Consider the following 57671-nt stretch of genomic DNA (forward strand, 5'->3'; position numbering starts at 1 on the left):
AGCTTTTGTGGGGGCGAGCCTGCTCGCGAGAGCGGTCTGTCAGCCGAGTTCTATGTCGGATGCGCCGGCCTCTTCGCGAGCAGGCTCGCTCCCGCAGGGGAGGGGAGCTATCAGGCGGACATGACTTCGCGGATGTCGCGGGCCAGTTCGCGCACGCGTTCTTCTTCGGTGTCCCACGAGCACATGAAGCGTGCGCCGCCCTTGCCGATGAAGGTGTAGAAGCGCCACTGCTTCGCGGTCAGGGCGGCGATGGCCGGCTCCGACAGTTGCAGGAACACGCCGTTGGCCTGCACCGGGAACATCAGTTCGACGCCCGGAATGTCGCTGACCAGCTCGGCCAGCAGTTGCGCGCAGTGGTTGGCGTGACGGGCGTATTTGAGCCAGGCGTCGTTTTCGAGAATGCCGACCCATGGCGCCGACAGGAAGCGCATTTTCGACGCCAGTTGCCCGGCCTGCTTGCAGCGGTAGTCGAAGTCTTCAGCCAGTTTGTGGTTGAAGAACAGAATGGCCTCACCCACCGCCATGCCGTTTTTCGTGCCGCCGAAGCACAGCACATCGACGCCGGCCTTCCAGGTCAGGTCGGCCGGCGAGCAGCCGAGGAAGGCGCAGGCGTTGGAGAAACGCGCGCCGTCCATGTGCAGGTGCAGGCCCAGTTCCTTGCAGGTGGCGCTGATGGCGCGGACTTCTTCCGGGGTGTAGACGCTGCCGACTTCAGTGGCCTGGGTCAGCGTTACAACGCGTGGTTTGGGATAGTGGATGTCCTGGCGCTTGAGCGCGACTTCGCGGATCGACTGCGGGGTGATCTTGCCGTTTTCGGTGCCGGCGATCAGCAGTTTCGAGCCGTTGGAGAAGAATTCCGGCGCGCCGCATTCGTCGGTTTCGACGTGGGCGGTTTCCGAGCAGATCACGCTGTGGTAACTCTGGCACAGGGACGACAGCGCCAGCGAGTTGGCGGCGGTGCCGTTGAAGGCGAAGAACACCTCGCAGTCGGTTTCGAACAGTTTGCGGAAATGATCGGACGCGCGTGCGGTCCACTCATCGTCACCATAGGCGCGCTGGTGGCCGTGGTTGGCCTGTTCCATGGCAGCCCAGGCTTCAGGGCAGATACCGGAGTAGTTGTCGCTGGCGAATTGTTGGCTCTTGTCGGTCATGGCCGGCTTCCGTGGTCGAGACTCTTGTGAAGGCTCGTGGTCAATGATGGTGCGCACTTTACCGAAGATCTTCCGGGGAGCACACGGGATGTCGCTGTCAGAAAATTACCAGTTGGCGACCCGATTATGCACGTGACTAAACGCGACGGCGCGCTGGATTTGCTCAAGTGGCTGGCGTTGTTGAGCATGCTGCTCGATCATCTGCGATATGTCGGGATCAGCGCCGATTGGCTGTATGTTCCGGGGCGGATGGCCTTCCCGTGGTTCTGTTTGGCGATGGCGGTGAATCTCTCGCGTGTCGGCGTGCAGAAAACGCAATGGCGCTATCTGGGCTGGCTGCTGCTGTTCAGTGCAGTCAGCGAGATTCCTTACCGCTGGTACATTCCTGATCCAGACACCTTGAACGTGATGCCCACGCTGGCGCTGGGGTTGCTGGTGGCGCGGGGCTGGCAGGATCGCACGCTGCTGTCGCGACTGTTGGGCGTCGGTGCCTTGGTGCTGGCGGCGCTGTTTTCGCAGTGGCTGATGTTCGGCGTGTCGGGTGTGCTGTTGCCGCTGGCGTTGCTGCTGGTGATTGGTCGGCGCTGGTATTTCAGTCTGCTGCCGGGGCTCGTGTGTCTGGCGGGCAATCAGTGGCAGGTGCTGTATGAGGCGGCGCAGTTCGGCAACTACGTGGCGGTGTTCGGCATCGCGGCATGTCTGATTGCGCCAATGCTCGGGCTGTTCTTGTTGCGACACGCCAGGTCTCTCCATCCGCCGCCCATGCGCCGTTGGGCCTACGCACTCTATCCCGTGCATTTCCTCTTGCTGCTCGCCCTCCGCCAGCTCTTCACATAACCCCTGTGGGAGCGGGCTTGCTCGCGAAAGCGGTGGTTCAGTCAACGGAGAGGGTGAATGACAAATCCGCCTTCGCGAGCAAGCCCGCTCCCACAGGTGATCTGCGCCGATTCGATGAATGTGTCCGGCAAGCCATTTCGAACCATGTCGTAAACGCACCTTTGCGTGGCGTCCGTAGGCATTTGAGCTGTCTGCGCCGGTCATACCATCGCATCAAAGGGCACTGCCGCCAGCGGCGTGCCTGACCAAGACAAAATGGCGCACCGACGCCGCCGGGAGAGACGCGATGTTCAGCAAGCAAGACCAGATCCAGGGTTACGACGATGCACTGCTGGCGGCGATGAATGCCGAGGAGCAACGTCAGGAAGATCACATCGAGCTGATTGCGTCGGAAAACTACACCAGCAAACGCGTCATGGAAGCGCAAGGCAGCGGCCTGACCAACAAATACGCCGAAGGTTATCCGGGCAAGCGCTACTACGGCGGCTGCGAGCATGTGGATAAAGTCGAAGCGCTGGCCATCGAACGCGCCAAGCAGCTGTTCGGCGCCGATTACGCCAACGTCCAGCCGCACTCCGGTTCGTCGGCCAACAGTGCCGTGTACCTGGCGCTGATCCAGCCGGGCGACACCATCCTCGGCATGAGCCTGGCCCACGGCGGTCACCTGACCCACGGCGCCAAAGTGTCGTCCTCGGGCAAGCTGTACAACGCGGTGCAGTACGGCATCAACACCGACACCGGTTTGATCGATTACGACGAAGTCGAGCGTCTGGCCGTCGAGTGCAAGCCGAAGATGATCGTCGCCGGTTTCTCCGCCTACTCCAAGACCCTGGACTTCCCGCGCTTCCGGCAGATCGCCGACAAGGTTGGCGCATTGCTGTTCGTCGACATGGCCCACGTGGCCGGTCTGGTGGCCGCCGGTCTGTACCCGAACCCGCTGCCGTACGCCGACGTGGTCACCACCACGACTCACAAGACCCTGCGCGGTCCGCGTGGCGGGCTGATCCTGGCCAAGTCCAACGAAGAGATCGAGAAAAAGCTCAACGCGGCGGTATTCCCCGGCGCTCAGGGCGGCCCGCTGATGCACGTCATCGCCGGTAAAGCGGTGTGCTTCAAGGAAGCGCTGGAGCCAGGCTTCAAGGCTTATCAGCAACAAGTGATCGACAACGCCAAGGCCATGGCCAGCGTGTTTATCAAACGTGGCTACGATGTAGTGTCCGGCGGTACCGACAACCACCTGTTCCTGGTCAGCCTGATCCGTCAGGGCCTGACCGGTAAAGATGCAGACGCCGCCCTTGGCCGTGCGCACATCACCGTCAACAAGAACGCTGTGCCGAACGACCCGCAGTCGCCGTTCGTGACCTCGGGCCTGCGCATCGGCACCCCGGCGGTCACCACGCGTGGCTTCAAGGTTGCCCAGTGCGAAGTGCTGGCCGGCTGGATCTGCGACATCCTCGACAACCTCGGTGACGCCGATGTTGAAGCGAATGTGGCCAAGAACGTCGCGGCACTGTGCGCCGACTACCCGGTTTATCGCTGAGCGGTTTGGAGTAAATGACTATGCAACGCTATTCGGGCTTCGGCCTCTTCAAACACTCCCTCAGCCACCACGAAAACTGGCAGCGCATGTGGCGCACGCCCACGCCGAAGAAGGTCTACGACGTGGTCATCGTCGGCGGTGGCGGGCACGGTCTGGCGACCGCCTACTACCTGGCCAAAGAGCACGGCATCACTAACGTGGCCGTGGTCGAGAAAGGCTGGCTGGGCGGCGGTAACACCGCGCGCAACACCACCATCGTGCGTTCCAACTACCTGTGGGACGAGTCGGCGCACCTCTACGAACACGCGATGAAACTCTGGGAAGGCCTGTCCCAGGATCTGAACTACAACGTGATGTTCTCCCAGCGCGGCGTCTACAACCTGTGCCACACCCTGCAGGACATCCGTGATTCCGAGCGTCGGGTCAGCGCCAACCGCCTCAACGGCGTCGACGGCGAGCTGCTCAATGCCAAGCAAGTGGCGGACGAAATTCCGTACCTCGACTGCTCGAAAAACACCCGTTACCCGGTGATGGGCGCGACCGTCCAGCGTCGTGGTGGTGTGGCCCGTCACGATGCCGTGGCCTGGGGCTTTGCCCGCGCCGCCGACGCCTTGGGCGTGGACTTGATCCAGCAGACCGAAGTGATCGGTTTCCGTAAGGAAAACGGTGTGTGCATCGGTGTTGAGACCAACAAGGGTTTCATCGGCGCCAAGCGCGTCGGCGTGGTCACCGCCGGTAACTCCGGGCACATGGCCAAGCTCGCCGGTTTCCGCCTGCCGATCGAATCCCACCCGCTGCAAGCGCTGGTGTCCGAGCCGATCAAACCGATTATCGACAGCGTGATCATGTCCAACGCCGTGCACGGTTACATCAGCCAGTCCGACAAGGGCGACCTGGTGATCGGTGCCGGTATCGACGGCTACAACGGCTACGGCCAGCGCGGTTCGTACCCGGTGATCGAACACACCATTCAGGCCATCGTCGAGATGTTCCCGGTGCTGTCGCGCGTACGCATGAACCGCCAGTGGGGCGGCATCGTCGACACCACCCCGGATGCCTGCCCGATCATTTCGAAAACCCCGGTACCGAACATGTTCTTCAACTGCGGTTGGGGCACCGGTGGCTTCAAGGCCACACCTGGCTCGGGCAACGTGTTTGCCGCAAGCCTGGCCAAGGGTGAAATGCACCCATTGGCCGCACCGTTTTCCATCGACCGTTTCCACAACGGCGCACTCATCGACGAACACGGCGCTGCTGCCGTCGCCCACTAACAGGAGAAATCCCCATGTTGCATATCTTCTGTCCTCACTGCGGCGAACTGCGCTCCGAAGAGGAATTCCACGCATCCGGTCAGGCGCACATTCCGCGCCCGCTCGACCCTGGCGCCTGCACTGATGAAGAGTGGGGCGACTACATGTTTTTCCGCGACAACCCGCGCGGTCTGCACCACGAGCTGTGGGATCACGTCGCCGGTTGCCGCCAGTACTTCAACGTCACCCGCGACACCGTGACCTACGAGATTCTCGAAACCTACAAGATCGGCACCAAGCCGCAATTCACCGACAAGGCTGATACGGCGAAAACAGCCACGACGGCGCTGGGAGAGAAGGTATGAGCCAGACCAATCGCCTGTCCAACGGTGGACGGATCGACCGCAACAAAGTGCTGAGCTTCACCTTCAACGGTCAGAACTACAAAGGCTTCGAGGGCGACTCGCTGGCCTCGGCGCTGATCGCCAACGGCGTCGACATCATCGGCCGCAGCTTCAAGTATTCGCGTCCTCGCGGGATCTTCGCCGCCGGTGCCGAAGAGCCGAACGCGGTGCTGCAGATCGGTGCGACCGAAGCCACGCAGATTCCCAACGTGCGCGCCACGCAACAGGCGCTGTATCAAGGTTTGGTCGCCACCAGCACCAACGGCTGGCCGAGCGTCAACAACGACATGATGGGCATTCTCGGCAAGGTCGGCGGCAAGCTGATGCCACCGGGTTTCTACTACAAAACCTTCATGTACCCGCAATCGTTCTGGATGACTTACGAGAAGTACATTCGCAAGGCTGCCGGCCTGGGCCGCTCGCCGACCGAAGTCGATCCGGACACCTACGACTACATGAACCAGCACTGCGACGTGCTGATCGTCGGCGCCGGCCCTGCCGGTCTGGCGGCTGCCTTGGCCGCTGCGCGCAGCGGTGCCCGGGTGATTCTTGCCGATGAGCAAGAGGAGTTCGGCGGCAGCCTGCTTGATTCCCGCGAAAGCCTCGACGGCAAACCGGCGGTGGAGTGGGTTGCCAGCGTCATTGCTGAATTGAAGAACACCCCGGACGTGCTGCTGTTGCCGCGCGCCACGGTCAACGGCTACCACGACCATAACTTCCTGACCATTCACGAACGCCTCACCGATCACCTCGGTGACCGCGCGCCAATCGGCCAGGTGCGTCAGCGCATCCACCGCGTTCGCGCCAAGCGTGTGGTGTTGGCGACCGGTACGCACGAACGTCCGCTGGTCTACGGCAACAACGACGTGCCGGGCAACATGCTCGCCGGTGCGGTCTCGACTTACGTACGCCGTTACGGCGTGGCGCCGGGCAAAAAACTGGTGCTGACCACCAACAACGATCACGCCTACCGCGTGGCACTCGATTGGCTCGACGCCAGTCTGCAAGTGGTGGCCATCGCTGATGCGCGCAGCAACCCGCGTGGTGCGCTGGTGGAAGAAGCCCGCGCCAAAGGTATCCGCATCCTCACCGGCAGCGCCGTGATCGAAGCCCGTGGCAGCAAACGCGTTACCGCTGCCCGCGTCGCCGCAATTGATGTCAAAGCACATGCCGTGACCAGTCCGGGCGAGTGGCTCGACTGCGACGTGATCGCCAGTTCCGGTGGTTACAGCCCGGTCGTTCACTTGGCTTCGCACCTCGGCGGCAAGCCGACCTGGCGTGAAGACATCCTCGGTTTCGTACCGGGCGAAGCACCGCAGAAGCGCGTGTGTGTCGGCGGCATCAATGGCGTTTACGGCCTCGGTGATTCGCTGGCCGATGGTTTCGAAGGTGGCGCACGCGCTGCCAGTGAAGCCGGTTTCGGTGTGGTTGAAGGTACGCTGCCCAAAGCGCTGAGCCGTCTCGAAGAAGCGACCCTGGCGCTGTTCCAGGTACCGCATGAGAAGGGCACCTCGCGTGCGCCGAAACAATTCGTCGACCTGCAGAACGACGTCACCGCCGCCGCCATCGAACTGGCGACCCGCGAAGGTTTCGAGTCGGTCGAACACGTCAAACGTTACACCGCGCTGGGCTTCGGCACCGATCAGGGCAAGCTCGGCAACGTCAACGGCCTGGCGATTGCCGCCCGTTCGCTGAACGTGACCATCCCGCAGATGGGCACCACGATGTTCCGCCCGAACTACACGCCGGTGACCTTCGGCGCTGTGGCCGGGCGTCATTGCGGGCACATCTTCGAACCGGTGCGTCACACCGCACTGCATGCCTGGCATGTGAAGAACGGCGCCGAATTCGAAGACGTCGGTCAGTGGAAGCGTCCTTGGTACTTCCCGAAAAACGGCGAAGACCTGCATGCAGCGGTCAAGCGCGAATGCAAGGCTGTGCGCGACAGCGTCGGCCTGCTCGACGCCTCGACCCTGGGCAAGATCGACATTCAAGGCCCGGATGCCCGCGAGTTCCTTAACCGCGTGTACACCAATGCCTGGACCAAGCTCGACGTGGGCAAGGCCCGCTATGGCCTGATGTGCAAAGAAGACGGCATGGTCTTCGATGACGGTGTGACGGCGTGTCTGGCCGACAACCATTTCGTCATGACCACCACCACCGGCGGCGCGGCCCGCGTGCTGCAATGGCTGGAGCTGTACCACCAGACCGAATGGCCGGACATGAAGGTCTACTTCACTTCTGTCACCGACCACTGGGCAACCATGACCCTGTCCGGCCCGAACAGCCGCAAGCTGCTCAGCGCTGTGACGGATATCGACCTGAGCAACGAAGCCTTCCCGTTCATGACCTGGAAAGAAGGTCTGGTCGGCGGTGTGCCGGCGCGGGTGTTCCGCATCTCGTTCACCGGTGAGCTGTCGTACGAAGTCAACGTGCAGGCCGACTACGCGATGGGTGTGTTGGAGAAGATTGTTGAGGCAGGGAAGGCCTTCAACCTGACGCCATATGGCACCGAAACCATGCACGTGCTGCGCGCCGAGAAGGGTTTCATCATCGTCGGTCAGGACACTGACGGCTCGATGACCCCGGACGATCTGAACATGGGCTGGTGTGTGGGGCGCACCAAACCGTTCTCGTGGATCGGCCAGCGCGGCATGAACCGTGAAGACTGTGTGCGTGATCAGCGTAAACAACTGGTGGGCCTGAAGCCGATCGATCCGAACGTGTGGCTGCCGGAAGGTGCGCAACTGGTGTTCAACACCAAGCAGGCGATCCCGATGACCATGGTCGGCCATGTCACCTCCAGTTACGCGCACAACTCCCTCGGTTATTCGTTTGCAATGGGGGTGGTCAAGGGCGGTCTGAAGCGCATGGGCGAGCGGGTGTTTGCACCGCTGGCCGATGGCAGCGTGATCGAGGCGGAGATTGTTTCTTCGGTGTTCTTCGATCCGAAGGGTGATCGGCAGAACATTTGATGGCCTCAAGAACTGTGGGCGGGCGGCTATTCGCGAGCAGGCTCGCTCCCACATTCGACCGCGTTCCCCTGTGGAAGCGAGCCTGCTCGCGAAAGCGGTAGAGCAGTCACCGCAGGAACCAACAGAATTCAGCAAAGGTGCTTTATGACCACAGCCAACGTGTACCAACAACGCCCGACCACCGGTGCCCGTGCCGAATCGTCGCTGCACCATGCCGACCTCGCCAGCCTGGTCGGCAAGGGCCGCAAGAACGCCGGCGTGATCGTGCGTGAAAAGAAACTCCTCGGTCACCTGACCATTCGTGGCGATGGCCACGATGCCGCCTTCGCCGCTGGCGTGCACAAGGCCCTGGGCATTGAATTACCCGGCGCCCTGAGCGTGATCGTCAAAGGCGAAACCAGCCTGCAATGGATGGGCCCGGACGAGTGGCTGCTGATCGTGCCGAGCGGTGAAGAGTTCGCCGCCGAGCAGAAACTGCGTGAAGCGCTGGGCGATCTGCACATCGCGATCGTCAACGTCAGCGGCGGCCAGCAAGTGCTCGAACTGAGCGGGCCGAACGTGCGTCAGGTGCTGATGAAATCCACCAGCTACGACGTGCACCCGAACAGCTTTCCGGTCGGCAAAGCCGTCGGCACGGTGTTCGCCAAGTCGCAGCTGATGATTCGCCATACGGCGGAAGACACCTGGGAATTGCTGATTCGTCGCAGCTTCTCGGATTACTGGTGGTTGTGGCTGCAGGATGCGTCCGCCGAATACGGGCTTAGCGTCCAGGCTTGAGGTGAATTGCGTCGAGTTTGCTTGCGTGTAGGGCCTGAGAATTTTGCCCCCTCACCCCAACCCTCTCCCCCAAGGGGGCTAGGGTGAGGGGAAAAAATCCCCCTGACACCCCGAACACAGAACAGGAGTCACCGCACCATGAGCCGAGCCCCAGACACATGGATTCTGACCGCCGACTGCCCCAGCGTCCTCGGCACCGTGGACGCGGTGACGCGTTTTCTGTTCGAGCAGGGTTGCTACGTCACCGAGCACCACTCGTTCGATGACCGGCTCTCGGGCCGCTTCTTCATTCGCGTGGAGTTCCGTCAGCCTGACGGCTTCGACGAACAATCCTTCCGTGCAGGCTTGGCCGAACGCGGACAGGCGTTCGGCATGATCTTCGAACTGACCGCGCCAAACTACCGGCCGAAAGTGGTGATCATGGTCTCCAAGGCCGATCACTGCCTCAACGACTTGCTCTATCGCCAGCGCATTGGCCAGTTGTCGATGGACGTGGCGGCGGTGGTGTCCAATCACCCGGATCTCAAGCCGCTGGCCGACTGGCACCAGATTCCCTACTACCACTTCCCCCTCGACCCCAACGACAAGCCGTCGCAGGAGCGTCAGGTGTGGCAGGTGATCGAAGATTCCGGCGCCGAACTGGTGATCCTTGCCCGCTACATGCAGGTGCTGTCGCCGGAGTTGTGCCGCAAGCTCGACGGCAAGGCGATCAACATTCACCACTCGCTGCTGCCGGGCTTCAAGGGTGCCAAGCCGTATCACCAGGCCTACAACAAAGGCGTGAAACTGGTGGGCGCCACGGCGCATTACATCAACAACGATCTCGATGAAGGGCCGATTATTGCCCAAGGCGTCGAGGCGGTGGATCACAGTCATTACCCTGAGGATCTGATTGCCAAAGGGCGCGATATTGAAGGCCTGACCCTGGCCCGGGCCGTTGGTTATCACATTGAGCGGAGGGTGTTTCTCAACGCCAATCGTACGGTCGTTCTTTAGATCGCTTTCGCGAGCAAACCCGCTCCCACAGTTTGATCTCAGGTGTGACAGAGATCTTTGTTTCAACACAAATCCCCTGTGGGAGCGGGCTTGCTCGCGAAGGGGCCATAACTGACAACGCAAAACCAACAAGCAAAACCCGAGCACTTAACGCGCTGCCTGCCTGGGCAACGCGGTTCCATAAAAACAACAGCGAGGTGAAAGCATGTCTGGCAATCGTGGTGTGGTGTATCTCGGCGCTGGCAAGGTCGAAGTACAGAAAATCGACTATCCGAAAATGCAGGACCCGCGCGGCAGGAAGATCGAGCACGGTGTCATCCTGCGTGTGGTGTCCACCAACATTTGTGGCTCCGACCAGCACATGGTGCGTGGCCGTACCACGGCGCAGACCGGTCTGGTGCTGGGCCATGAAATCACCGGCGAAGTGATCGAAAAGGGTTCCGACGTCGAGAACCTGAAAATCGGCGACCTGGTCTCCGTACCGTTCAACGTGGCTTGCGGGCGCTGCCGTTCCTGCAAAGAGCAACACACTGGTGTCTGCCTGACCGTCAACCCGGCCCGTGCCGGCGGTGCCTACGGTTACGTCGACATGGGCGACTGGACCGGCGGCCAGGCCGAATACGTGCTGGTGCCGTACGCTGACTTCAACCTGCTGAAACTGCCGGATCGTGACAAGGCCATGGAGAAAATCCGTGACCTTACCTGCCTCTCCGACATCCTGCCGACCGGTTATCACGGTGCGGTCACTGCGGGCGTTGGCCCGGGCAGCACCGTTTACATTGCGGGCGCCGGCCCGGTCGGTCTGGCCGCTGCTGCTTCGGCGCGTCTGCTGGGCGCTGCGGTGGTGATCATCGGTGACGTCAACACCATCCGCCTGGCGCACGCCAAGGCTCAGGGTTTTGAAGTGGTCGACCTGTCCAAGGACACGCCGTTGCATGAACAGATCGCCGCTCTGCTGGGTGAGCCGGAAGTTGATTGCGCGGTGGATTGCGTGGGCTTCGAAGCCCGTGGCCATGGTCATGACGGAGTGAAATCAGAAGCCCCGGCCACCGTGCTCAACTCGCTGATGGGCGTGGTGCGTGTGGCGGGCAAGATCGGTATTCCGGGGCTGTACGTGACCGAGGACCCGGGTGCCGTGGACGCCGCCGCAAAAATGGGCAGCCTGAGCATTCGCTTCGGCCTCGGTTGGGCCAAATCCCACAGCTTCCACACCGGCCAGACCCCGGTGATGAAGTACAACCGCCAGCTGATGCAGGCCATCATGTGGGACCGCATCAACATTGCCGAAGTGGTGGGCGTGCAGGTCATCAGCCTTGATCAGGCGCCGGAAGGGTACGGCGAGTTCGATGCTGGCGTGCCGAAGAAGTTTGTGATTGATCCGCATCGGTTGTTCAGTGCGGCGTAAGTAAAAAAGGGCGACCCACGGGTCGCCCTTTTACATGGGTGAATACAGAAATTGTGGCGAGGGGGCTTGCCCCCTCGCCACAAGATCGCTCGGCACTGAGCCGGGTCAGAGCGCCGCCAAGGCCCCCTGATACAACACCGGGCCCGTCGGCTGTCCGGTCGGCGAACCACCCTTCGGCTCCAGACTGACCGCCAGCGCAATCGGCTTGCCGATCAACACTTTCTGCGCTTCGCTCAGCTCAACCTTGCCTTTGCCGCCTGCCGGGATCACACCGAGCGAGATCGGTTTGCCATTGGCCGGGATTGCCCACAGTTCCAGGCTGCGATCAGGTCCAACCGCCGCCAATGTCAGCGGCTCCACTTGCAGATAGTCCGCATGCGCCTCGACCTTCAGCGCCGGTTGCGCGTCGGCCGTCAGCAGGGTGGCGCGGTAGCGGGCGTCGTCGCGGTTGTACAGCGAGCCGAGGAACACCAGCACGACGATCGAACAGGCCGCGACGCTGACCCGCAGCCAGTTCCAGAACGGGCGTTTTTGCGGGACGTGCAGCACTTGCGGCTCGATCCGCGCGGTAATGCGTTGCCACACGCGATCGGGTACCGGCTGTTCCGGCACCACGTCGGTCAGGCTGGCGAGGCTTTCCTGCCATTGCGCCAGCTCGGTTCGCAGGGCCGCGTCGTCCAGCAGCAATTGTTCGAAGCGCCGCCGCGCCGCCGAAGACATCAGGCCGATGGCGTAATCGGCAGCGAGGGCGCGGCGCAGGGTCGGGGTCTGGTAGTTCATGATTCAAGGCACCTGCGCAGACGCTCCATGCCCCGGCGAATCCATGACTTCACCGAACCCAGTGGTGCGGCCAGGTGTTCGGCCAGTTCCGAGCAGGACAGGCCCTGAAAGTAGGCGACGGTGATCGACTGGCGCTGCTGGCCCTCGAGGGTGTCCAGGCAGCGGTGCAGGGCGCTGGCTTCACGGCTGCTGTTCAACAGTTCATGCGCCGAAGGGCTTTCGTCCGCGAGGGCGTCCTGTTCGACATCGGTCAGCGGCCGCTCGCGAAGTTTGCGCAATTGATCGATGGCTTGATGGCGGGTGATGTTGATCATCCAGGTCAGCGGCGCCGACAAATGGGCTTCGTAGCGCGAAGCGTTGTTCCAGATGCGCACGAAGCTTTCCTGCAAGACCTCTTCGGCCAGATCCGCACGGCCCATGAAGCGTAAGGCTACGCCGTGCAGGCGCGGGCCGACGCTGCGGTACAGCGTTTCGAAGGCGCGACGATCACCCAGTGAGCACTGGGCCAACAGCTGTCGCAACTGATCGGTGTCGGCGATGGAAATGACGTCTCTCCAGGCAAAGGGCGGGCGACGAGGACTGATCTCGGGCTGTTCACAGGCTAGTTCAGCAAAAGCGCTTGTGCCATTCATCGCGGCCATTCCAGGGTTTCACGATTTATATACGTGGCTATGCTGAAAATGGATGCGCGGGCGAGGAACATGCCGCCGCATAACCGGTCAAACCGGCAGTTTCGCCGCCCATTGAAGGGTGGTTTCACAGCGCAAGAGGATGTCTGAATGAAGATTTCACGCGGTATTGCAATGGCTTCGCTGATGACCCTTGCGGCCAGCCCGGTGTTCGCCGGTTTCAGCCTGGACGATGTGACCAAGGCTGCTGCAAGCATGCAGGGCGGCAACGCCGCCACTGCCGCCGCGCCGACCTCGGAAACCGCCGGTCTGCTGCAAGCTGTCACCGGTCTGGGGGTTACGCCTCAGCAAGCCGTCGGGGGCACCAGCGCCATGCTTGGCCTGGCCAAGAACCAATTGAGCAGCACCGATTATTCGCAGTTGGCCAAAGAAGTGCCGGGCATCGACAAACTGTCGGGCGGTAGCGGCAACATGGCGGCATTGAGCGGCTTGCTGGGCTCGTCGGGCAAGTCAGCCGGTCTGGAAAACGCACTGGGCAACGTCAAGAACACCAGTGACCTGAACAATGCCTTTGGCGCATTGGGCATGGACAGCGGCATGGTTGGCCAGTTTGCTCCGGTGCTCCTCAAGTATCTGGGTGATCAAGGCGTCGGCGGCCCGCTGCTGCAAAGCCTGGGCAGCATCTGGGGCGCCGGCACCGGTAGCTGATTCAGGTGCGCTCGCCGCGTAATTCGGCGATGCGCTGATCCTTCTCGGTCCAGAGTTGGTTGACCCAGCTCTGGACCTTCTCGCGAAACACCGGATCATTCTCGTAGTCGCCCTGCGCCAGCGCCGGGTCGAGTTCGCGGGTCTTGATGTCGATGATCACCCGCGGCACGTTGCCGCTGATCAAATCCCAGAATCCTGGAATCTTCTGCTGTGGATAAACCACGGTGACATCGAGAATTGCATCCAGTTGTTCACCCATCGCCGCGAGGACAAACGCCACGCCGCCCGCCTTGGGCTTGAGCAGGTGCTTGAACGGCGACTGCTGCTGCGCGCTTTTCGCTGCGGTGTAGCGGGTGCCTTCCAGATAATTGACCACGGTCACCGGCTGGCGCTTGAACAACTCGCAGGCCTGTCTGGTGATTTCCAGATCCTTGCCCGCCAGCTCCGGGTGCTTGGCCAGGAACGCCTTGGTGTAGCGCTTCATGAACGGGTAATCCAGCGCCCACCACGCCAGCCCCAGGAATGGCACCCAGATCAGCTCTTTCTTGAGGAAGAACTTGAAGAACGGCGTGCGCCGGTTGAGGGCCTGGATCAGCGCCGGAATGTCGACCCACGACTGGTGGTTGCTGACCACCAGATACGAGGTGTCACCGCGCAGGTCTTCGCCGCCGCGAATGTCCCATTGAGTGGGGATGCACAGGCGAAAGATCAGCTTGTCGATCTCGGCCCAGGTCTCGGCGATCCACATCACCGCCCACGACGCATAATCACGCCAGCGCCCGGGCGCGACCAGCTTGAGCAGAGCAAAGACCATCAACGGCCCGATCAGGATCAGGGTGTTGAGCAACAGCAGCAGGGTGACGAAACAGCCGGTGAGCAGGCGGCGCATAAGCAACTCTATGAAGGCGGATGGGCGCGCCATGATAAGTGGCTTCGGGCGACAGGCCAAATCGGGGGTGACGAATGTTTCACTTTCGGGCCGGTATGCTTTGCTCAAAAGTTGTGTTGAATGTACTGGCCTCTACGCGAGCAAGCCCGCTCCCACATTGGATCTACTGTGTACATGCTGTCTTCAGCACACCACCAATCCCCTGTGGAAGCGGGCTTGCTCGCGAAGGCGGACTTGAGGCGAACCAATTGCCCGCCTGCTGTCTAAAATCTCGCGTCTGACGCCCTCATTTTTCAAGGAAGCCCTCTACGTGAAATCCCTCCTTGCACTGTTTGCCCTCGTTGCCCTGCCGGTCATGGCCGCCGAGCCGACCCTGTACGGGCGTTATGAATACATCGCGCTGCCGGAAATCGGCGGCGAGGTGCTCAAGGCCAAGATGGACACCGGCGCGCTGACCGCCTCGCTGTCGGCCAAGGACATCGAGACCTTCACCCGCGACGGCGAGAACTGGGTGCGCTTTCGCCTCGGCACCAAGGACGCCAGCAACAAGGTCTATGAACACAAGGTCGCGCGGATCAGCAAGATCAAGAGCCGCGCAGATGAGGAGGACGACAGCGACGCCACTGAAGTCGCCAAGCGCCCGGTGGTCGATCTGGAACTGTGCCTGGGCAACGTCAAGCGTACCGTCGAGGTCAACCTGACCGACCGTAGCAACTTCAACTACCCGTTGCTGATCGGCGCCAAGGCCCTGCGCGAGTTCGGCGCGGCCGTGAACCCGGCGCGGCGCTTTACCGCCGACAAGCCGGACTGCTAAGTGGTCTCATTGACGTAACGTCGGGCTTGGGGCACCGTTCCCGCACTTTACCCATGGGCTCGGATGCCATGCCTCATATCCTGATTGTCGAAGACGAAGCGGCGATTGCCGACACGCTGATTTTTGCCCTGCAGGGCGAGGGGTTCACCACCACGTGGCTGAGCCTCGGCGCGGCGGCGCTGGAGCATCAACGGCAGACGCCGGCCGATCTGATCATTCTCGATATCGGTCTGCCGGACATCAGCGGTTTCGAAACCTGCAAACAGCTGCGGCGCTTCAGCGAAGTGCCGGTGCTGTTCCTCAGTGCCCGGGACGCCGAGATCGACCGCGTGGTGGGGCTGGAGATCGGTGCCGACGATTACGTGGTCAAGCCGTTCAGCCCACGGGAAGTCGCGGCGCGGGTCCGGGCGATTCTCAAGCGCATGGCGCCGCGTCCTGCGGTGGAGGCCACTTCGGCGGTGTTTCGCATCGATCCCGAGCGTGTGCTGATCAGCTATCGGGGGCAGCCACTGAGCCTGACCCGCCACGAATTCCGTCTGTTGCAGTGCCTGCTCGAACAACCGCAGCGAGTGTTCAGCCGCGAGCAGTTGCTCGATGCGCTGGGCGTGGCGGCGGACGCCGGTTACGAGCGCAGCATCGACAGCCATATCAAAAGCGTGCGCGCCAAACTGCGTCTGGTGCGTGCCGACGCCGAGCCGATCCAGACCCATCGCGGCCTCGGTTACAGCTACAGCCCGGGGCACAGCTGATGTCGCTGGGGCTGCGGATTTTTCTGGTGTATGTGCTGTTTGTCGGCCTGACTGGTTACTTCGTGCTCAATACGGTGATGGAGGAAATCCGCCCCGGTGTGCGCCAGTCCACCGAAGAAACCCTGGTCGACACGGCCAATCTGATGGCGGAAATCCTGCGTGATGATTTCAAGGCCGGGACGCTCAGCGAGAACCGCTGGCCCGAATTGCTGCGTGCCTATGGCGAGCGTCAGCCGCAGGCGACGATCTGGGGCTTGCCGAAAAACCAGGTCAACCACCGCATCTACGTCACCGATGCCAACGGTATTGTGGTGCTGGATTCCAGCGGGGTGGCGGTCGGTCAGGATTATTCGCGCTGGAACGACGTCTACCTGACCTTGCGTGGCGAGTACGGTGCGCGGTCGAGCCGCAGCGATCCCAACGATGCGAACTCTTCGGTAATGCACGTCGGCGCGCCGATTCGCGATAACGGCAAAATCATCGGCGTGGTCACCGTGGCCAAGCCCAACAGCTCATTGCAGCCTTATGTCGATCGTACCGAGCGGCGCTTGCTGTTCTATGGCGCCGGGCTGATCGGCCTGGGTTTGCTGTTCGGCGCCTTGTTGTCATGGTGGCTGAGTCGCGCGCTGCACCGCTTGACCGGGTACGCCCAGGCCGTGAGTGAGGGGCGTCGGGTCGAGGTGCCGCATTACCGTGGCGGTGAGCTGGAACAACTGGCCACGGCGGTGGAGCAGATGCGCACCCAGCTGGAGGGCAAGGCTTACGTGGAACGCTACGTGCACACCCTGACCCATGAATTGAAAAGTCCGCTGGCGGCGATTCGCGGTGCGGCAGAGTTGCTGCAGGGTGACATGCCCCCCATCCAGCGCCTGCGCTTTGTCGGCAACATCGACAGTGAAAGCGCGCGGATGCAGCAGTTGATCGAGCGGCTGCTGAACCTGGCGCAGGTGGAGCAGCGTCAGGGGCTGGAGGAGCGGGTAGCGGTGCCGCTGGCAGCGTTGCTCGACGAATTGGTGCGGGCGCAGGCAGCGCGAATCGAAGGTCGACGGCTCAAGATCGAGCAGACAATTGCACCGGATCTGTTGCTGATCGGCGAGCCGTTTCTGCTGCGTCAGGCGCTGGGCAATCTGCTGGAGAATGCGCTCGATTTCACCCCGATTTCAGGGAGGCTGCGCTTGAGTGCCGAACGTGTCGGGGAGCAGGTCGAGTTCCACCTGTTCAATGAGGCTGCGCCGATTCCCGAGTACGCTTTACCGCGTTTGTGTGAGCGCTTCTACTCGTTGCCGCGCCCGGACAGCGGCCGCAAAAGCACCGGGCTGGGGCTGAACTTTGTCGCAGAAGTCGCCCAATTACATGGCGGTCAGCTGTCGATCAGCAACGTTTCGGGCGGAGTACTGGTGGTGCTGAGCCTGCCCTGATGCGTCGCGGGCAGGCTCAAGCACAAGCTCAGGGTTGAGACGATACCGACTCAGTACGCGGGCGCTTCGCCCGATGGGCAAAACGCAATGCCGGTTGCTCGACCAGGCGCCAGGAGACGATAGCCAGAGCGATCACGATCAGCGCAGATACGAGCATGGACGGTACGAAGGTCAGGGATGTCTTGTTGATGACCAGTTGCTGTACCGGGAATGCATAAAGATAAATCCCGTAAGAAATATCAAAGCGACCCCGGATACTTTTGTCGACGTAAAGCAGGCCCAGGCTCAGGGTGGCGAGGCAACATCCCAACGTGGCAAGCACTGCGGCCAATGGGGTGCCGACGCTGAGGTAAATCAATCCGAGGCTCACCGCCAGCGTGATCGCCAGGATGCGGCGATCGCTGAAATGCTGTTTGTGAAAGGCAATCACCGAGCCGGCAAAAAAGGCGATGCCGGCACTGCTGTATGTCGCCAGTTTTTGTGCCTGCGCGCCGGATACTTCATTGCCCAGGATATAGGTTGCCAAGGCAAACACCGCCAGCAGAATCCACGGCACCAGCGCTTTTCGATACAGGCCGAGAGCGGCCGCCAGCAGCAGGTAAAAGCCGAATTCGATCTTCAATGTCCAGAGACTGCCGTTGAAGGACTCGCTGAAAATAAAGCCATTGGTAATGGGTTCGATATTGGCTCGACCGAAAACCGAGATACGCAGAAAGTCGATCGCGGCATCTGAGCCGGTGACATAACCCTCGGCAAACAGGGCGCCGGCGATGTAAGTCATCGCGAACGCGCAGAGGATCAATGCCGGAAATATGCGGGCCACGCGTTTGGTCAGATAGTCGGTAAAGCTTGCGCAGTTGACGAAGCTGCGGGTAATCAGCAGGCCGGAGATCGCAAAGAACGCAGTCACGGCGATTCCCCCCAGTGAGCTGAAGCCGGCAATGCCTGGCTCCGGCAGTCCCCAGAGCGCAAAGTGATGACTTACCAGCACCATGAGTGCTGCAAAGTGCCTGATCAAATCAAAAGAGTTGTTACGCAACGTACTGTCCTTATCTTCAACATTGCCGGATTTGTGAGGAAGCGTTGTACAGGTATTTCCACACAAAACCCACACGACCTCCATATCAGGAACACACAACGCTCTCAGACTCGCTCCATTCCAACAAGGGAGCGTTCTCATGAATCGAAGTCTGACCATAAAACTGGGGGCCATTGCCCTGCTGATCCTGCTGTTGCTGATACCACTGCTGATGATCGACGGCATCATCGACGACCGCCAGCAATTGCGCGACGGCGTGCTGGAAGACATCGCCCGCAGTTCCAGCTACAGCCAGCAACTGAGCGGGCCGGTCATGGTGGTGCCGTATCGCAAGGTAGTGCGCACCTGGAAGACCAACGAGAAAAACAATCAGCGCTATCAAGAACTCGGCGAAGAGCGTGGGCGGTTGTACTTCTTGCCGGAGCGCTTCGAGCTCGACGGCCAGGTGCAGACCGAGCTGCGCAATCGCGGTATTTACGAGGCGCGGTTGTTCCATGCCGACAATCGCATCACCGGGCATTTCTCGTTGCCGGCGCAGTTGGGCATCAAGGAAGACTTTGCCGATTACCAGTTTGATGCGCCGTTTCTGGCGGTGGGCATCAGCGACATTCGCGGCATCGAAAATGCGCTGAAACTGGAGCTCGACGGCCAGCGCCTGGACTTTGTGCCCGGCACCCAGGTGGGATGGCTCGGCGAAGGTGTGCGAGTCACGCTGCCGATACTGGATACCAGCAAAACCACGGAGTTGGGCTTCGGTTTCGATTTGCGTCTGCAAGGCACCGGTACGTTGCAAGTATTGCCGGTGGGCAAGACCAGCCACGTCAGTCTTGCCGCCAACTGGCCGCACCCCAGTTTCATCGGCAACTTCCTGCCAGCCAAGCGCGAGATCAGTGATCAGGGTTTCAGCGCCGATTGGCAGACCTCGTTTTTCTCCACCAACCTGCAGGAAGCCATGAACCGTTGCGTGATGGGCAAGGACTGTGAGGCGTTCAGCGGGCGTAGCTTTGGTGTGAGCTTCATCGACCCGGTGGATCAGTATCTGAAGAGTGATCGGGCGATCAAATATGCGCTGCTGTTCATCGTCCTGACGTTCGCCGGTTTCTTCCTGTTCGAAGTGCTCAAGAGCCTTGCGGTGCACCCGGTGCAATACGCGCTGGTCGGGGTCGCGCTGGCGTTCTTCTATCTGTTGCTGCTGTCATTGTCGGAACACATCGGCTTTGCCCTGGCGTATCTGCTGTCAGCCAGTGGCTGTGTGTTGCTGATCGGGTTTTACGTGTGCCACGTGCTGCACAGCGTGCGCCACGGTTTGAGTTTTTCTGCCGGATTGGCGGCGTTGTATGGCCTGCTGTATGGGCTACTGAGCGCTGAGGATTACGCGCTGCTGATGGGTTCGTTGCTGCTGTTCGGTTTGCTCGGGGTGTTCATGGTGCTGACGCGCAAACTCGACTGGTACGGGATCGGACAGAAATCGGCCAAACCACTGGAGTTTGATGTGGGGGCGATGCAATGAGCGGGTCGTTGGGTCTGCGCGAGGATCAGCGCTGGAAGGATGAGTTGGTGACGCGGATTATCGGGTTTCTGCCTGTAGAAGCGAGTGAGTGCATTCGCGAGCAAGCCCGCTCCCACAGGAATTGTGCCGGGTCAGATTTCTCTGTCATACATAAAAATGTGGGAACGGGATTGCTCGTGAAGGGGCCAGAACTGGCGCCGCCGATTTAAGGCTTGGGCATTGTGGCGACCATGGACGGCCGCTGGCTCACTTCGAAATACCAGTTGGCCAATTGCGGATTGGCGGTGCGCCAGTCCAGGTCCGGATGCCGCAGATCGATGTATCCCAACGCGCAGGCCACGCTGATCGCCGCCACATCGAAATGGCTGGTCAGCTCGGCGATGGCGTCGCTTTCCAGAAAGGCCAGGGCGCGACGGATCTTGTCGCGCTGGGCATCGAGCCATTCGTCCCAGTGTTTTTCCGGGGCGCGCAGCACCAGTTCGTAGCGCACCGCTACCGAGGCGTCCATGATCCCGTCGGCCATCGAGGCCAGGGTCAGGCGCCGCCAGCGGGCCGAGCCTTCGCGGGGGATCAGCGGATTGCCGACGTGCTGCTGGTCGAGGTATTCGAGGATCACGCGGCTGTCATGGATGACGCTGCCATCGGCCAGGCGCAAGGCCGGGATCTTGCCCAGCGGGTTGTCGGCGTTGAGCGCCGGATCCGGACTGACCGGGCTGAGCACACAATCTTGCAGGGCGACGCGATCCTGCTGGCCGGTCTCGTGTAACAGCACCATCACTTTGCGCACGAACGGGGAGAGCGTGTTGTGAAACAGGGTCATGCTGGGGGCGGACATTGGCAAACCTCGGTGGTCATCGAAGAGCAGGAGGTTAGCCTAGTCAGATACAGGGCGGCTGGCGAGGGATTTGGTGGTGTTCATCAGGCCGCCTTCGCGAGCAGGCTCGCTCCCACAGGGATTTGTGAACGGACCCAATCCAATGTGGGTGCGAGCCTGTCAGGCAAAACAGAAATCACCCGCGCCGCAACAAGCCTCTTATGGCCAGAAATGCCGGGACACCCAACCCGATCCAGCTCAACGCGTCCCAGATTCCGTCCCCCAGCAGCGCCGAAAACAAACCCGCTGCACTCAACAGCGCAATCACCAGCGGTGTACTGAAGACCTTCCAGAAATTCGACTGACGCGGCTTCATGCAGCAGCCTCCACCGGCAGCGGTTTTGCCGCTTTGCGCCGTACGACCCAGAGGTACACGCCACTGCCGAGCACGATGATGGTCAGCACATCGAGGGCCGCCCAGAGGATTTTCATCGGCATGCCACCGTAGTCACCGAAGTGTAACGGCTGCGACATGCCCATGGCGTCCATGTACCACGGCCGCTCGGCCACAGCGGTGACGTGCAGAGTGCTGGCGTCAATCAATACCGGCGTCAGCAGGTGCGAGGTCAGGTGCGTGCCGCCTTTCATGAACACGGCGTAATGGTGCTCGCTGGAGAACCGTGTGCCGGGAAACGCGATGAAGTCCGGGTTCATCCCCGGTGCCACGTCCCGGGCGATGTCCAGCAGGCGGGTGGCCGGGGCCAGTTGGGTGAGCGCTGGCGCGTCGCGGTAGGGCGCGACCATGGCGGTCAGCGAATCATTGCGCCACGAGGCGATGATCAGATCGGCGCAGGCGCTGATCACCCCGGTCACACCGACCACCAACGCCCAGGTCAGCGTGACAACGCCAATCAGGTTATGCAGGTCGAGCCAGCGCAGGCGGGTGGACTTGTCCTGGCGCACGGTGCCGAACGGCAAGCGGCGCATGAACGGCAGGTACAACACCGTCCCCGAAATAATCGCGACTACAAACAGCAAGCCCATGAAGGCCAGCAGCAATTTGCCCGGCAGCCCGGCAAACATGTCCACGTGCAGGCGCAGGATGAACAGCATCAGGCCGCCGTTGGCCGCAGGCGTTTCCAGTGCTTCACCGGTACGCGCGTCGAGCATGAAGGTGTGTGAGGAGTTCGGCTCGGTGCCGGCGGTCTTCGCCATGATCGTCAGTACGGCGTCGGGTTCGTCGTCTTCGAAACCGAAGTACTGCACCACTTCGCCGGGACGATGTTTTTCTGCCGCCTCCACCAGTTGCGCCAGGTTCAGGTGCGGCGTGTCAGCTGGCATCTCGCGCAGTACCGGCGCATCGCCGAGCAGGTGCTCGATCTCGTGATGGAAGATCAGCGGCAGGCCGGTCAATGCCAACAGCAGCAAAAACACGGTGCAGATCAGGCTGGTCCAGGTGTGGATGAACGACCAGCGGCGAATTGTTTTACTTTTCATTTCATGACCTTCAAAAACACCGAAGCCGTCCACGGAGGACGGCTTGGTGACAGGACCGGTTTCAGCTCACGCCCTTACCACTTGTAAGTCGCGCTGGCGACGACGCTGCGCTGGTCGCCGTAGTAGCAGTAGTAGCCGTCGCAGGTGGAGATGTAATCCTTGTCGAACAGGTTGGTGGCGTTGATCGCGACCGAGGCACCTTTCATGCTGTTGTCGAGGCGGCCGAGGTCGTAGTGCACGGAGGCGTCGAACACGGTGTAGGCATCGGCCTTGCCCAGCCAGGTGTTGGCCTTGTCGCCATAAGTGTTGCCGGTGTAACGCACGCCACCACCAACACCGAAACCGTCGAGCATGCCGCTGTGCCAGGTGTAGTCGGTCCACAGCGAAGCTTGCTGGTTGGGCATCAGTTGCAGGCGATTGCCCTTGTCCACGCCATTTTGTATTTCGGACTTGGCCAGGGTGTAAGCGGCGATGACTTTCAGGTTATCGGTAACGTCGGAGACCGCTTCCAGTTCCAGGCCTTTGACTTTCACTTCGCCGGCCTGGGTGGTGATGGTCACGTTGTTGACGATGTTGTTGACCGAGACGTTCTTCTGAGTCAGGTCATACACCGCTGCGCTGAGCAGGGTCTTGCTGCCCGGTGGCTGGTACTTGATGCCCAGTTCCCATTGTTTGCCTTCGGTCGGTTTGAGCGAACCGGTGGAGGTGGAATCGGCACCGCTGGTTGGCTGGAAGGATTCGGCGTACGACAGGTACGGAACGAAGCCCGAGTCGAACACATAGCTGAGTGCCGCGTTGCCGCTGAAGGCTTTGTCGCGCTGGGTGTTGGTGGCATCGCCCTTGTTGATGAACTTGGTGCTGGTGTGTACCCAGTCTTCACGACCGCCCAATGTCAGGCGCCATTGATCGAGGGCCATTTGGTCCTGCACGTACAGACCGGTCTGGTAGGTCTTCTGGTCGTAATCGTAAAACGCGCTGGAGCGTGGCGGCCGGGTGATCGGCTGGCCGTAGATCGGGTTGTTGACGTTGATGTCCGGCGCAGTACCGAAGATCGACGTGTATTGGGTGTTGCTGCGCTGATGATCCAGGCCGAGCAACAGCGTATGGCGGATGTCGCCGGTGGCGAAGTCGGCCTGGAAGTTGTTGTCCACGGCGAACTGGCTGATGTCCTCATCGACGTTGGTGGTGCCGCGACCGACGTTGCCCTGATCGTCAACCGTGTAACCTGCGTAATGCGGGTTGTAGCTGTTCACGGTCACGGTCTGGAACGACAGGTCCGACTTGGTGTAACGCAGGTTCTGCTTGAACTGCCAGACGTCGTTGAGGCGATGCTCAAAGGCATAGCCGAGCGCGTAGTAGGTGCGGTCGTAGTAGTCGTAGTCAGGATCACCCAGGTTCTTGTGATGGGAAATCTTGCCGAACGGCATGTCGATCTTGGTGCCCTGGATCGGGTAGAACTGGCTGGTAACGCCGGTATCGTCGCGGGTGAACTGACTCAGCAGGGTGAGCCTGGTGTCGTCGTCGATGTTCCAGGTCAGGCTCGGCGCGATGTTGTAGCGCTTGTTCTCGATGTGATCGATCTGTGTGTCGCTGTCACGCACCACACCGCTGAGGCCGTAGAGAAACTGGCCGGCGTCGTCGAGCTTGCCGGTGCTGGCGAAGTTGATCTGGCGATGGTTGTCGCTGCCGTACTGCAACTGGATTTCACTGCTGGCGTCGCTGCTCGGACGCCGGCTGACCATGTCCAGCAGGCCGCCCGGTGGGGTCTGGCCGTACACCGACGAGGCCGGACCGCGCAGCAGGGCGAGGCGGTCGAGGTTCCAGGTTTCCTGTTTCGGGTTGGCGTACACGCCTTTTGGCAGCGGCAGGCCATCGAGGAACTGAGTTGGCTCGAAGCCACGCACGCGCAGCCAGTCGGCGCGGGTGTCGCTGCCGTAGCTGCTGGCGGTGATGCCCGGCATGTAGCGCACGGCGTCATCGAGGCTGTGCACGCTGCGGTCGTCCATTTGCTGGCGGGTCGCGACGGAGATCGAGCGCGGTGCTTCGACCAGCGCGGTGTCGGTCTTGGTGCCGGCGGCGGTGCGGGTGGCGGTGTAGCCTTCGACCGGGCCCCAGGCGCTTTCAAGATTTTCCACGCCGATCACCGCAGTTTCCGGCAGCGCCAGTGTCCCTTCCGGCACGGCGACCAGGGTGTAGGTGCCGGTGCTGCTTTGTTCCAGTTGCAGGCCGGTGCCTTGCAGCGCCGCGCGCAGAGCTCCGGCGGCGTCGTACTGGCCTTTGACCGGCGCCGAGGTCTTGCCGGCTGCCAGCGACGGGCTCAGCGACAGCGCGAGGCCGCCCTGGCTGGCGATCTGGTTCAGCGTGGTCGACAGTGGCGCTGCCGGCAAGTTGTAGGCGCGCACGCTGGAAGCCTGCTCAGCGGCGAGCAACGGGCTGCTGATCAGCGGTGCGCCGAAAGCGATGGCCGCAGCCAGCAGACTGGGGCGCAACAAGGTGTCTAGCGAACGGGACATGCGAAGGCTCCTGAATGGAAATATTTCTCAATTGCCTGTGTGCCGGACGAGAATTGAAAAGTGATAGGGCTGGATGAAAATAATTTCGATTAACGGGGGAGTGGGACTGCGCAAGTATTCGGCAAACCCTTTTCCAAGGTGATGCCAATGGCCCATTCGCGAGCAAGCCCGCTCCCACAGTGGAGTGCATTCCAATGTGGGAGTGAGCCTGCTCGCGATAGCTGTTTCCCGGACAACGAATTTTTAAGGCTTGGTATCAGCCTTCGCCACCGTGACCCAATACGGCGTGTGCTGCTCGATCTGCACCGGCAAGGTTGGCAGCAGGGCGCTCAAGGCCTTGTCGGTGTCGTGCAGCGGGAAGCTGCCGGTGATGCGCAAGTCAGCCACTTCCGGCGTTACGCCCAGATACCCGCGGCGATAACGTCCGAGTTCATGCAGCAGGTCTTCCAGTCGCGCGTTATCCACCACCAGCATGCCGCGGGTCCAGGCATCGGCGCCGGGGGTGAGAGTGGCGACTGCATCGAGACCGTCGTCGCGAATCAACACTTGCTGGCCTTCGCGCAGGATCTGCTCTTCGGGGTGGCTTTGTGGATGCGCCGCCACGGCCGACTGCAACACGCTCAGGCGCGTACCTTGCTCCTCGCGTTTGACCAGAAACCGCGTGCCCAGCGCACGCATGCTGCCTTCGCGCGTTTGGACGATGAAGGGCCGCGCATCGCCATGGCCGGTCTCCACCAGAATCTCGCCTTCCTGCAGGATGATCAGCCGTTGCCTGGCATCGAAGCGCACATCCACCGCACTGTGGGTGTTGAGGTTGAGCAGGGTGCCGTCGGCCAGACGCACCGTGCGCTGCTCGCCGGTTGCCGTGCGTTGATCGGCGAGCCAGTAATCCAGCGGCAGGTAACGATCACCGACCAGCAGTGCCAGACCGACCACCGCGACAATGCTCGCCAGACCACTGCCCAGCTTGCGCACCCGGCGGCGAATGCCTTCGCGTGATTGCAACAACGCGCTGCGAGCCGGACCGTTGGCCACGCTGAAACGCTGATCGAGCATGCCCAACTGGCGCCAGGCCCGAGCGTGCTCTTCATGGGCTGCATGCCACTTGGCGAACTCTTCACGCTCCAGGGGACTGCTGGAGTCCAGCGATAACTGCCAGGCGATCGCCGCATCCAGCACCTGGGCCGAGACCGGTTTGGAGCTGGCCGGGCTCATGTCGGCTCCCCGTACAGGGCGATGTAGCACTGACGAATCCCCTGAGCGAGGTATTGCCGCACACGCGGCACCGAGACGCCGAGCTTCTCGGCGATCTCGGCATGGCCGAGGCCGTCGAGGCGGTTATAAAGGAAAGCGGCGCGGGCCTTGGTCGAGAGTTTGCCGAGCAGACGGTCGATAGCCTTGAGGTCTTCGAGGATCAGTTGCTGTTCTTCCACCGAAGGTTGTTCGCCTTCGGGGATCAGCGTCAATTCGGCGAGGTAGGCCTGCTCCAGCGCAGCGCGGCGGAAGTAGTCGAATAACAGACCTTTGGCGATCGCCACCAGAAACGCCCGGGGTTCGCGTGGCGTCAGCAGTTCATCGCGGCCGAGCAGACGCACGAAGGTGTCCTGGCTGAGGTCTTCGGCTCGCTGCGGGCAAGCCACGTTGCGCCGCAACCAGCTCAGCAGCCAACCGCGATGGTCGCGATACAACGCACCGACGAGTTCACTGTGAGGGCTTGGGACTGACGACACCAGACGCACCGATTGGGAAATGTTAACCAACGAGAATTGTTCGCGATTCTCGCAGAGGTGGGAATGGTTAGCAATTGGCCACTGGTCGGGTGGTATCAGTAAAACCGCATCATCGTTCTTCGCGAGCAAGCCCGCTCCCACAGAGGGAATGCATTCCAGTGTGGGAGCGGGCTTGCTCGCGAAGAGGCCAGTACAGGCATTGATGAACTAGAAGGACGGCGCCTGCTGTCGACGTTTCCACTGACTCAAACGCTGCTGCAGATTCAACGGGCTATGGATCTGCTGCTGCCGCGCCCGGCTGAACAGAATCAACGCCAGCTCTGCGGTGGCCAACGCGTCGGCACTCGCGTTGTGGCGCTCGAACACTTCAAGCTTGAACCAGTCGATCCACTCATCCAGCCCGGCCTCGCGGATATTCGCCTGCGGGCACAGCAGCGGCGCCATGTCCGCGACATCCAGAAACACATTTTGCAGCTTGTAGCCCAAGTGCTCCTTCAGCGCGCGCCCGAGCATGTGCTGATCGAAGGGGGCATGAAACGCCAGCACCGGGCTGTCGCCGATGAATTCCAGGAGCTCCAGCAACGCCTCGGCCGGGTCGCTGCCGGCGGCAATCGCATTCGGCCCCAGGCCATGAATCAACACGCTCGGGCCGAGCTTCAGCTCCCGACATTGCAGAGTGCGTTCGAACTGCTGGCTGAAGTCGATCGCGCCGTCTTCGATGACCACGGCGCCGATCGACAGCACGCGATCCTTGTTCAGGTTCAGACCGGTGGTTTCCAGATCGAGCACCACCCAACGCTGTTGGCGCAGGCTGCATTCGCGTAGTTCGCTGATCGCTGGCAGCTGTGCCAGACGCTGTTGCAGGTCTGCCGACAGCAGAGGACTGGCCGGTCGCAGCCACGAGAACAGGCTCATAGCTGATACCGCAAGGCCAGGCTGCTTTGCAGACGCTGGGCCTGGCGCAGGGATTCACGCAGGATGCGTCGGTCCAGATGATTGAGGCTGTCCGGATCGACCCGGTTCGACCAGGGCAGGTTCTCACGGGTCTGGATCTGGTGTTGCTGCATCCGCGTCTGCTGGATGAAGTGGTAAGCCTCTTCGTACGCCGCGCCGTCGAGCCGTTCGATGACGTCTTTTTCTACCAGCTGACGCAAACGCTCCAGAGTGTTGTTGGTTTCGATGCCATGCGCCAGGGCCAACAGGCGTGCGCCGTCAACGAAGGGCGTCAGGCCTTGAACCTTGAGGTCGAGGGTGGCTTTCTCGCCGTTCTTGCGCGCCAGCACAAATTCGCGAAAGCGCCCCACGGGCGGCCGATTGCGCAGGGCGTTCTCGGCCATCATGCGCTGGAACAAACGGTTGTCGCCGACCTGATCGAGAATCCCCCGGCGCAGTTGCGCACAACCTTTCTCGTCGCCCCAGACCACCCGCAGGTCGAAGTAGATGCTCGAGCCGAGCAGGTTCTCCGGTGTGGCCTCGCGGATGAACGCCGCAAAGCGCCGCGCCCATTCCGCCCGAGACAGACACAGCTCGGGGTTGCCGGCCATGATGTTGCCTTTGCACAGGCTGAAACCACACTGCGCCAGACTGTGGTTGATCTGCTGGGCGATCGGCAACAGCTTGCCGCGAATCTCCGCTGCATGCGCCGCGTCCCGCGCTTCGAACAAAATGCCGTTGTCCTGATCGGTATGCAGGGTCTGCTCGCGCCGGCCCTCGCTGCCGAAGCACAACCAACTGAACGGCACGCCGGGGTCGCCTTTTTCGGCGAGGGTCAGTTCGATCACCCGACACACCGTGTGGTCGTTGAGCAGGGTGATGATGTGCGTGATCTGCGTCGAAGACGCACCGTGAGCCAGCATGCGCTCGACCAGTTGGCCGATCTCGCCGCGCAGGCTCACCAGTTGCTCCACGCGCTGGGCACTGCGGATGGTGCGGGCCAGATGCACCAGGTCGACCCGTTGCAGGGAAAACAGATCGCGCTCGGACACCACCCCACACAGGCGTTGTTCTTTCACCAGGCAGACGTGGGCAATGTGCCGTTCAGTCATGGCAATCGCGGCATCGAAAGCGCTGTGATCCGGCGAGAGGAAAAACGGTGCGCGGGTCATGTGCCGGTCGATGGCTTCGCTGAAATCACCGTTGCCATTGGCAACCACTTCGCGCAGGTCGCGCAGGGTGAAAATCCCCAACGGCGCCTTGTGATCATCCACCGCGACAATGCTGCCGACCTGTTGCTCGTGCATCAGCTTCACCGCTTCACGCAGTGGCGTTTCGGGGCTGCAGGTCACCGGATGACGCATCGCCAATTCGCCAAGGCGAGTGTTGAGCGAATACTGGGTGCCGAGGGTTTCCACGGCTTTTTGCTGGACTTGCTGGTTGACCCGATCGAGCAGACTGCTGACCCCGCGCAAGGCGAAATCGCGAAAGCTGTTGGACAGGGCGAACAGTTTGATGAACGCCGGTTTGTTCAGTTGCAGGCAGAAGGTGTCTTCGCTCGCCAGATGCTCGGTACGGGTCGCCCGTTCGCCAATCAGCGCGGCGAGGGGGAAACACTCGCCGGTGGTGATTTCAAAAGTGGTTTCGGTGCCTGGCTTGGTGATGTGCTGACGTTCGCCAACCACGCGGCCCTGTTTGACGATATAGAAGTGTTCGACCGGCCCGTCGGCGGGCTTGATGATGCTTTCGCCCTGGCCGTAGAAGCGCAGCTGACATTGTTCCACCAGATAAGCCAGGTGGGCGTGTTCCATCTGATTGAAGGGCGGGAAGCGCTGGAGGAATTGCAGGGTGCCCTGAATGTTCTGCAACACCGCGGTTTTCCCTGCCTGGGTGAAGGCGTCCGCTTTACTCATAACCATTACCGCAGTCTTTTTTGAATTGTTGTTGTCGGATCGTTGCAGCCATGGTCGGCCCCTGCGTGCGGGGTGCCCATTGGACGTAAGTCTAGGTTTGCGCTGCCGTTCGGCACATTTGGGAAGAGCCCTACAAAAACAGTCGGAAATTCTGCCGTCAGCCTCTTGGAAAAAAATCCGACGAAGTGCACATTGAAGCTCTGCTTAGCGATGTCTGACGACTGTGCCAGGTGATTGATTTGAAAACGTAGAGAACGCCATGTCCGACCACGATATTTTGAGCGACGCCGAGCGTGAAGCGCTTAGCGCTGTCATGCTCGAACCCGATCTGCCGCCGCAGCGTGTATTGATCGTCGATGACGACAAGGACGCCCGGGAGCTTTTGTCGGAGATTCTCGCGTTGGATGGCATTCGTTGCATGACCGCGGCCAGCGGCGAAACTGCGCTGAAAATGCTCGACGACAAACCTTCGATCGGACTGGTCATCACTGACCTGCGCATGGGCGAGGGCAAGGTCGATGGCCTCGACCTGATCCGCCAGGTACGTGAATCGGTGCGGGCGGCGATGCCGATCATCATTGTCTCGGGTGACGCGGATGTGAAAGACGCCATTGCGGCGATGCACCTGAGCGTGGTGGATTTTCTGCTTAAGCCAATTGATACGGCGAAGTTGCTTGGTCTGGTCAAACACGAACTGGGCATCGAACCCTGACGCTCAAGCAACACCGACCCGCTCCCACAATGGTTCTCCAGTGGTAGCAAGATTTTAATCGGCCAACAAAAAGCCCTGATCGAAAGATCAGGGCTTTTTCATGTCCGGCTATCAGCGCAGGTTACAGGCCGTTGGCCTTCTTGAACTCGCGACGACGACGGTGCAGCACTGGCTCGGTGTAGCCGTTTGGCTGTTTGGTGCCTTCGATCACCAGTTCGACCGCCGCCTGGAAGGCGATGTTGCTGTCGAAGTTCGGTGCCAGTGGACGGTACAGCGGGTCGTTGGCGTTCTGACGGTCAACCACCGGCGCCATGCGCTTGAGGCTTTCCATCACTTGCGCTTCAGTCACGATACCGTGGCGCAGCCAGTTGGCGATGTGTTGGCTGGAGATACGCAGCGTTGCACGGTCTTCCATCAGGCCGACGTCGTTGATGTCCGGCACCTTCGAGCAACCCACGCCCTGGTCGATCCAGCGCACCACGTAACCGAGAATGCCCTGGGCGTTGTTGTCCAGTTCGTTCTTGATCTGCTCAGGTGTCCAGCTTGGGTTGACCGCCAGCGGGATGGTCAGGATGTCGTCCACCGAAGCGCGGGCACGTTTGGCCAGCTCGGCCTGACGGGCGAACACGTCGACCTTGTGGTAGTGCAGCGCGTGCAGCGCAGCGGCGGTTGGCGACGGAACCCAGGCGGTGTTGGCGCCGGCCAGTGGGTGAGCGATTTTCTGCTCAAGCATTGCCGCCATCAGGTCCGGCATCGCCCACATGCCTTTACCGATTTGCGCACGACCTTGCAGGCCGGTGCTCAGACCGATATCGACGTTCCAGTTTTCGTAGGCGCCGATCCACTTCTCGGCCTTCATGTCGGCCTTGCGCACCATCGGGCCGGCTTCCATGGAGGTGTGGATTTCGTCGCCGGTGCGGTCGAGGAAACCGGTGTTGATGAACACCACGCGCTCACTGGCAGCCTTGATGCACGCCTTGAGGTTGACCGTGGTGCGGCGCTCCTCGTCCATGATCCCGACTTTCAGCGTGTTGCGCTTCAAGCCCAGCACGTCCTCGATGCGACCGAACAGCTCGTTGGTGAACGCGGCTTCTTCCGGGCCGTGCATCTTCGGTTTGACGATGTAGACCGAGCCGGTGCGAGTGTTGCGACGCGAGGTGTTGCCGTTGAGGTTGTGCATCGCCGCGAGGCAAGTCACTAGACCGTCGAGGATGCCTTCCGGCACTTCGTTACCGTCTTTGTCGAGGATCGCGTCGATGGTCATCAGGTGACCGACGTTACGCACGAACAACAGCGAACGGCCGTGCAGGGTCACTTCGCCGCCGTTCGGCGCGGTGTAGGTGCGATCCGGGTTCATGGTGCGGGTGAAGGTCTGGCCGCCCTTGGACACGGATTCCGCCAGGTCGCCCTTCATCAGGCCGAGCCAGTTGCGATAGATCACCACTTTGTCGTCGGCATCGACGGCGGCCACGGAGTCTTCGCAGTCCATGATGGTGGTCAGCGCCGCTTCCATCAGGATGTCTTTGACGCCGGCAGCGTCAGTCTGGCCAACCGGGGTGCTGGCGTCGACCTGGATTTCGAAGTGCAGACCGTTGTGTTTCAACAGGATCGCGATTGGCGCATTGGCGTCGCCCTGGAAGCCGATCAGTTGCGCGTCGTTGCGCAGGCCACTGTTGCTGCCGCCCTTGAGGGAGACCAGCAGTTTGCCGTCAACGATCTTGTAAGCGGTGGAATCGACATGCGAGCCGGCAGCCAAGGGCGCGGCCTCGTCGAGGAACGCACGGGCGAAGGCGATAACCTTGTCGCCACGCACCTTGTTGTAGCCTTTGCCTTTTTCCGCGCCACCGTCTTCGCTGATCGCGTCGGTGCCGTAGAGGGCGTCGTACAGCGAACCCCAGCGGGCGTTCGAGGCATTGAGGGCGAAGCGGGCGTTCATCACCGGCACCACGAGTTGCGGGCCGGCGGTACGGGCGATTTCGTCATCGACGTTTTGCGTCGTTGCCTGGAAATCAGCCGCTTCTGGCAGCAGATAACCGATTTCCTGCAGGAAAGCTTTGTAGGCCACAGCGTCGTGCGCCTGGCCGGCGTGCTCCTGATGCCAGGCGTCAAGGCGAGCCTGGAAGTCATCGCGTTTGGCGAGTAGGGCTTTGTTCTTCGGCGCCAGGTCATGAATGACCTTGTCGGCACCTTCCCAGAATTTTTCGGCGGTGAGGCCGGTACCGGGAATGGCTTCGTTGTTCACGAAGTCGAACAGGACTTTGGCGACCTGCAGGCCACCGACTTGAACGTGTTCAGTCATTGCTTGCCTCACTCTGCTCAGCTATTTCGCTTTTCAGCTCTTCAATTTAACAATGAAGCCTCTGGCCATTTAAACCACAAACCTTCCGACCAGTACATGCCATTGCTGGCGGCTGGGCTGGGACCAATCAACGGCTTGGGGGCCTTGCTGACGGGGCTTTCAAGGTTGCGAACGTGCCTTGGGCAGACATCGATCCAGCGTTATGTAGTGCGCGCTGCGGCATACTACATGATGAGTTGCGCTTGTGAAAATCAGACTAATTACGTCGTTCTGCGACCTCATGACGCATTGCGGTCACGTCGCGGAACGGGATGTTCTCAAAAAACCAACGGATTGTTCCAGCTAAATATAAAAAGTTGTACACGATTTGTGTTTTCGAGCGTCTGAGGCACCCGCTCATCCCTTGCCTATACTTGCCTTTCTATAACAAAAGTCATGACAAGAGGGCTGCGCCATGGACCATCTCGTACTCACTGTCTTTGCGCCGGACAAGCCCGGGCAGGTCGAGCGCATCGCCCAATGCATCGCCGAGCACGGCGGCAACTGGCTGGAAAGTCGCATGTCACGGATGGCCGGGCAGTTCGCGGGGATTCTGCGGGTGGGCGTACCGGCGGAGGCTTACGACGAATTAGTCGATTCCCTACAAGCACTGTCGGCGCAGGGCATTCGCGTACTGATTGCCGAGAGTGGCATCGAGCAATCCTGCACCTGGAAACCGATCGCCATGGAGCTGGTCGGTAATGATCGACCGGGAATCGTGCGCGACATCACTCGCTTGCTCAGCGAGCAAGGCGTAAACCTTGAACGGCTGGTGACTGAAGTGCGTCCGGCGCCGATGAGCAGCGAGCCTTTATTCCACGCCGAAGCGATTCTGGCGGTGCCACTGACCTTGTCGCTGGACGTGCTGCAATCGCGCCTGGAAACCCTGGCTGATGATCTGATGGTCGAACTGGTGTTGCGCACAGATGTTTAAGCGCCGCCCGGGTTATCCAGTTTTAACGTGCACCTGCCTGTGGATAACCTGTAGAGACCGGGCGCAACGCCAGGCTGGCCGTGGCTTGCCGGGAACTGATCAAAAAACCGCCAGCATTCAGTGACTTGCGCACAAACGGCGGGGATCACGCTGTGGATAACCTTGGGAAGGAACGTTGCAGGCCACGAGAACCGTGGCCTGCGAAGCTTTGTGCGTTTTTTGATCAGCTGCGCCGACGCAAACTGATCACCGCATCGACGCTATAAACGGCCAGACCGGCCCAAATGAAGATGAATGCGATCAGGGTACTGGACGACATGTGCTCGCCGAACAGCAGTACTGCTTGCAATAAGACCAAGGTCGGAGCGAAGTACTGCAAGAAGCCGATCGTGGTGTAGGGCAAGTGTCGGGTGGCAGCGTTGAAGCACACCAGCGGCACCAGCGTCACCGGGCCGGCCGCCACCAGCCACCAGGCTTGGGAGGTGCTCCAGAACGCCGGTTGTGCACTGGTCGCAGTCGGGTTGAACAACAGCCAGGCCAGAGCAATCGGCACCAGCATCCAGGTTTCCACCACCAGTCCGGGCAAGGCTTTGACCGGCGCCTGTTTACGGATCAGCCCGTAAAAACCAAAGGTCAGCGCCAGCACCAGCGACACCCACGGCAGACTGCCGACCTGCCATACCTGCTGCGCCACGCCGACGGCTGCCAGCCCCACCGCGACCCACTGCATGCGTCGCAAACGCTCGCCGAGAATCAACATCCCCAACAGCACGTTGACCAGCGGGTTGATGTAGTAACCGAGGCTCGCTTCGAGCATGCGCCCGTTGTTTACCGACCACACGTAGGTCAGCCAGTTGGCCGCGATCAGGGTGCCGCTCAGGGCCAGGATCGCTAGGCGCTTGGGGTTGTCGAGCAACTCGCGCAACCAGCCGGGGTGCTTCCACACCATCAACAGCAAGGCGCCGAACAGCGCCGACCACAGCACCCGGTGAATGATGATCTCGACAGCCGGGACTTCGGCAATGGCTTTGAAGTAGATCGGGAACAGACCCCAGATGATGTAGGCACTCAGGCCCAGAATGTACCCGCGGCGCGGGTTGGCGGCTTGCATGCAGAATCCTTGCTCAGACAGCTGACAAAGCAGGGATTGTAAGGAGATTTGTTGGCAAATGAGTTTTGAATTTGTGAACACAGGACAAAATTGTGGGAGGGGGCTTGCTCCCGAAGGCGGTATGTCAGCCAACATTTATGTTGAATGTCAGTCCGTCTTCGGGAGCAAGCCCCCTCCCACATGGATTTGTGGGTCATCAGAAGAGTTTCAGGGGTTCTTCGTTGAGCGCCGACAGCTGTTCGCGCAACGCCAGTACCTGATCGCCCCAATAACGTTCCGTACCAAACCACGGAAAGCTGTGCGGGAACGCCGGGTCGTCCCAGCGCCGGGCCAGCCAGGCGCTGTAATGCATCAGGCGCAGGGCGCGCAGTGGCTCGATCAGCGCCAGTTCGCGTGGATCGAAGTCGTGGAATTCGTTGTAGCCGTCCATCAGTTCGGACAGCTGCCCCAGGCATTCCTGACGGTCGCCGGCCAGCATCATCCAGATGTCCTGCACCGCCGGGCCCATGCGGCAGTCGTCGAGGTCGACGATGTGAAACATCTCGTCGCGGCACATCATGTTGCCGGGGTGGCAGTCGCCGTGCATGCGGATGTTCTGATGCGGGGTGTTGGCGTAGGCATCTTCCACGCGTTTAAGCAGATCGCGGGCGACGGACTCATAGGCCGGCAGCAGGCTTTTGGGAATGAAGTTGCCTTCGAGCAAGGTGTTCAGCGAGGCATGGCCGAAGTTCTGCACGGCGAGGGCTTCGCGGTGTTCGAACGGTTTGGTCGCGCCGACCGCGTGAATGCGCCCCAGCAACTGGCCGAGTCGATACAGCTGATCGAGATTGCCCGGCTCCGGGGCACGGCCGCCGCGACGAGGAAACAGGGTGAAACGGAAACCGGCGTGTTCGTGCAGGGTCTGGCCGTTGTGGATCAGCGGCGCCACCACGGGAATCTCGACGTCGGCCAGTTCGAAAGTGAATTGGTGCTCTTCGAGGATCGCCTCGTTGGTCCAGCGCTGCGGGCGGTAGAACTTGGCGATCAGCGGTTCAGAGTCTTCAATGCCGACCTGATAGACGCGGTTTTCGTAGCTGTTGAGCGCGAGGATGCGCGCATCACTCAGGAAGCCGATGCTTTCGACGGCATCGAGCACGAGATCGGGTGTGAGGGTTTCAAACGGGTGGGCCATGCTGACTCCTGCGCGCGGCAGGCTGCCGCGTCCGGCCCAGCATGGTAGCGCAGACTGTAGGGGTTGAGGGTTTTGCCTTGGGCAGTGGATGGTCGGTAAGGGCCCCTTCGGGAGCAACCCCCTCCCACAGTAGATCTCTGGTGTGTGGAAGACTGTATCCACGCAGGAGTTTCACTGTGGGAGGGGCGGTGCGACGATTCGACGTGATCGCGAAGTCGATGGATCAGGCGCCGACTATTCCACCGTCCTCGCGGGTAATCGCCATCACCGAAGACCGCGGTTTGCCATTCGGCAGATGCTCAGGGAAGGTCGAACCACCGTTCTCCCCCGGATGCTGAATCCCGACAAACAGGGTTTTCTGGTCCGGCGAGAAGCTGATCCCGGTAACTTCACAGCCAATCGGCCCGACCATGAATCGGCGAATTTCACCGCTCTTGGGGTCAGCGCAGAGCATCTGGTTGTTGCCCATCCCGGCAAAGTCCCCGGCGTTGCTTGAATCACCATCGGTAAGAATCCACAGGCGTCCGGCCTTGTCGAAGCCTAAACCATCCGGGCTGTTGAACATGTTTTGCGCGGTGATGTTCGACGAGCCACCCTTCGGCGTGCCGGCATGCACCCCCGGATTGCCGGCCACCACGAACAGGTCCCAGGCGAAGGTTTTTGCGGCGTGATCGTCGCGGTCGGTGCGCCAGCGCAGGATCTGCCCGTAGACGTTCTTCGCGCGCGGATTCGGCCCGCCCACCGGTTGCCCGTCTTCGCCGCGTTTGGCGTTGTTGGTCAGGGTGCAATAAACCTGGCCGTCTTTCGGACTGACCACGATCCACTCCGGGCGATCCATGCGCGTGGCGCCGACCACACTGGCGGCGAGGCGCGCGTGGATCAGCACTTCGGCCTGATCGGCGAAACCGCTGCTGGCGTCGATGCCGTTCTTGCCGTGGGTTAGCTCGATCCACTGGCCCTGGCCTTTCGGGTGATCGGGGTTGCTGTCGCCGTTATCAAACTTCGCCACGTACAGGGTGCCGTGGTCGAGAATGTCGCGGTTGGCTTTCGGGTTGCGATGGTTGATGCGATCGCGGCTGACGAATTTGTAGATGAACTCGCCACGCTCGTCGTCGCCCATGTACACCACGGCGCGCCCGTCGTCGGTCTCGGCCAGCGCGGCGTTTTCGTGTTTGAAGCGGCCGAGCGCGGTGCGTTTGACCGGGGTCGATTGCGGGTCGAACGGGTCGATCTCGACCACCCAGCCGTGACGGTTGAGTTCGTTGGGGTTCTTCGCCATGTCGAAACGCGGGTCGAACGGGTGCCAGTTGATCTCGCGGCTGGCAGCCGACACGCCGTAGCGCTTCTGCGCCGGATCGAACTGCTGCTGGGCGTTGCTGCTGCCGAAGCAGTCGGTGAAGTTCTCTTCGCAGGTCAGATAAGTGCCCCACGGCGTCTTGCCGTTGGCGCAGTTCTGGAAGGTACCGAGGACTTTCTTGCCGTGTTTGTCGGCGGCAGTTTTCATCAGGTCGTGGCCGGCGGCCGGGCCGCTGATGCGCAGCGGCGAGTTGCCGTGAATCCGCCGGTTGTAACGCGAGCCCTGGACGAACTGCCACTGGCCGTTCTTGCGCTGCACTTCGATCACCGACACGCCTTCGCAGGCCAGCGCCTTGCGCACGTCTTCGGCCGATTGCGGCATGCCGCCGTGCGGATAGAGGTAGCGGTAGTTGGTGTATTCGTTGTTGATCGCCATCAACGCGCGGTTTCTGTCGTCGGGGAAGGCGAACAGGCTCATGCCGTCGTTGTTGTCTCCGAACTGCACTTCCTGGGCAGCGGCGGTGCCATTGCCGCTCGGGTCGAAGGCCGGGCCGTTCTTGTGCAGCGGCTGCCCCCAACTGATCAACACCGAGGACCGGTAGCCCTTCGGCAGGCTGATGACGTCGGTGGTCGCGGCTGGAATGCTCTCGAAACCCAGCAGACGGCTGTTGCCGGCGCTGACGCTTGAGGCCAGTGCGCTGCGGCTGAGCAGGTTGCCGCCGAGGAACATGGCCGCGCCGCACAGCGCGCCGGCGCTGATGAAACCGCGACGGCTGAGGCCGACCATCTTTTCCAGATCAGTGGATTGGTTTTCTTCTAATAGGCTCACATCAGGCTCCCTGCTTGGTTTTGGCAGCAACCTTAATGGGGGGCGATGAAGCTTTTGTTGCAGAAAGTCCGTTACAGCGGCGCGCCGATCAGCACATTGGATGGCGAGAACTGTACCTGCACCGGTTGCTCGACACTCAGCCCGCGAGTGCGAAGCTGCAGCGGCTCTGCCAGAGCGCAGAGTGTCTGGCCGTTGGGCAGGGCGATGCGCACTTCGCTGGGGCCATCCTCGGCATCGAGAATAGCCTCGATGGTGCCGTTCAGAAGATTGTGTCCGGATGTTGCGGCTTGATCTGCAGCCAGTAATTCAAGCCAGCCGGCCTTGATCAGTGCCACTACTTCGGTGCCCGGTTGCAGCTCCAGGTGCACGGTGCTGTCGTGGGTGATCTGCGCATCGATGCACAGGCCTTCGGCCAGTTCGAGGCGGATCAAGTCATTGCGTCCCGCGCCTTCGATGGCCACGACTTTGCCGTGCAACTGGTTGCGGGCGCTGGTGCGCAGCATCAGCCGACCGAGCAGATCAAGATCGCTGGCGTCTTCGGCGGCCTCCAGGACCTGCGCCTGCAAGGCTTGCAGCTTTTGATACAGACGCAGCACCCGTTCGCCTTCGCTGGACAACCTGGCGCCACCACCGCCCTTGCCACCGACGGCGCGCTCCACCAGCGGTTTCTGCGCCAGGTTGTTCAGCTCATCGATCGCATCCCAGGCCGCCTTGTAACTCAGCCCGGCGCTTTTCGCGGCGCGGGTGATCGAGCCCTGCTCGGCAATATGCTGCAGCAACGCAATGCGCTGCGGACGACGGACGATGTGCTGGGACAACAGGGAGGGCAGGGACATGAATGGGCGCTTTTTCGCGGTGGCGGTGGAATAGGAAGTTGGCGGTTTGAACCCTAAGAGTCAAGCCACACGCTGTCTCCCCTGTGGGAGCGGGCTTGCTCGTGAAGGCGGGGTGTCAGTCACCATAGGTCCTGGCTGTGCGGGCCTCTTCGCGAGCAAGCCCGTTCCCATAGGGGGAATTGAGATGGTTTCAGATTATTGGGTATCTCCCGGTTTTGGCGTGCGGGCCAGGCAGTAAACGTCGACTCTCGCCGCCCCTGCGTCCCTCAACAGTCGCGCCAATGCCTGAGCCGTGGCACCGGTGGTCAGCACATCATCGATCAACGCGACATGCCGACCGTTGACATCAACGTCGGGCGCCAGGGCGAAGGCGTTACGTAAATTGCGTTTGCGCGCCTTGGCGTCGAGGTCCTGCTGGGCATCGGTGTCGTGTGTCCGCCGCAGGGCATGTTCATCAAAAGGCAGCTCGAGCTGTTGGCTCAACCATCGCGCCAACATCGCCGCCTGATTGAACCCGCGCTGACGCAGGCGTTTGTTTGCCAGCGGCACCGGCAACAACACGTCGGGACGCGGCAATCCTTCTTCGAAGCGATGTTGCAGGTATTGTCCGGCAACGTCGGCGAGCAGGTGACCAAACGGCCATTTCGCGTTGTGTTTAAAACGCGTAATCAGGCTGTCCACCGGGAAGTCATAACGCCACGGCGCAATGACCTGTTCGAACGCTGGCGGCTCTAGCAGGCACTCGCCGCAGGTCAGGCCAGTGCCGGGTAATGGCAGGGCGCAGGTCTGGCAGTGGTCGCCGAGCCAGGGCAATTCGGTTTCGCAGGCGACGCAGATTGGCATTTCTGCTTCTGCGGGCTCATCGCACAGCAAGCAGGATTGTGCGTTTTTTAAACAGATGTAAACCTCTTGTTCGCATCGTGGTTGACAGCGCATGGCTCTTCCTTAAATATGCCGAACATCCGTGTCGCGCCTGTGGGTATTCCATTCCCGCAGCCGCCAGCCAAGCATAACCAAGGAACTGCCCATGAGCGCCAGCACCTCTGCCACCCTGCGTCACGACTGGTCTTTAGCCGAAGTCAAAGCCCTCTTCGTACAGCCATTCAACGACTTGCTGTTCCAGGCACAGACGGTGCACCGCGCGCATTTCAACGCCAACCGTGTGCAGGTTTCGACCCTCCTGTCGATCAAGACCGGTGCTTGCCCGGAAGATTGCAAATACTGTCCGCAGTCCGGTCACTACAACACCGGCCTGGAAAAAGAAAAGCTGATGGAAGTGCAGAAGGTCCTCGAAGAGGCTGCCCGCGCCAAAGCCATCGGCTCGACGCGTTTCTGCATGGGCGCAGCGTGGAAACACCCGTCGGCCAAAGACATGCCGTACGTGCTGAAGATGGTTGAAGGCGTGAAGGCCATGGGCCTGGAAACCTGCATGACCCTTGGCCGTCTCGACCAGGAGCAGACGGCGGCGCTGGCCAAGGCCGGTCTGGATTACTACAACCACAACCTCGACACCTCGCCCGAGTTCTACGGCAGCATCATCACCACCCGCACCTACAGCGAGCGCCTGCAAACCCTGGCCTACGTACGTGAGTCGGGGATGAAAATCTGCTCCGGTGGCATCCTCGGCATGGGCGAATCGCTGGATGACCGCGCCAATCTGCTGATTCAACTGGCCAACCTGCCGGAGCATCCGGAATCGGTGCCGATCAACATGCTGGTGAAAGTCGCTGGCACGCCGCTGGAAAACGCTGATGACGTCGACCCGTTCGACTTCATCCGCATGCTGGCGGTGGCGCGCATCCTCATGCCGCAATCCCACGTGCGTCTGTCCGCTGGCCGCGAGGCGATGAATGAGCAGATGCAGGCGCTGGCGTTCTTTGCCGGTGCCAACTCGATTTTCTACGGCGACAAACTGCTCACCACCGCCAACCCGCAGGCCGACAAGGACATGCAACTGTTCGCCCGCCTGGGCATTCAACCGGAAGCGCGTGAAGAGCATTCCGATGAAGTGCATCAGGCCGCGATCGAGCAGGCGCTGGTGGAGCACAAGAGCAGCGAGCAGTTCTATAACGCTGCGGTCTGAAGCGCGCCCCGAGTTTTACTGAAGGAACACAACACCCTGTGGGAGCGGGCTTGCTCGCGAATGCGCTGGATCAGTCAGCCTTTTTGTTGAATGTCAGTACGTATTCGCGAGCATGCCCGCTCCCACATTAACTGTGCACCTTCTGCCCCATGTGATCTGACTTTCGAGGCCTGCATGTCTTTCGATCTCGCCGCACGCCTTGCTGCCCGCCGTGCCGAAAACCTCTATCGCCAGCGCCCGCTGCTCGAATCCCCGCAGGGGCCTGAAGTGGTGGTCGACGGCCAGCCGCTGCTGGCGTTCTGCAACAACGACTATCTGGGCCTGGCCAATCACCCGCAGGTAATCGAAGCCTGGCGCGTCGGTGCCAGTCGCTGGGGCGTCGGTGGCGGGGCGTCGCATCTGGTGATCGGCCACAGCGGTCCGCACCATGCACTCGAAGAAGCACTGGCCGATCTCACGGGCCGACCGCGTGCGCTGTTGTTCACCACCGGTTACATGGCCAATCTCGGCGCGGTCACGGCGCTGGTCGGGCAGGGCGATACCGTGCTCGAAGACCGGCTCAACCACGCCTCGCTGCTCGATGCGGGCCTGTTGTCCGGCGCGCGTTTCAATCGGTATCTGCACAATGACGCCGACAGCCTGGCCAAGCGCCTGGAGAAAGCCACCGGCAACACGCTGGTGGTCACCGACGGGGTGTTCAGCATGGACGGCGACATTGCCGACCTACCGGCACTGGCTCGGGAAGCGAAAGCCAAGGGCGCGTGGTTGATGGTCGACGATGCTCATGGCTTCGGCCCGTTGGGCGCCAATGGCGGCGGAATCGTCGAGCATTTCGGCTTGAGCCAGGACGATGTGCCGGTGCTGGTCGGCACCCTCGGCAAGGCGTTCGGCACCGCGGGCGCATTTGTTGCCGGCAGTGAGGACCTGATCGAAAGCCTGATCCAGTTCGCCCGACCGTACATCTACACCACCAGCCAGCCACCGGCGCTGGCCTGTGCGACGCTGAAAAGTCTGGAGTTGCTGCGCACGGAACATTGGCGCCGAGAACATTTGCAGACGCTGATCCGTCAGTTCCGCCATGGCGCTGAGCAAATCGGTCTGCAGTTGATGGACAGCTTCACCCCGATCCAGCCCATCCTGATTGGCGATGCCGGTCGCGCCGTGCGCCTGTCGCAGATGCTGCGCGAACGCGGTTTGATGGTCACCGCAATCCGCCCGCCCACCGTGCCCGCCGGCAGCGCGCGTCTTCGCGTGACCCTGACCGCCGCCCACAGCGAAGCGCAGGTGCAGCTATTGTTAGAGGGACTGGACGATTGCTTTGCCCAACTCTCCTCGGAGCCAAGCCATGCGTAATCGCCTGATTCTGCTGCCCGGCTGGGGGCTCGGTGTTTCGCCGCTGGAGCCTTTGGCGGCGGCGTTGCAGGGGCTCGACGAGCATCTGCATGTCGAGGTCGAGCCGTTGCCGGAACTGGACTCCCGCGATCTGCAGGAATGGCTCGACGAACTCGATGAGCGTATTCCTCAGGATGCCTGGCTGGGTGGCTGGTCGCTGGGCGGCATGCTCGCTTGTGAATTGGCAGCGCGGCGTGGCGAGCGTTGTTGCGGTGTGCTGACGCTGGCGAGCAATCCATCCTTCGTTGCCCACGGGCAGTGGCCGAGTGCGATGCCGGGCGAGACGTTCGATGCGTTTCTCGCCGGCTGCATGGCCGATCCGAAAACTACCCTCAAGCGTTTCTCGCTGCTGTGTGCCCAGGGTGCGCAAGACCCGCGCGGTTTGTCGCGCCTGATGCTCGGCGGTGCGCCGAACACGGCGCCAGCGGTATTGATGGCCGGGCTCCAGTTGCTCGCGCAAATGGACACGCGGGATGCGTTGCAGGCTTTTCGCGGCCCGCAGTTGCACCTGTTCGCCGGGCAGGACGGATTGGTGCCTGCGGAGGCAGCGGGTGAATTGTTCGCGCTGCTGCCGGACATCGAAATCGGCCTGATCGAACAGGCCAGTCATGCGTTTCTTCTGGAAGACCCCCACGGCGTGGCGGGTGCGATCCAGGCTTTTCTACATGAGTGCGGTGATGACTGATTTGTCTGTTGTTGCGCTGCCCGGCGGCTTGCCCGACAAGCGCCAGGTCGCGGCCTCTTTTTCCCGTGCAGCGGCCAGTTACGACAGCGTCGCCGAGTTGCAGCGTGATGTCGGTTCGCAGTTGCTGCAACGCTTGCCGACGGGTTGGGTGCCATCACGTTGGCTGGATCTGGGCTGCGGCACCGGGTATTTCACTCGTGCATTGGCTGAGTATTTTATCGCGGGGCAGGGGCTGGCGCTGGACATCGCCGAGGGCATGCTCGAACACGCGCGGCCGTTGGGTGGCGCCGAGCATTTCATCGCCGGTGATGCCGAGCGTCTGCCGCTGCGGGAGGCGACGTGTGATCTGATTTTCTCCAGCCTCGCGGTGCAGTGGTGTGCGGACTTCGAGTCGGTGCTCAGTGAGGCTTTTCGCGTGCTGAAACCCGGCGGGATTTTTGCGTTTGCTAGTCTTTGTGTAGGGACGTTGTACGAACTGCGTGATAGCTGGCGTCAGGTCGATGGCATGGTGCACGTCAACCGCTTCCGCGAATTCGCCCGTTATCAACAGTTGTGCTCGGACAGTGGCCTGCGCACGGTGAGTCTGCAGAATCAGGCGCATGTGCTGCATTACCCGGATGTGCGCAGCCTGACCCACGAACTCAAGGCACTGGGCGCGCACAATCTGAACCCCGGTCGGCCGGGTGGTTTGACCGGGCGGGCGCGGATTCTCGGTCTGGTCGAGGCTTATGAGCAGTACCGTCAGGCACAGGGATTGCCGGCGACCTATCAGGTGGTTTACGCCGTGTTGGAGAAGCCCTTATGAGCGCAGCCTATTTCATCACCGGGACTGACACTGATGTCGGCAAGACGACTGTGGCTGCCGGGTTGCTGCATGCAGCACGGACGGCAGGACTGAGTACGGCGGCGGGTAAACCGGTGGCCTCTGGCTGCGAAGTGACGCCCAAGGGGCTGCGCAATGCCGATGCGCTGGCGCTGTTGGCCGAATGTTCGGTGCCGCTGACTTATCAACAGGTCAATCCGGTGGCATTCGAGCCGGCTATCGCTCCGCATCTGGCAGCGCGCGAGGCGGGCGTGGCGCTGACGGTGCAATCGTTGCTGGCACCGATGCGCGAGATTCTCGCCATGAATGCCGACTTCACCCTTATTGAAGGCGCGGGTGGCTGGCGGGTACCGTTGGCGGATCAGGCCAATCTCTCGGACCTGGCGATTGCATTGAAGCTGCCAGTGATTCTGGTGGTGGGTGTGCGGTTGGGCTGCATCAGTCATGCCTTGCTGACGGCTGAGGCGATCGCTCGCGATGGGCTGCAACTGGCCGGATGGGTGGCCAATATCATTGACCCGAAGACTTCGCGGCTGGAAGAGAATCTGGCGACGCTGGCCGAACGGCTACCGGCACCGTGCCTGGGGCGCGTGCCGAAATTGAAATCACCCAGCGCCGAGGCAGTGGCTGATCATTTGCAGCTGGATTTGCTCGATTAATGTTTTTGGCTATGACAAGGCACTGTGCCATCAGTATTTTTGACGAGTGTTTTTCTGGCGCGTCTGCTTCAATGGCAACCATTGATCCTTCCCAAGGATGAGAACTCCCATGGAAATCTCCGGTAACACAGCTTTTTATGCGGGTTTGAGCACCATTCAGACCGGGCAGAACCGCGTCGATCAGGCCGCCAGCCAGATTGCCAACAACACCATCGAGCGTTCGGTCACCAGCCAGTCTTCCGAGGCGCAAGTGGATCGTCTGCGCGGTATCGACCGCAGCCAGCAGATGGATCCGGGCAGCGCCATGGCCGAGATGGCCCAAGGCAAGTTCCAAGTGGAGCTGGGCACCAAAGTCGCCAAGGCTTCCGATGAAATGCTCGGGACGATCATCGATACGTTTGCCTGATTTTTCTCGCCTCTTGTTTGCTGAACGCCGCGCCTTGTCGCGGCGTTTTTCGTTGTAAGTCCTTCTCCCTCAACTAATCTTTTTTTATCGCCCATGACGCATTGCCGTGCATGGCGGTTTGGTGTGTCCGGCGGTTTGAAAGCAGTGATGACGAACGGCAAAAGATCGATGCTTGACAAGATTTCGGCGTAAACGTATGTTTCAAACAACTGTTTGACCGTCACAACAAATCAACACGGTCGTTCATTCCCGGTTACATCAGCAGAGGTTTATCGCTATGCCTGACTACAAGGCCCCCTTGCGTGATATTCGCTTCGTTCGTGACGAACTGCTCGGCTACGAAGCGCACTATCAGAGCCTTCCGGCTTGCGCCGACGCAACGCCGGACATGGTTGACGCCATTCTCGAAGAAGGCGCCAAGTTTTGTGAGCAGGTACTGGCACCGCTGAACCGCGTGGGCGACCTCGAAGGCTGCACCTGGAGCGAGTCCGGCGTGAAAACCCCGACTGGCTTCAAAGAGGCGTACAAGCAATTTGTCGAAGGCGGCTGGCCAAGCCTGGCGCATGACGTAGAGCACGGTGGCCAAGGCCTGCCGGAGTCGCTGGGTCTGGCAGTCAGCGAAATGGTTGGCGAGGCCAACTGGTCGTGGGGCATGTACCCAGGCCTGTCGCACGGCGCGATGAACACCATCTCCGAGCACGGTACCCCAGAGCAGCAGGACGCTTACCTGACCAAGCTGGTTTCCGGCGAGTGGACCGGCACCATGTGCCTGACCGAGCCGCACTGCGGCACCGACCTGGGCATGCTGCGCACCAAAGCCGAACCTCAGGCTGATGGTTCGTACAAAGTCTCCGGCACCAAGATTTTCATCTCGGCCGGCGAACACGATATGGCCGACAACATCGTCCACATCGTACTGGCCCGCCTGCCGGATGCTCCGGCTGGCACCAAAGGCATTTCCCTGTTCATCGTTCCAAAGTTCCTGCCCAATGCTGATGGCACCCTCGGTGCACGCAACGCAGTGAGCTGCGGTTCGCTGGAACACAAGATGGGTATCCACGGCAACGCCACCTGCGTGATGAACTTCGACGGCGCCACCGGTTTCCTGATCGGCCCGGCGAACAAAGGCCTGAACTGCATGTTCACCTTTATGAACACCGCTCGTCTGGGTACCGCACTGCAAGGTCTGGCCCACGCCGAAATCGGTTTCCAGGGCGGCCTGAAATACGCTCGCGATCGTCTGCAAATGCGCTCCCTGACTGGCCCGAAAGCGCCGGACAAGGCCGCTGACCCGATCATCGTGCACCCTGACGTGCGCCGCATGCTGTTGACCATGAAGGCATTCGCCGAAGGCAACCGCGCGATGGTGTACTTCACCGCCAAGCAGGTCGACATCGTCAAATACGGCGTCGACGAAGAAGAGAAGAAGAAGGCCGACGCGCTGCTGGCGTTCATGACGCCAATCGCCAAGGCATTCATGACCGAAGTCGGTTTCGAATCCGCCAACCACGGCGTGCAGATCTACGGCGGCCACGGCTTCATCGCCGAGTGGGGCATGGAGCAGAACGTTCGCGACAGCCGCATTTCGATGCTGTACGAAGGCACCACTGGCATTCAGGCACTCGACCTGTTGGGCCGTAAAGTGCTGATGACTCAAGGCGAGGCTCTCAAAGGCTTCACCAAGATCGTCCACAAGTTCTGCCAGAACAACGAAGGCAACGAAGCCGTCAAAGAGTTCGTCGCACCGCTGGCGGCCTTGAACAAAGAGTGGGGCGAGCTGACCATGAAGGTCGGTATGGCTGCCATGAAAGATCGCGAAGAAGTCGGCGCGGCTTCCGTGGACTACCTGATGTACTCCGGTTACGCCTGCCTGGCCTACTTCTGGGCCGACATGGCGCGTCTGGCAGCCGAGAAGCTGGCAGAAGGCACCGGCGACGCAGCGTTCTACACTGCCAAGCTGCAAACCGCGCGCTTCTACTTCCAGCGCATCCTGCCACGTACCCGCACTCACGTGGCCACCATGCTGTCGGGCGCCAACAACCTGATGGACATGAAGGAAGAAGACTTCGCGCTGGGCTACTAAGCCTTAACGCGGTCTGACGAAAACCGCTGCTCCCTTGGGGGCAGCGGTTTTTTTGTTTCAAAATCGCTCAGAAACCCGGGTTTTCTGCCGTTAAAGAGACTGCGTGTGATCTGGATCACATTGTGTGTGCTTAACTGGCCACATTGCAGGCACAATGCCATCTCTTTGATATGACGGGTCGGAGCTTTACCCTTGCCGCGTTCTTCCGCTGTACGTTTCAGTCATTTTCTACCTTCACTGCTGTTGTTACTCGCGGGGTTGGCGGCTGCGTACGTCAAAGACCTCAATGTGTTCTTCACTTCGCTGTTCAACGTGCTGCCGACTCTGGTGTTGCTGTTGGGCGGTGCTTACTGTGCGGTTTACCGACGTCAACGTGAACTGTTTCTGATGCTCACGGTGTACATCGCCTACTTTTTGCTCGACACCCAGACCGACTATTACCGCGACAACGGCAAAGTGCGCGAAGACGCCGCCGTGGTGTTCCATCTGGTCTGCCTGCTGCTGCCGTTGCTGTTCGGGCTGTTTGCCGCGTGGCAGGAGCGTACCCATCTGTTTCAGGACATGGTCGCGCGCTTCGCCGTGCTGCTGGCCTTTGGCAGTGTTGCCCTAGGACTTGAGCAGAGTTATCCGCAGGCGCTGCTGATGTGGCTCTCGGAGATCCGCTGGCCGGCGCTGCACGGCGCCTGGATGAGCCTGATCCAGATGTCCTATCCGGTGTTCCTCTCGGCGTTCCTGCTGCTGGCCTGGCAATACTGGCGCAATCCGCGCCCGCTGCATGCGGCGCAACTGGTCGGGTTGCTCGGCGTGTTCTGGATGCTGCCGAAAACCTTCATCCTGCCGTTTACCCTGAACATCATGTGCAGCCAGGTGATGCTCATGATTGCCGCTGCCGTGGCGCACGAGGCTTATCAAATGGCCTTCCGCGACGAGCTCACCGGGTTGCCGGGACGTCGCGCGCTGAATGAGCGCATGCAGCGTCTGGGGCGCAACTATGTACTGGCGATGAGCGATGTCGATCATTTCAAGAAATTCAACGATACCCACGGTCACGATGTGGGTGACCAGGTGCTGCGGCTGGTCGCCAGCAAGCTGTCGAAAATCAGCGGTGGCGGTAGGGCGTATCGCTATGGCGGTGAGGAGTTTGCCCTGGTGTTTGCAGGCAAAACCCTTGAGGAGTGCATGCCGCACCTGGAAGTGATTCGCGAGTCGATTGCCTCCTACAACATTCAGCTGCGTAATCAGGAAAACCGTCCACAGGATGATCAGCAAGGACGGCAGCGGCGATCAGGTTCCGGCGCGTCCAGCGTGTCGGTCACGGTCAGTATCGGCGTCGCTGAACGCCTTGAGCAGCGCACCCCCGAAGAAGTGCTCAAATCCGCCGACCAGGCCCTCTACAGCGCCAAGGGTGCGGGCCGAAACTGCGTGATGGCATTCGGTCAGAACCGTCGCGGTGCGGTACGCATGGACGCTGCGGCAGGCTGAACTGTGCTCTGCTCAATGGCCACTCTTCACTAATAAGCCCGCTGATTGCGGGCTTTGTTTTTAGTTGAACTGTTGGTGACCAAAAATAACAAAACAGTCACTGCCTGACCCTATGTGTCACAAAAGTTGTTGAGGTACACTCGGCCTCAACGAAAACACTCTTCCACGAATCACCTGTTTAGATCTTGCGAGGTTTGCCATGGCTGACTACAAAGCGCCGCTGCGCGATATGCGCTTCGTCCTCAATGAAGTATTCGAAGTCGCCAAACTCTGGGCCGAACTGCCGGCATTGGCCGAGACCGTCGATGCCCAAACCGTAGAGGCCATTCTCGAAGAGGCCGGCAAGGTCACCAGCAAAAGCATCGCGCCGCTGAGCCGTGCAGCTGACGAAGAAGGTTGCCACTGGAAGGACGGCGCCGTCACCACGCCGGCCGGTTTCCCACAGGCTTATCAGACTTACGCCGAAGGCGGCTGGGTTGGCGTCGGTGGCGATCCGGCCTACGGCGGCATGGGCATGCCCAAAGCCGTTTCGGCGCAAGTCGAAGAGATGGTCAACTCTGCCAGCCTGTCCTTCGGTCTGTACCCGATGCTGACCGCCGGTGCCTGCCTGTCGATCAACGCCCACGCCAGCGAAGAGCTGAAAGCGGCGTACCTGCCGAACATGTACGCCGGGATCTGGGCCGGCTCCATGTGCCTGACCGAGCCGCATGCCGGCACCGACCTGGGCATCATCCGCACCAAGGCCGAACCTCAGGCCGACGGTTCCTACAAGGTCAGCGGCACCAAGATCTTCATCACCGGCGGTGAACACGATCTGACCGAAAACATCATTCACCTGGTGCTGGCGAAACTGCCGGACGCACCGGCCGGCCCGAAAGGCATTTCGCTGTTTTTGGTGCCCAAGTTCATGGTCAATGCCGATGGCAGCCTGGGCGCGCGCAACCCGGCGACCTGCGGTTCGATCGAACACAAGATGGGCATCCAGGCGTCCGCGACCTGCGTGATGAACTTCGACGAAGCCGTGGGTTATCTGGTCGGCGAGCCGAACAAGGGCCTGGCGGCGATGTTCACCATGATGAACTACGAGCGTCTGGGCGTCGGCATTCAAGGCCTGGCGAGCGGCGAGCGTTCCTATCAGAACGCCGTTGAATACGCCCGCGATCGTCTGCAGAGCCGTTCGCCGACCGGCGCGCAGAACAAGGACAAGGTCGCTGACCCGATCATCGTCCACCCGGACGTGCGTCGCATGCTGCTGACCATGAAAGCGTCGAACGAAGGTGGCCGTGCATTCTCCACCTACGTGGCGATGCAGCTCGATACCGCCAAGTTCAGTGAAGACGCCACGACCCGCAAACGTGCGGAAGATCTGGTGGCCTTACTGACTCCGGTGGCTAAGGCGTTCCTCACCGACCTGGGCCTGGAAACCACCGTTCACGGCCAGCAGATTTTCGGCGGTCATGGTTACATCCGCGAGTGGGGCCAGGAGCAACTGGTGCGTGACGTGCGCATCACCCAGATCTACGAAGGCACCAACGGCATTCAGGCGCTGGACCTGGTCGGGCGCAAGATCGTGGGCAGTGGCGGCGCGTTCTACAAGCTGTTCGCTGACGAGATTCGCCACTTCACCGCGACGGCCAGCGCTGACCTGGGCGAATTCACCAAGCCGTTGAACGATGCCGTCGGCACGCTTGACGAGCTGACTGCGTGGCTGCTGGATCGGGCGAAGACCAATCCGAACGAAATCGGCGCGGCCTCGGTCGAATATCTGCAAGCGTTTGGCTACGTTTCCTACGCCTACATGTGGGCACTGATGGCCAAAGCTTCGCTGGGCAAGGAAGCGCAGGACGATTTTTACGCCAGCAAGCTGGGCACCGCACGGTTCTATTTCGCCCGTCTGTTGCCGCGTATTCACTCGTTGAGCGCGTCGGTGAAGGCTGGCAGCGAATCGCTGTTCCTGCTGAGCGCTGAGCAGTTCTGATGATGTAACGTCATGTAAGCATTTTCTTACATGACGTGCTGCTGTTCTCCCATAGGCGTAGATTGGATCCACAGCTAATCTACAACTCATGGACGTCGCGCAGGAAGCGCAAAGCAACAACACGGACACGTAGGATTCTGCCAGGGTGGCGGAGTGAAATGGATGTCAGGGAAACAGTCTGCAAAGCCCCGCTTCGGCGGGGTTTTCTTTTGCCTGAAGAAAAGTGTTCAGGCCAGGGGATCCAGCGCCGGTTTCACTTCACGTTCCATCACCTCCTCCAGCAATGTCCGTAGCAGCGCCAAAGAGGCCTGCTGGCGTTGCACGTCGCGACACACCAGGCCAACCTTCAGCGGCACCCGTGGCTCACTCAGTGGCTTCCACAGAAGATCCTGATCGTCGTATTCTTTTTGCGAGCGCCCCGGCAGCACCGTCGCCAGCTTGGTGTGCGGCAAACTGTCGAGAATCCCCACCATATTGTTCAGCTCGGCCTGCACCTGCGGACGACGGCCGAGGCTGCTCAGTTGCGCCTGCCAGATCTGCCGGATCTGGAACTCTTCACCCAGCAATAACATCGGCAACTCGGCGGCCTGACGCATCGAGACCTTCTTGAACTCACGCAATGGATGATCTGCCGGGATCACCAGCGTCAGCTCATCTTCGTACAGCATCACGCCATGCAGCCCGGGCTGTCGCGGTGGCAGATAGCTGATGCCGATGTCCAGCGAACCATTGAGCAATCGTCGTTCGATCTCAAGTCCGGTCAATTCATAAATCTGCACCACCAGATGTGGCTGCGCCTTGCGCACCCGCTCGAGCATTTGTGGCACGAGGCTGGTGTGTACGGTTTGCAGCACACCAATCGCCAAGGTGCGCACCGCCTGGCCCTTGAAGTTGCCCAGCGCCTCACGCGCCCGTTGCAGTCCATCGAGCAGCGGCAGGGCGTGGTTGTACAACGTGTGTGCAGCCAGGGTCGGCAGCAGGCGTTTGCTGCTGCGTTCGAACAGGGTGACATCGAGGTTCTGTTCGAGCTGGCGGATCTGCTGTGACAGCGCCGGTTGCGAGATCGACAGACGCTCGGCAGCCCGGCCGACATGACCTTCTTCGTAGACCGCGACGAAATAACGCAGTTGTTTGAAATCCATAAGTAATGCTTATCGAAAATGCTGGTAAATCGAAATGGCCCGAAGCCTTCTGTAAGCCTAGTCTAACCGCAATCACAAGGCTTACAGGGCCAGAGAGCGCGATGAATAGCGTTTGCTTCGAGAGTGTTTACATAGGCAGTTCAAAAAACCTCGAACGAGGTTTTTTTCAATGAATCTGTTCAGTTTGCGGCGCCAGACGCCAAGTCTTGATGACCTTGCGTTCGAGGCCAACCCACCCGATGCAGGCGAGAGCCTGAATGCCGAACGCCTGATGCCCAGCGTCGAACGCCCGCAGCAGGTGTTCGTGCGCGGCCAGGGCTCGTGGCTGTGGGACAGCAATGACCGCGCCTATCTGGACTTCGCCCAGGCCGGCGGCGCCAACAGTCTGGGGCACAGCCCTTCGGCATTGGTCAAAGCCATTGCCAGCCAGGCTCAGGCGCTGATCAATCCCGGTTTCAATCTGCACAATCGCGGCATGCTCAGCCTCTCCGAGCGCTTGTGTGCCAGCACCTCAAGCGATCAGGCCTATTTGCTCAACAGCGGCAGCGAGGCCTGCGAGGCGGCGATCAAACTGGCACGCAAATGGGGCCAGCTGCATCGTGGCGGCGCGTCGCGGATCATCGTGGCGAAGCAAGGCTGTCACGGGCGCAGTCTGGCAACGATTTCGGCGTCGGACAGTTGCAACCTGCACAACCGCTTTGCTCCGCTGTTGCCGGGTTTCGATCGGGTGCCATTCAACGACCTGCCGGCGCTGCATGCGGCTGTCGATGCGCAAACCGTGGCTATCATGCTCGAACCGATCCAGAGCGATGCCGGGGTGATTGCGGCCACCGAGCATTACCTCAAAGGCGTTGAGCGGCTGTGCCACGAATTGGGCATTCTGCTGATTCTCGACGAAGTACAGACCGGTATCGGTCGCTGTGGCACCTTGCTCGCCGAACAGTCCTACGGCGTCCGCGCGGACATCGTCGTGCTCGGCAAGGGTCTCGGTGGTGGCGTGCCGCTGGCGGCGCTGCTGGCGCGGGGCAAGGCTTGCTGTTTCGAGGCAGGCGAACTGGGCGGCACCCATCACGGCAACGCCCTGATGACTGCGGCCGGTCTGGTGGTGCTCGACAGCGTGCAGGACCGGGCGTTTCTGCAGCAAGTCAACGACCATGGCCAGTACCTGCGCGAAGGCCTCGCGAGGTTGGCACACCGTTACGGCCATGGCGAATTGCGTGGGCAAGGGTTGTTCTGGGGCTTGAGCCTGTCCGAAGATTCTGCCGATGCCGTGGTCCATGCAGCCTTGCATGAAGGCCTGCTGCTCAACGCGCCACAAGCCAATTGCCTGCGCTTCACGCCGGCGCTCACCGTCAGCAAGGCCAATATCGACGAGATGCTCCTGCGCCTGACCCGCGCCTTCTCGCGGGTGCGCACCGCGCAATTGCAGTGTCGCAAAGGGATTGCCGTCTGATCCGAAGTTTCCCACCTGATTTCAAGAACCGTCTCGCGGTATAACGCACGCCTCACGCCTGATTCTTTTGACGTGGGGCGTTTTTTTGTCCTGGGTAGTGGCGATCAAATAGCAACGGCACTGAACCCTGACGAACGGCACGGGTCGATTAGCTTGTATGGCTCAAGTGAGCCAACCCCCAATCAGGAGCTGACCCATGGACTTCATTCGTATCATCATCGCCATTCTGTTGCCGCCACTGGGTGTGTTTCTGCAGGTAGGGTTTGGCGGGGCGTTCTGGTTGAACATTCTGCTGACGCTGTGTGGCTACATTCCCGGGATCGTGCATGCGGTGTACATCATCGCCAAGCGTTGATTTAGCGTCGCCCGGCAGACAGCTTTCGCGAGCAGGCTCGCTCCCACAAGGGATTTGTGAACACCATCGATCCGAGGTGGGAGCGAGCCTGCTCGCGAATGAGGCGACGCTACTTTGAGAGCGGCGCGGATCAGTCCGCCAACCCCATTACCCGCCGATAAAACGTCCACTCCTGCTCCAGCGCATGCGCCTGATTCACTGCACGGCGAAAGCCGTGGCGCTCATCAGCGTAATAATGCGCCTCGACCGCAATGCCGTTGCGCTCCAGTGCCGTGACCATCTCGCGGGTCTGCTGTGGCACGACGACGGCGTCCAGTTCGCCCTGAAAGAAAATCACCGGCACACCAATCTTGCTCGCGTGCAGCAATGGCGTGCGGGCGGCGTAGCGCTCGGCGTCCTGCTCGGTATCGCCGATCAGCCAGTCGAGGTAATCGCCTTCGAACTTGTGTGTCGCGCGGGCCAGTGCCACCGGGTCGCTGACGCCATACAAGCTGGCACCCGCGCGGAACACCTGCTGGAACGCCAGCGCACACAACGTGGTGTAACCCCCGGCGCTGCCGCCGCGGATGAAGGCGCGCTCGCCATCGATCAAACCTTGTTCCGCCAGATACGCCACCACCGCGCAGGCGTCCTCGACATCCACGTCGCCCCAGCTCAGGTGCAGGGCCTGGCGATATTCGCGGCCATAACCGCTGCTGCCACGGTAGTTGAGGTCGGCGACGGCGAAACCGCGTTGCGTCCAGTATTGAATGCGCGGGTCGAGCATCGGATAGCAAGCCGAAGTCGGGCCGCCGTGGATGAACACCACCAGCGGTGGCCTGGTTTCGTCGTTCATCGCCGGATAGAAGAAGCTGTGGGCCTCGCCCGAGCCGCTCGGATAGCGCAGGGTTTGCGGACGGCTGATGCGTTCGGCGGGCAGTGGCGCCACGCCGCCGGCCAGCACGTTGACTTCGCGAGTAGCGCGATCAATCGCGATGACCGCTGAAGGGCTGATCGGCGAGGCGGCAATGCAGTAGATGAATTGCTGATCCAGCGCCAGATGGCGGAAGCGGCTGTAATCGCCGGTGAAGTCTTCGTTGCCGAGCAGCAGACGGCCAAAACCGCCTTCGCTCCAGCTAGCCAAAAACAAATCCTCGACAGGCAGCCAGGTGCAGCCGCCCATTTGCCACGGCGCGGGCGCATGATCGGCCTGCGCGGCTGGCAATGGTCTCAAACCGTCGGAGGTTTCAACCCATGGCTGCCAGAATCCACCGCGATCGGTCAGGCAATACAGGCGATTTTCGCCATCGAATCGCGGTTGCTGAATGGACTCTTCAATCTCGGCACCCGCCACGCATCGCGGGGAACTGAATGTACCGTCAGTCATGCGCTCAGCCACCATCAGCCGCGTTGAGGTCCACGGCTGATGCGGCCGGCTCCACTCGATCCAGGCCAGTCGCGAACCGTCGGCGCTGATGATCGGCGCAGCGTAAAAATCCGCGCCTTCTGCCAGCAAACACCGGGTTCCCTCAGCCAGATCAATCGCTACGAGCCGGTGTTGGTCGCGCAGTTCCTCGACCGCCAGCACCTGCCCGTCGGCAACGTGCAGATCGCCATAACGGCACTCGCCGGATGTCAGCGCTTGAGGCGCGCCTTCCAGTGTTTGCCGATACAGCTGCTGGTCTGCCTCATTGACGAAAACCACCCCGTTCGGCGTCAGACCAAACGCGCCACCGCCATATTCGTACACCCGGCTACGCACGCTGAAACCCGCAGGCGTCAGACATTTCGCCACGCCGTCGCGCCACTGCCAGATCCTGCACGCGGCATCTTCCGGGCGATATTCATTCCAGAACAAACCGTTGGCACCGAGTTGCAGTTCGGCGAAATCCATGCCGGCAGCGACGGCTTGCGAGGCGCTGAAAGGCTCAGCCCTTGGCGATGAGGCGTGAGTTTCGTTCATTACGGAAGGCCAGTTGTTCGATGGTCTGGGTGGCGTGCTCGGCTTCTTCGCGGGCCTTGAGGATCACGTCGTGATGTTCGGATTTGCTGCACACCGGGTCGGCATTGCTTGCGTCCCCCGTGAGCATGAACGCCTGGCAGCGGCAGCCGCCGAAGTCCTGCTCCTTTTCGTCGCAGGAGCGGCACGGCTCGGGCATCCAGTCGTAACCGCGAAAGTGGTTGAAGCCGAACGAGTCGTACCAGATGTGCTGCATGCTGTGATCGCGCACATTGGGAAATTGTACTGGCAACTGTCGGGCGCCATGGCAGGGCAGGGCAGTGCCGTCCGGCGTGACCGTCAGAAAGATGCTGCCCCAGCCGTTCATGCAGGCTTTCGGGCGTTCTTCGTAGTAGTCCGGGGTGACGAAAATCAGCTTGCACGGATGCCCTTCGGCTTCCAGTTTGGCGCGGTATTCGTTGGTGATGCGCTCGGCGCGCACCAGCTGTTCCTTGGTCGGCAACAGGCCGACACGATTGAGCTGCGCCCAACCATAGAACTGGCAGGTGGCGAGTTCGACAAAGTCGGCCTCAAGCGCGATGCACAGCTCGATGATGCGGTCGATCTTGTCGATGTTGTGCCGGTGGGTGACGAAGTTCAGCACCATCGGATAGCCGTGGGCCTTCACCGCCCGGGCCATTTCCAGCTTCTGCGCGAAGGCTTTTTTTGAGCCGGCGAGCAAATTGTTCACTTGCTCGTCACTGGCCTGGAAGCTGATCTGGATGTGATCGAGGCCCGCCTTCTTGAAGTCGCTGATTTTCTGCTCGGTCAGGCCGATGCCGGAGGTGATCAGGTTGGTGTAGAAACCCAACTGCCGCGCTTCACGGATCAGCTCGGCAAGGTCCTGGCGCACCAGTGGTTCGCCACCGGAAAAGCCCAGTTGCGCCGCGCCCATCTCCCGCGCTTCGCGGAACACCTTGATCCACTGCTCGGTGCTCAGCTCTTTACCCTGCTCGGCGAAATCCAGCGGATTGGAGCAATACGGGCACTGCAGCGGGCAGCGGTAGGTCAGTTCGGCGAGCAGCCACAGCGGCAAGCCGACCTCAGGCTTGGGCGGCAGATCAGTCAAGGGTGATCCAGTGCTGTGCACGGGCAACCTCCATGAATTGCTCGATGTCGTCACCGAGCTCGGGCACGCCGGGGAACTGCTCATCGAGTTTGGCGATGATCGCTGCGACATCGCGTTCACCGTCGATCAATCCACCGATCAGCGCAGCACTGTCGTTGAGCTTGATCATGCCCTCGGGGTAGAGCAGCACGTGACCTTTTTGCGCCGGTTCGTACTGGAAGCGGTAGCCGGGACGCCAGGTCGGTGTCTTGCTGCGATCGAAACTCATAGGGTGATTCCTTTGTGCCAGACCCGTTGTGCGGTGACGCTGTGATACGGCGGGCGGTTCAGTTCGTAGGCCATGCTCATGGCATCGAGCATGCTCCAAAGAATGTCCAGTTTGAACTGGAGAATTTCCAGCATGCGCTCCTGGCCTTCGCGGGTCTTGTAGTGCTCGAGCGTGATCGCCAGCCCATGCTCGACATCACGCCGTGCCTGACCGAGGCGGGTGCGGAAGTACTCGTAGCCGGCCGGGTCGATCCACGGGTAATGCTGCGGCCAGCTGTCGAGACGCGACTGGTGGATCTGCGGCGCGAACAACTCGGTCAGCGAGCTGCTGGCGGCTTCCTGCCAGCTGGCCCGGCGGGCGAAGTTGACGTAAGCATCGACGGCAAAACGCACGCCGGGCAATACCAGCTCCTGAGAGCGCAGTTGATCCGGGTCGAGGCCGACCGCTTGACCGAGGCGCAGCCAGGCTTCGATACCACCGTCTTCACCGGGGGCGCCGTCGTGATCGAGCAGGCGTTGAATCCACTCGCGACGGATCTCGCGATCCGGGCAATTGGCGAGGATCGCCGCGTCTTTCAGGGGGATGTTCACCTGATAGTAGAAGCGGTTGGCGACCCAGCCCTGAATCTGTTCGCGGGTGGCCCGGCCTTCATACATCGCCACATGATAGGGGTGGTAGATGTGGTAATAGGCGCCTTTGGCACGCAGGGCTGCTTCGAATTCGGTGGGGGACATTGGCGTGTCAGTCATGTCTGTTCTCCGGGAACAACCGTTGGAATCTTGGGTGTCAGGTCTGACGCCTTCGCGAGCAAGTCGAATCGTCGCTCCCACAGGGGTTGTGTATACACCACAGATCCAAGGTGGGAGCGAGCTTGCTCGCGAAGAGGCCGGTCGCTACAACACAATACTCATGCCATCGAACGCCACTTCAACATTACGCCGCGCCAGCTCCGCACGCTCCGCCGAATCTTCATCGAGAATCGGGTTGGTGTTGTTGATGTGGATAAGCACTTTGCGCTGCTTGGGTAATTGCTCCAGCACTTCGAGCATGCCGCCGGGGCCGTTCTGCGCCAGGTGGCCCATCTCGCGACCGGTGCGGGTGCCGACGCCACGACGCTGCATTTCATCGTCGTCCCAGAGCGTGCCATCCACCAGCAGGCAATCGCTGCCAGCCATGATCTCCAGCAGCGGCGCATCAACCTTGCCCAGACCCGGCGCATAGAACAGCTTGCCGCCCGTCTTCAGGTCTTCGACGATCAGGCCGATGTTGTCGCCCGGGTGCGGATCGAAGCGGTGCGGCGAGTAGGGCGGCGCCGCG

The 57671-nt window shown here is 61.0% G+C and carries 51 protein-coding genes (1 of these 51 only partly in view); 26 read left to right on the top strand and 25 right to left on the bottom strand.

Going from position 1 to position 57671, the window contains the following annotated elements:
• Window positions 1-110: 110 nt before the first annotated feature.
• The gene (locus tag U862_RS0100225) at window positions 111-1151 is read right to left on the bottom strand and encodes a low specificity L-threonine aldolase (protein ID WP_025108555.1); all 1041 of its coding nucleotides are present in this window, start codon (window positions 1149-1151) and stop codon (window positions 111-113) included.
• A 126-nt stretch (window positions 1152-1277) separates the two neighbouring features.
• Here U862_RS0100225 and U862_RS0100230 point away from each other — a divergent pair, with 126 nt between their 5' ends.
• The 8 genes from U862_RS0100230 (at window position 1278) to fdhA (ending at window position 11335) form a co-directional block, all read left to right on the top strand.
• Entirely contained in the window at window positions 1278-1988 is a 711-nt protein-coding gene (locus U862_RS0100230) for a TraX family protein (RefSeq protein WP_025108556.1), read from the top strand.
• Between the two features lie 286 nt (window positions 1989-2274).
• Window positions 2275-3528 carry a serine hydroxymethyltransferase gene (gene glyA, locus U862_RS0100235; RefSeq protein WP_003228965.1) on the top strand — a complete coding sequence of 418 codons (1254 nt, stop codon included), beginning with the start codon at window positions 2275-2277 and terminating at the stop codon, window positions 3526-3528.
• A gap of 20 nt (window positions 3529-3548) precedes the next feature.
• Window positions 3549-4799: a sarcosine oxidase subunit beta gene (locus tag U862_RS0100240; RefSeq protein WP_003206307.1), complete on the top strand. Its 1251-nt coding sequence runs from the start codon at window positions 3549-3551 to the stop codon at window positions 4797-4799.
• A 14-nt stretch (window positions 4800-4813) separates the two neighbouring features.
• The gene (locus U862_RS0100245; RefSeq protein WP_016986286.1) at window positions 4814-5143 is read left to right on the top strand and encodes a sarcosine oxidase subunit delta; all 330 of its coding nucleotides are present in this window, start codon (window positions 4814-4816) and stop codon (window positions 5141-5143) included.
• Window positions 5140-8157 (top strand): sarcosine oxidase subunit alpha, encoded by a 3018-nt coding sequence (locus U862_RS0100250; RefSeq protein WP_025108557.1) that lies wholly within the window; start codon window positions 5140-5142, stop codon window positions 8155-8157. The genes U862_RS0100245 and U862_RS0100250 overlap by 4 nt, the downstream gene beginning before the upstream one ends.
• Window positions 8158-8301: 144 nt before the next feature.
• Window positions 8302-8934, top strand: a complete 633-nt coding sequence (locus tag U862_RS0100255; protein WP_025108558.1) for a sarcosine oxidase subunit gamma — start codon at window positions 8302-8304, stop codon at window positions 8932-8934.
• A gap of 138 nt (window positions 8935-9072) precedes the next feature.
• A complete protein-coding gene (gene purU, locus U862_RS0100260) occupies window positions 9073-9930 on the top strand; it encodes a formyltetrahydrofolate deformylase (RefSeq protein WP_025108559.1) in 858 nt (285 codons plus the stop codon).
• 205 nt (window positions 9931-10135) lie between these two features.
• Window positions 10136-11335, top strand: a complete 1200-nt coding sequence (fdhA, locus tag U862_RS0100265) for a formaldehyde dehydrogenase, glutathione-independent (protein ID WP_007962594.1) — start codon at window positions 10136-10138, stop codon at window positions 11333-11335.
• Between the two features lie 105 nt (window positions 11336-11440).
• On the opposite strand, the gene U862_RS0100270 is transcribed toward fdhA, so the two are convergent.
• Complete coding sequence (locus U862_RS0100270) at window positions 11441-12115, bottom strand: anti-sigma factor domain-containing protein (protein ID WP_025108560.1); 675 nt, start codon at window positions 12113-12115, stop codon at window positions 11441-11443.
• Window positions 12112-12747 (bottom strand): RNA polymerase sigma factor, encoded by a 636-nt coding sequence (locus tag U862_RS0100275; RefSeq protein ID WP_025108561.1) that lies wholly within the window; start codon window positions 12745-12747, stop codon window positions 12112-12114. Before U862_RS0100275 ends, U862_RS0100270 begins: the two co-directional genes overlap by 4 nt.
• A gap of 147 nt (window positions 12748-12894) precedes the next feature.
• On the opposite strand from U862_RS0100275, the gene U862_RS0100280 reads away from it, so the two are divergent.
• A complete protein-coding gene (locus U862_RS0100280) occupies window positions 12895-13452 on the top strand; it encodes a DUF2780 domain-containing protein (protein WP_025108562.1) in 558 nt (185 codons plus the stop codon).
• A gap of 1 nt (window position 13453) precedes the next feature.
• Here U862_RS0100280 and U862_RS0100285 read toward each other — a convergent pair whose 3' ends face one another.
• On the bottom strand, window positions 13454-14341 hold the full coding sequence (locus U862_RS0100285; RefSeq protein ID WP_025108563.1) for an acyltransferase: 888 nt from the start codon (window positions 14339-14341) through the stop codon (window positions 13454-13456).
• A 310-nt stretch (window positions 14342-14651) separates the two neighbouring features.
• On the opposite strand from U862_RS0100285, the gene U862_RS0100290 reads away from it, so the two are divergent.
• From U862_RS0100290 to creC, 3 genes are all read left to right on the top strand, one after another.
• On the top strand, window positions 14652-15155 hold the full coding sequence (locus U862_RS0100290; RefSeq protein ID WP_025108564.1) for an ATP-dependent zinc protease: 504 nt from the start codon (window positions 14652-14654) through the stop codon (window positions 15153-15155).
• A gap of 68 nt (window positions 15156-15223) precedes the next feature.
• Entirely contained in the window at window positions 15224-15904 is a 681-nt protein-coding gene (creB, locus tag U862_RS0100295; RefSeq protein WP_025108565.1) for a two-component system response regulator CreB, read from the top strand.
• Complete coding sequence (gene creC / locus U862_RS0100300) at window positions 15904-17322, top strand: two-component system sensor histidine kinase CreC (RefSeq protein ID WP_025108566.1); 1419 nt, start codon at window positions 15904-15906, stop codon at window positions 17320-17322. The genes creB and creC overlap by 1 nt, the downstream gene beginning before the upstream one ends.
• A gap of 28 nt (window positions 17323-17350) precedes the next feature.
• Here the strand turns inward: creC and U862_RS0100305 are convergent, their stop codons facing one another.
• On the bottom strand, window positions 17351-18361 hold the full coding sequence (locus U862_RS0100305) for an acyltransferase (protein WP_025108567.1): 1011 nt from the start codon (window positions 18359-18361) through the stop codon (window positions 17351-17353).
• A 139-nt stretch (window positions 18362-18500) separates the two neighbouring features.
• On the opposite strand from U862_RS0100305, the gene creD reads away from it, so the two are divergent.
• On the top strand, window positions 18501-19871 hold the full coding sequence (gene creD, locus U862_RS0100310; RefSeq protein ID WP_025108568.1) for a cell envelope integrity protein CreD: 1371 nt from the start codon (window positions 18501-18503) through the stop codon (window positions 19869-19871).
• A gap of 205 nt (window positions 19872-20076) precedes the next feature.
• On the opposite strand, the gene U862_RS0100320 is transcribed toward creD, so the two are convergent.
• From U862_RS0100320 to U862_RS0100355, 8 genes are all read right to left on the bottom strand, one after another.
• Complete coding sequence (locus U862_RS0100320; protein WP_025108570.1) at window positions 20077-20706, bottom strand: glutathione S-transferase; 630 nt, start codon at window positions 20704-20706, stop codon at window positions 20077-20079.
• Between the two features lie 175 nt (window positions 20707-20881).
• Window positions 20882-21061, bottom strand: a complete 180-nt coding sequence (locus tag U862_RS0100325) for a hypothetical protein (protein ID WP_025108571.1) — start codon at window positions 21059-21061, stop codon at window positions 20882-20884.
• The gene (locus U862_RS0100330) at window positions 21058-22182 is read right to left on the bottom strand and encodes a PepSY domain-containing protein (protein WP_025108572.1); all 1125 of its coding nucleotides are present in this window, start codon (window positions 22180-22182) and stop codon (window positions 21058-21060) included. Before U862_RS0100330 ends, U862_RS0100325 begins: the two co-directional genes overlap by 4 nt.
• Window positions 22183-22256: 74 nt before the next feature.
• Entirely contained in the window at window positions 22257-24695 is a 2439-nt protein-coding gene (locus U862_RS0100335) for a TonB-dependent siderophore receptor (RefSeq protein WP_025108573.1), read from the bottom strand.
• A gap of 243 nt (window positions 24696-24938) precedes the next feature.
• Entirely contained in the window at window positions 24939-25910 is a 972-nt protein-coding gene (locus U862_RS0100340; protein ID WP_025108574.1) for a FecR domain-containing protein, read from the bottom strand.
• Window positions 25907-26425 (bottom strand): RNA polymerase sigma factor, encoded by a 519-nt coding sequence (locus U862_RS0100345; RefSeq protein WP_025108575.1) that lies wholly within the window; start codon window positions 26423-26425, stop codon window positions 25907-25909. Before U862_RS0100345 ends, U862_RS0100340 begins: the two co-directional genes overlap by 4 nt.
• Window positions 26426-26632: 207 nt before the next feature.
• Window positions 26633-27340 (bottom strand): PolC-type DNA polymerase III, encoded by a 708-nt coding sequence (locus U862_RS0100350; RefSeq protein WP_025108576.1) that lies wholly within the window; start codon window positions 27338-27340, stop codon window positions 26633-26635.
• A complete protein-coding gene (locus U862_RS0100355) occupies window positions 27337-29271 on the bottom strand; it encodes a putative nucleotidyltransferase substrate binding domain-containing protein (protein WP_305727893.1) in 1935 nt (644 codons plus the stop codon). Before U862_RS0100355 ends, U862_RS0100350 begins: the two co-directional genes overlap by 4 nt.
• A 259-nt stretch (window positions 29272-29530) precedes the next feature.
• Here U862_RS0100355 and U862_RS0100360 point away from each other — a divergent pair, with 259 nt between their 5' ends.
• Window positions 29531-29983 carry a response regulator gene (locus tag U862_RS0100360; protein ID WP_025108578.1) on the top strand — a complete coding sequence of 151 codons (453 nt, stop codon included), beginning with the start codon at window positions 29531-29533 and terminating at the stop codon, window positions 29981-29983.
• A 121-nt stretch (window positions 29984-30104) separates the two neighbouring features.
• Here the strand turns inward: U862_RS0100360 and U862_RS0100365 are convergent, their stop codons facing one another.
• Window positions 30105-32282 carry a malate synthase G gene (locus U862_RS0100365; protein ID WP_025108579.1) on the bottom strand — a complete coding sequence of 726 codons (2178 nt, stop codon included), beginning with the start codon at window positions 32280-32282 and terminating at the stop codon, window positions 30105-30107.
• Window positions 32283-32736: 454 nt separating this feature from the next.
• Here U862_RS0100365 and U862_RS0100370 point away from each other — a divergent pair, with 454 nt between their 5' ends.
• Window positions 32737-33255, top strand: a complete 519-nt coding sequence (locus U862_RS0100370; protein ID WP_007966538.1) for a glycine cleavage system protein R — start codon at window positions 32737-32739, stop codon at window positions 33253-33255.
• A 223-nt stretch (window positions 33256-33478) separates the two neighbouring features.
• On the opposite strand, the gene rarD is transcribed toward U862_RS0100370, so the two are convergent.
• The 5 genes from rarD to U862_RS0100395 form a co-directional block, all read right to left on the bottom strand.
• Entirely contained in the window at window positions 33479-34366 is an 888-nt protein-coding gene (gene rarD / locus U862_RS0100375; protein ID WP_025108580.1) for an EamA family transporter RarD, read from the bottom strand.
• Between the two features lie 196 nt (window positions 34367-34562).
• The gene (locus U862_RS0100380) at window positions 34563-35537 is read right to left on the bottom strand and encodes a serine/threonine protein kinase (RefSeq protein ID WP_025108581.1); all 975 of its coding nucleotides are present in this window, start codon (window positions 35535-35537) and stop codon (window positions 34563-34565) included.
• Window positions 35538-35760: 223 nt separating this feature from the next.
• The gene (locus U862_RS0100385; RefSeq protein WP_025108582.1) at window positions 35761-37662 is read right to left on the bottom strand and encodes a PhoX family phosphatase; all 1902 of its coding nucleotides are present in this window, start codon (window positions 37660-37662) and stop codon (window positions 35761-35763) included.
• Window positions 37663-37733: 71 nt separating this feature from the next.
• Window positions 37734-38498, bottom strand: a complete 765-nt coding sequence (locus U862_RS0100390) for a TOBE domain-containing protein (RefSeq protein ID WP_025108583.1) — start codon at window positions 38496-38498, stop codon at window positions 37734-37736.
• 195 nt (window positions 38499-38693) lie between these two features.
• Window positions 38694-39434, bottom strand: coding sequence for a ComF family protein (locus U862_RS0100395; RefSeq protein WP_025108584.1), 741 nt, complete (start codon window positions 39432-39434; stop codon window positions 38694-38696).
• A gap of 91 nt (window positions 39435-39525) precedes the next feature.
• On the opposite strand from U862_RS0100395, the gene bioB reads away from it, so the two are divergent.
• From bioB to U862_RS0100440, 9 genes are all read left to right on the top strand, one after another.
• Window positions 39526-40581 (top strand): biotin synthase BioB, encoded by a 1056-nt coding sequence (gene bioB / locus U862_RS0100400; RefSeq protein WP_025108585.1) that lies wholly within the window; start codon window positions 39526-39528, stop codon window positions 40579-40581.
• Window positions 40582-40755: 174 nt separating this feature from the next.
• A complete protein-coding gene (gene bioF / locus U862_RS0100405) occupies window positions 40756-41934 on the top strand; it encodes an 8-amino-7-oxononanoate synthase (protein ID WP_025108586.1) in 1179 nt (392 codons plus the stop codon).
• Window positions 41927-42658 (top strand): alpha/beta fold hydrolase, encoded by a 732-nt coding sequence (locus U862_RS0100410; RefSeq protein WP_025108587.1) that lies wholly within the window; start codon window positions 41927-41929, stop codon window positions 42656-42658. Before bioF ends, U862_RS0100410 begins: the two co-directional genes overlap by 8 nt.
• Window positions 42651-43463 carry a malonyl-ACP O-methyltransferase BioC gene (bioC, locus tag U862_RS0100415; RefSeq protein WP_025108588.1) on the top strand — a complete coding sequence of 271 codons (813 nt, stop codon included), beginning with the start codon at window positions 42651-42653 and terminating at the stop codon, window positions 43461-43463. The genes U862_RS0100410 and bioC overlap by 8 nt, the downstream gene beginning before the upstream one ends.
• Complete coding sequence (gene bioD / locus U862_RS0100420; RefSeq protein ID WP_025108589.1) at window positions 43460-44140, top strand: dethiobiotin synthase; 681 nt, start codon at window positions 43460-43462, stop codon at window positions 44138-44140. Before bioC ends, bioD begins: the two co-directional genes overlap by 4 nt.
• A 109-nt stretch (window positions 44141-44249) precedes the next feature.
• Window positions 44250-44546 carry a hypothetical protein gene (locus U862_RS0100425; protein ID WP_003228898.1) on the top strand — a complete coding sequence of 99 codons (297 nt, stop codon included), beginning with the start codon at window positions 44250-44252 and terminating at the stop codon, window positions 44544-44546.
• A gap of 277 nt (window positions 44547-44823) precedes the next feature.
• Window positions 44824-46629 (top strand): phenylacyl-CoA dehydrogenase, encoded by a 1806-nt coding sequence (locus U862_RS0100430; protein ID WP_025108590.1) that lies wholly within the window; start codon window positions 44824-44826, stop codon window positions 46627-46629.
• Between the two features lie 192 nt (window positions 46630-46821).
• Window positions 46822-48111, top strand: coding sequence for a GGDEF domain-containing protein (locus tag U862_RS0100435; RefSeq protein WP_025108591.1), 1290 nt, complete (start codon window positions 46822-46824; stop codon window positions 48109-48111).
• Window positions 48112-48310: 199 nt separating this feature from the next.
• Entirely contained in the window at window positions 48311-50089 is a 1779-nt protein-coding gene (locus U862_RS0100440) for an acyl-CoA dehydrogenase C-terminal domain-containing protein (protein ID WP_025108592.1), read from the top strand.
• Between the two features lie 227 nt (window positions 50090-50316).
• Here U862_RS0100440 and U862_RS0100445 read toward each other — a convergent pair whose 3' ends face one another.
• Window positions 50317-51231 carry a LysR family transcriptional regulator gene (locus U862_RS0100445; RefSeq protein ID WP_025108593.1) on the bottom strand — a complete coding sequence of 305 codons (915 nt, stop codon included), beginning with the start codon at window positions 51229-51231 and terminating at the stop codon, window positions 50317-50319.
• 169 nt (window positions 51232-51400) lie between these two features.
• On the opposite strand from U862_RS0100445, the gene U862_RS0100450 reads away from it, so the two are divergent.
• Both U862_RS0100450 and U862_RS29295 read left to right on the top strand, forming a co-directional pair.
• A complete protein-coding gene (locus U862_RS0100450) occupies window positions 51401-52684 on the top strand; it encodes an aspartate aminotransferase family protein (RefSeq protein ID WP_025108594.1) in 1284 nt (427 codons plus the stop codon).
• A gap of 196 nt (window positions 52685-52880) precedes the next feature.
• Window positions 52881-53039 carry a YqaE/Pmp3 family membrane protein gene (locus U862_RS29295; RefSeq protein ID WP_003228885.1) on the top strand — a complete coding sequence of 53 codons (159 nt, stop codon included), beginning with the start codon at window positions 52881-52883 and terminating at the stop codon, window positions 53037-53039.
• A 130-nt stretch (window positions 53040-53169) separates the two neighbouring features.
• Here the strand turns inward: U862_RS29295 and U862_RS0100460 are convergent, their stop codons facing one another.
• From U862_RS0100460 to pqqB, 5 genes are all read right to left on the bottom strand, one after another.
• A complete protein-coding gene (locus U862_RS0100460; protein ID WP_025108595.1) occupies window positions 53170-54981 on the bottom strand; it encodes a S9 family peptidase in 1812 nt (603 codons plus the stop codon).
• Entirely contained in the window at window positions 54947-56086 is a 1140-nt protein-coding gene (gene pqqE / locus U862_RS0100465) for a pyrroloquinoline quinone biosynthesis protein PqqE (protein ID WP_177327300.1), read from the bottom strand. The genes U862_RS0100460 and pqqE overlap by 35 nt, the downstream gene beginning before the upstream one ends.
• Window positions 56079-56354, bottom strand: a complete 276-nt coding sequence (gene pqqD, locus U862_RS0100470) for a pyrroloquinoline quinone biosynthesis peptide chaperone PqqD (RefSeq protein ID WP_025108597.1) — start codon at window positions 56352-56354, stop codon at window positions 56079-56081. Before pqqD ends, pqqE begins: the two co-directional genes overlap by 8 nt.
• Window positions 56351-57103 carry a pyrroloquinoline-quinone synthase PqqC gene (gene pqqC / locus U862_RS0100475; RefSeq protein WP_025108598.1) on the bottom strand — a complete coding sequence of 251 codons (753 nt, stop codon included), beginning with the start codon at window positions 57101-57103 and terminating at the stop codon, window positions 56351-56353. The genes pqqD and pqqC overlap by 4 nt, the downstream gene beginning before the upstream one ends.
• Window positions 57104-57247: 144 nt before the next feature.
• Window positions 57248-57671, bottom strand: partial view of a pyrroloquinoline quinone biosynthesis protein PqqB gene (gene pqqB, locus U862_RS0100480; RefSeq protein ID WP_025108599.1) — the end only. 488 nt of this gene lie beyond the right edge of the window; only the last 424 of its 912 coding nucleotides appear in the window; its start codon lies beyond the right edge, outside the window; it ends in the stop codon at window positions 57248-57250.

It is taken from the genome of Pseudomonas sp. H1h, assembly GCF_000633255.1.
Classification (GTDB): Bacteria; Pseudomonadota; Gammaproteobacteria; order Pseudomonadales; family Pseudomonadaceae; genus Aquipseudomonas.

Excerpts from the sequence above, each read along its gene's own strand:
- U862_RS0100225 (WP_025108555.1), bottom strand. The coding sequence starts at position 1,151 with ATGACCGACAAGAGCCAACAATTCGCCAGCGACAACTACTCCGGTATC.
- U862_RS0100340 (WP_025108574.1), bottom strand. The coding sequence starts at position 25,910 with ATGAGCCCGGCCAGCTCCAAACCGGTCTCGGCCCAGGTGCTGGATGCG.
- bioF (WP_025108586.1), top strand. The coding sequence starts at position 40,756 with ATGTCTTTCGATCTCGCCGCACGCCTTGCTGCCCGCCGTGCCGAAAAC.
- U862_RS0100335 (WP_025108573.1), bottom strand. The coding sequence starts at position 24,695 with ATGTCCCGTTCGCTAGACACCTTGTTGCGCCCCAGTCTGCTGGCTGCG.
- creB (WP_025108565.1), top strand. The coding sequence starts at position 15,224 with ATGCCTCATATCCTGATTGTCGAAGACGAAGCGGCGATTGCCGACACG.
- glyA (WP_003228965.1), top strand. The coding sequence starts at position 2,275 with ATGTTCAGCAAGCAAGACCAGATCCAGGGTTACGACGATGCACTGCTG.
- bioC (WP_025108588.1), top strand. The coding sequence starts at position 42,651 with ATGACTGATTTGTCTGTTGTTGCGCTGCCCGGCGGCTTGCCCGACAAG.
- U862_RS0100430 (WP_025108590.1), top strand. The coding sequence starts at position 44,824 with ATGCCTGACTACAAGGCCCCCTTGCGTGATATTCGCTTCGTTCGTGAC.
- U862_RS0100360 (WP_025108578.1), top strand. The coding sequence starts at position 29,531 with ATGTCCGACCACGATATTTTGAGCGACGCCGAGCGTGAAGCGCTTAGC.
- U862_RS0100450 (WP_025108594.1), top strand. The coding sequence starts at position 51,401 with ATGAATCTGTTCAGTTTGCGGCGCCAGACGCCAAGTCTTGATGACCTT.
- U862_RS0100270 (WP_025108560.1), bottom strand. The coding sequence starts at position 12,115 with ATGAACTACCAGACCCCGACCCTGCGCCGCGCCCTCGCTGCCGATTAC.
- U862_RS0100390 (WP_025108583.1), bottom strand. The coding sequence starts at position 38,498 with ATGTCCCTGCCCTCCCTGTTGTCCCAGCACATCGTCCGTCGTCCGCAG.
- U862_RS0100350 (WP_025108576.1), bottom strand. The coding sequence starts at position 27,340 with ATGAGCCTGTTCTCGTGGCTGCGACCGGCCAGTCCTCTGCTGTCGGCA.
- U862_RS0100230 (WP_025108556.1), top strand. The coding sequence starts at position 1,278 with ATGCACGTGACTAAACGCGACGGCGCGCTGGATTTGCTCAAGTGGCTG.
- U862_RS0100245 (WP_016986286.1), top strand. The coding sequence starts at position 4,814 with ATGTTGCATATCTTCTGTCCTCACTGCGGCGAACTGCGCTCCGAAGAG.
- U862_RS0100370 (WP_007966538.1), top strand. The coding sequence starts at position 32,737 with ATGGACCATCTCGTACTCACTGTCTTTGCGCCGGACAAGCCCGGGCAG.
- U862_RS0100250 (WP_025108557.1), top strand. The coding sequence starts at position 5,140 with ATGAGCCAGACCAATCGCCTGTCCAACGGTGGACGGATCGACCGCAAC.
- bioD (WP_025108589.1), top strand. The coding sequence starts at position 43,460 with ATGAGCGCAGCCTATTTCATCACCGGGACTGACACTGATGTCGGCAAG.
- bioB (WP_025108585.1), top strand. The coding sequence starts at position 39,526 with ATGAGCGCCAGCACCTCTGCCACCCTGCGTCACGACTGGTCTTTAGCC.
- U862_RS0100280 (WP_025108562.1), top strand. The coding sequence starts at position 12,895 with ATGAAGATTTCACGCGGTATTGCAATGGCTTCGCTGATGACCCTTGCG.
- U862_RS0100255 (WP_025108558.1), top strand. The coding sequence starts at position 8,302 with ATGACCACAGCCAACGTGTACCAACAACGCCCGACCACCGGTGCCCGT.
- U862_RS0100330 (WP_025108572.1), bottom strand. The coding sequence starts at position 22,182 with ATGAAAAGTAAAACAATTCGCCGCTGGTCGTTCATCCACACCTGGACC.
- U862_RS0100425 (WP_003228898.1), top strand. The coding sequence starts at position 44,250 with ATGGAAATCTCCGGTAACACAGCTTTTTATGCGGGTTTGAGCACCATT.
- fdhA (WP_007962594.1), top strand. The coding sequence starts at position 10,136 with ATGTCTGGCAATCGTGGTGTGGTGTATCTCGGCGCTGGCAAGGTCGAA.
- rarD (WP_025108580.1), bottom strand. The coding sequence starts at position 34,366 with ATGCAAGCCGCCAACCCGCGCCGCGGGTACATTCTGGGCCTGAGTGCC.
- U862_RS0100365 (WP_025108579.1), bottom strand. The coding sequence starts at position 32,282 with ATGACTGAACACGTTCAAGTCGGTGGCCTGCAGGTCGCCAAAGTCCTG.
- creC (WP_025108566.1), top strand. The coding sequence starts at position 15,904 with ATGTCGCTGGGGCTGCGGATTTTTCTGGTGTATGTGCTGTTTGTCGGC.
- U862_RS0100325 (WP_025108571.1), bottom strand. The coding sequence starts at position 21,061 with ATGAAGCCGCGTCAGTCGAATTTCTGGAAGGTCTTCAGTACACCGCTG.
- U862_RS0100275 (WP_025108561.1), bottom strand. The coding sequence starts at position 12,747 with ATGAATGGCACAAGCGCTTTTGCTGAACTAGCCTGTGAACAGCCCGAG.
- creD (WP_025108568.1), top strand. The coding sequence starts at position 18,501 with ATGAATCGAAGTCTGACCATAAAACTGGGGGCCATTGCCCTGCTGATC.
- U862_RS0100395 (WP_025108584.1), bottom strand. The coding sequence starts at position 39,434 with ATGCGCTGTCAACCACGATGCGAACAAGAGGTTTACATCTGTTTAAAA.
- U862_RS29295 (WP_003228885.1), top strand. The coding sequence starts at position 52,881 with ATGGACTTCATTCGTATCATCATCGCCATTCTGTTGCCGCCACTGGGT.
- U862_RS0100240 (WP_003206307.1), top strand. The coding sequence starts at position 3,549 with ATGCAACGCTATTCGGGCTTCGGCCTCTTCAAACACTCCCTCAGCCAC.
- U862_RS0100380 (WP_025108581.1), bottom strand. The coding sequence starts at position 35,537 with ATGGCCCACCCGTTTGAAACCCTCACACCCGATCTCGTGCTCGATGCC.
- U862_RS0100355 (WP_305727893.1), bottom strand. The coding sequence starts at position 29,271 with ATGAGTAAAGCGGACGCCTTCACCCAGGCAGGGAAAACCGCGGTGTTG.
- U862_RS0100460 (WP_025108595.1), bottom strand. The coding sequence starts at position 54,981 with ATGAACGAAACTCACGCCTCATCGCCAAGGGCTGAGCCTTTCAGCGCC.
- U862_RS0100285 (WP_025108563.1), bottom strand. The coding sequence starts at position 14,341 with ATGCGCCGCCTGCTCACCGGCTGTTTCGTCACCCTGCTGCTGTTGCTC.
- U862_RS0100440 (WP_025108592.1), top strand. The coding sequence starts at position 48,311 with ATGGCTGACTACAAAGCGCCGCTGCGCGATATGCGCTTCGTCCTCAAT.
- U862_RS0100410 (WP_025108587.1), top strand. The coding sequence starts at position 41,927 with ATGCGTAATCGCCTGATTCTGCTGCCCGGCTGGGGGCTCGGTGTTTCG.
- purU (WP_025108559.1), top strand. The coding sequence starts at position 9,073 with ATGAGCCGAGCCCCAGACACATGGATTCTGACCGCCGACTGCCCCAGC.
- U862_RS0100320 (WP_025108570.1), bottom strand. The coding sequence starts at position 20,706 with ATGTCCGCCCCCAGCATGACCCTGTTTCACAACACGCTCTCCCCGTTC.
- U862_RS0100445 (WP_025108593.1), bottom strand. The coding sequence starts at position 51,231 with ATGGATTTCAAACAACTGCGTTATTTCGTCGCGGTCTACGAAGAAGGT.
- pqqD (WP_025108597.1), bottom strand. The coding sequence starts at position 56,354 with ATGAGTTTCGATCGCAGCAAGACACCGACCTGGCGTCCCGGCTACCGC.
- pqqC (WP_025108598.1), bottom strand. The coding sequence starts at position 57,103 with ATGACTGACACGCCAATGTCCCCCACCGAATTCGAAGCAGCCCTGCGT.